Below are 57,671 nucleotides of genomic sequence, written 5' to 3'. Positions count from 1 at the left end.
GTCGCGCGTACCGTGAGGGAAAATAAATACTTTCGCTGGAACGTGGTGGACGCTGCTTGAAGCCAATTTTTTGCAAAATTGTCTCCAAGACAGGTCTTGTAGTAACAGCTAAAGCTGCAACTACAATCTCACCACTGAGCGGTATTTATTTTCCCTCACTAGACAAACGAGCGGGAAACCTTTGCGCAAGCGCTGAATTGACAAGTGGTTGAATTACCTTCCAATTTTGAGAAGTGAAAATTTGTGGTTTAATCGCACTAACTCACTTTAGTCAGTGCCGGAAAGAAATCGCGGTCAGCTGTGAAATTGTCGTTAGCGATTTATCGCTTACGACAAGGCCGAGCTTTAAGACAATCGTAGATTGGCTTAAAGTCGAGCCCACAGCGTTCCACCAGCGTATTTCCCGTAGGCACGGAGAAGTGCAACATAACAGTTCTAGGATTTGCCGCTCTCAATAAAGTTCACCCACGTATTTCTTGTACGCACAAAAAAGATCGATCTAATAAATTCAAAGTACTTTATTTTATAAGGAGCCAACTATGGATAATCGGATTCTTGTCGTTGATGACGACCCTGATATTTGCAAGATGCTGCTGCGCTTCTTCACCAACTACACACCGCATTATTTACTTGATACAGCCGCAAGCGGTGAAGCCGCCCTTCAGTTACTCACTAAAAAACCAGACTTGATTTTGTTAGATGTCAGTTTACCCGACATTAACGGGTTCAACTTAGTCGCCCGCATTCGTCAATTTACAAGCGTCCCGATTATCTTTTTGACAGCACGTGTGAGTGATCAAGATAAGATCCGCGGGCTCAGTTCTGGCGGTGATGATTATGTCGTTAAACCCTTCTCGCTTGGTGAACTTGCCGCTAGAATTGACGCGCATTTACGCCGTGAAACGACTCAGAAACATCAAGATCAGGTCGCCGCATTTGGTTCGGTAATCGTTAATTACACTGCAAAAATAGTTACCGTCGACTTGCAATCATTAGATCTAGCACTCAAACAATATCAGCTCATCGAATTGTTGAGTCAAAACCCGAATCAAGTCTTCAGTCGTGAACAACTCTACGAAAAAATCTGAGGTTATGACGCTGAAGGCGATAGTCATGTCATCGCCGAACATATTCGCCGCATTCGTCATCAATTTAACCAGCACCACACAGCGACACCAATTGAAACAGTCTGGGGAGTGGGTTATCGATGGAAAAATTAAGACAGAGGTTAGCTGACTTACCGATTAGACAAGCGCTACTCCATATGACCCTGATTGGTACTTTGCTTGCCACCGCGCTGATTTTGATTTTCATTCTCAGTTGGAACAGCTTACTTGATCTCGTGCACCCCTATTTTATTAATCATAGACTCCTTGGCTTTTCAACCGAACTGATTGGGATATCTCTGCTGTTTGGCGGTGGTATTCTGGGGAGCTTTTTGATTTTAGCGCTGGTCATGCGCAAAACCGCTGACATTTTCTATCAGATTAAGCTTGCACACTCACTGGAACAGCTAAACTATGGTATTAAGCAAATTCAAGCGCAGAATCTTGACTTTGAACTCCACAATTCGAATCACGACGAGTTAGGCGCATTAACCCAATCTTTTGAGCAAATGCGTTTGGCCTTGCGTGATGCATTACAGCAGTCGTGGCGGTTACTCGAAGACCAGAAGGAAGTTAACGCGGCCTTTGCTCATGATTTGCGCACGCCACTGACTGTGCTTCAAGGTGACGCCGAGATGTTAACGACTCGTCTTAAACAGACTGACACGCAGGAATTAGTACAAGACATGCAAGCACAGTTGGTTCGTGTGATCGATTTTATCGGCTTGATGAGTAAAATTACTTCGTTACAAGTAGCACCAGTAACAAAGCAAAATTGTACGCCCGCAGAACTGACAAATCTGGTCCAACGCGAAATTAAGCTTGTTCCTGCTCAACTTCAAATTAACTTTGTAATCAGCAATCAGATCCAAGAACAAAGCACATTCAATTTACCAACAAACGCAATTCTTGAAGTGCTTGACAATCAGTTGAGTAATGCCAAACGCTTTGCTAAATCTGTCATTAATTTAACCTTAACGTTAACGGCACAAACACTTGAAGTCCGAGTGTTCAATGATGGCCCTCATCTTTCCGCAACTGAGCTCGCTAATGTGCGTGTGCCGTTTTTCTCACAGCAAAGTGCTGATCACCATCTGGGTGTGGGCATCTGGGTGTGGGCATGTATATCTGTAAAGTGCTTTGTCAAACCAACGGTGGTGATTTCATCGTTGGCAATGTTTCAACAGGCGTTGTCACCAGCGCTCGTTTCAAAATTTAACCGTCAGTATTTATTGATAGTTTGGCATTTGTTGATAGATAGTTGATAATTACTTGTTATCGTCTTCTTGTTACTAAAACAAGGAGGCGTATTTTTATGAGTTCGATTCAAATTTCAAATCTCACCAAAGAGTATCGCAAGAAGCCAACACCAGCGCTCAACCACCTAACCCTCGAAATCGGCAATGGTATGTTCGGCCTGCTGGGTAAGAATGGTGCGGGTAAATCAACCCTAATGAAAATTCTGACGACACTGGAACAACCAACGAGTGGCGTTGCTAAAATTTGCGATATTCCCCTGACACAACCACAAGCAGTTCGTAACCTGATTGGTTATTTACCACAGAACTTTTCCTTTTATCCCAACATGAAAGTTAAGGCTGCTCTGAGCTATTTGGCCACGCTCGCCAATGTGCCGGTTCGTGAGCAGAACGGTCGCATTGCGCAACTGCTTGATCGTGTTAATCTAACAGCTAAATCCGGCACTAAAGTTAAGGCCCTGTCTGGCGGAATGCTGCAACGACTTGGTATTGCGCAAGCACTGATTAATAATCCTCAAGTACTGATTGTTGATGAACCAACGGCGGGACTTGATCCAGAAGAACGAATCCGGTTGCGCAATCTCTTGACAGATTTTGCCACCGATCGAACTGTTCTGCTTTCAACACACATTGTGTCTGATGTTGAAGCGACAACCAACCAAATCGGTGTTTTGGATCATGGTCAATTACTATTCACTGGGACAACGACTGAATTAACGGACTTAGCTAGAGGGCATGTCTATCAAGCGCTGATTCCTGCTGAATCTGCGGTTCATTTTAAGCAGACACACCAGATTAGTGAGCAAGTGACGGAGACTAATCAGATTCACTTTCGCTTTATCGCGGCTACTACTTCAGAAGTGCCAGTGGTACCAACGCTTGAGGAAGCTTATCTCTATTTGCAACTACAACATGAGGGGGCGATCTCGTGAGATTATTATGGCTTGAAATAAAACGGCTATTTAATAGCCTTGCATTTTTGATATACAGCGCGCTGGTGTTTGCATTCATTGTCATCAATGTTAATCCAATGATGAATCGTAGCTTGGCGCACATACCTGCCCCTAACGACTACGACTCGATTTATGCGACCGATTTTCGAACGATTAAAACTAGTGTACTTGACCAATTGACTACCGAATACACTATGAATAGTTACACCACCTATCCACTGGGATTTGCCAAGACAACGTCACTCGCAGCAAACAAACGCAATCAGATGCGCACCAAGATTATTGCCCTGCGGCAGGCACCAAATCGACCAACATTGAACGCGACGCTCAAGCTTGTTGATCAACTTTTAGGCGGACATTCAAGTTATACACCGTCAAATGTCGTCACATTAGCAAGTAGGCAAATGACCTCTCGTGAAGCAAAACATGATTATCATTTGATTTTGGAGCGTGACAAAATCTCTGGAGCCTTTGCGCGCGTCTTTGCAGATATCGCTACGCTAATTGTCGGTATTTTACCGACCGTCATTGTACTGGCCTTCTGCGCTGACGATCGTCGCAGTCACGCAGCGGCAGCAATTCACTCTAAGGCAGTTTCACGTAATAGACGGCTATTAACTCGATATGCTGCCAGCCTGCTCGTTTTGTTGCTCCCAGTGCTTGCAGTGAGCGTTTATTTAACGATTCAAGTGGTCAGCTCGTACCCGCATCGCTCACTCGATCTATTGGCTTTTATGAAGGCGGCCATCATTTGGGTATTACCAACCTTAATGGTCAGTAGTGCCGTCGGGTTTTTGACGTATGAGCTATTCGGTAACTTTCTTGGTTTTGCCGGCCAGATTTGTTGGTGGCTTGTCACCATGATGCTTGGCGCTCGCCGTGTTGATGGTTATTACGGGTTGCTGCTGATGCCTCGCCATAATTCACTTCACAACGTCGCCTACTTTTACGAGCATCTCAACGATCTGCTTCTCAATCGAGCCAGTTATGTCCTATTGGCCTTAATCATGATTGGCATCACAATGTTAATCGGACAGATTAAAAAAGGGGGCTACCTCATTGCTTTATCACGCCATTAGCAAAGATCTTAAAGCCAACACATTATTGATGACCTTCGTTGCAATCGCGTTAGCTTGTTTACTGCCGCTACTGTTCAACCTTGCACCAACTGCTATTGTACAAGCGGCAATGCCAGGTGAACTTTTCGTACCACTGATTGCGATTATTTGCTTGCCAACAGTCTTTCTCCCCGATCAGTCAGCGTCTATCCAAGCGGTGATTAATAGTAAACATTTCCGACTACCATTGCTTCAATTTGCCCGAATTCTGTGGTTTTTATTGATATTGAGTCTACTAGATATTAGTATCGTGCTGATATATCGCGTGCATACGAGCCCAGTTTCATTACTGCCTTTGCTTGCAGATTTTATGACGAAAAATCTGTTATTAGCTGGCGTTGTTGTCATCAGTTATCGTCTCACGAAGAATATTGCAGTAACCTATATTTTACCAATGACCTATTTTGCACTTTGTTTAGGATATGCCGGCTTGGGATCGTTCAACTTACTCACACTCATGCATGGACGTCCGATAACAGATTGTCGCTGGCAATTACTACTATTACTGGCAAGTTTAATACCCGATGATTTTCTGAAATCTAGGCATGCTGATCACACATAATTGATTGACAGTGTTAGGCCACCCATTTTTTCAGCTAGCCACTTTTTCCGAGTTGCTCAATTTTTTAACGAGGCAAATAGTGTGCCTGTCATCAGCAATCATTATCAATTCATGGTCACAACGACTTTTCCAACTGTGTGTCCTTGTTTTGAATAGGCTAATGCGGCTGGAAGTTCAGCGAAAGAATAAGTTCGATCGATAACGGGCCGTAGCTGCCCTGCTTCGAGCCACTCTGTTAGTTGTTGTAGTTGGGCGCCGCTTTCGTGCATTAAATAGAATTCATAGCTGATCTTTTGTCGACGAGCTATTCGTCGATTTTTAGCGGAGACAACGGCAAAGGCCGCTTTCTTGAATACGCCTAAGTGCTGTTGATCGGCAAAACTAGGCTGCGGCATATTGTTGAGTGTCAGATACTGACCACCAGGTTTTAAAATTTGTAGGGCCGTGGTCAAGTTTGTTTCCCGGCGCGTATCCAAAAAGCCATCATAATCACGTAAAGTTTTAGTGAAATCTTGGTGCTGATAATCAATTACGGTATTTGCACCTAATTGTTGCAGCAAGAGACTATTTTTGGTGCTGGCGGTGGTCGCCACTTCTAAACCAAGAATTCGGGCAATTTGAATAGCCATTGTTCCAACACCACCGGATCCGCCATTAATAAATAGTTTTTGACCAGGTTTTGCTGCTAAACGAACGTGAATAATTTGATACGCTGTCAAGCCTACTAAAGGAATCGCCGCTGCTTCAGCTAACGAGTTGTTTTGAGGCGCATGGGCCAAATTGCTTGCGGCGACGGCACTGTATTTGGCAAAAGTGCCACCTTCTAAGTGACCAATTCGTCCATAAACATGATCGCCAATCTTAAACTTGGTCACGTTTTTCCCTACAGCAACGACTGTACCTGCCAGATCATTGCCTAAAATTAGTGGGTATTGAAAGTGATCGGCGTAAAATAAATCGATTGTGCGGTAAATCTGATCGACTGGATTAATACTAACCGCCGCAACTTTAATTAAAACTTGTTCGGCAGCCATGATTGGTAGCGGTACTCGTCGAAATTTAGGCGTCACCTTTGAGTTTTGCGCGACTAGCGCTTGCATCGTTTCAGTCATGATGAATAGTGTTCTCCTTCAGTGTTGCCAGATTGGTCAATAAAGTTTGTAACTTATCAAAATTAGTTTGAATATCGGCGTAATAAAAATTCATCGCGCCTTCATGACGAACTGAAACCAGTTTTGCTGCGCGCAAAATTTTCAAATGATGTGAAACGGCTGGCCGCGATAAATTGACGGCCGCGGTAATGGCACCAACACGTAAGCCCGTTGAACAAGTCGTGTCACATAATACTAATAAAATGTTTTGGCGGTTAACATCGCCTAGTGCTTCAAACATTTCTTGGCAGTCAGTAAATGAGTTTTTTAAGGCTGTCACAGATTTTTTCATCGACATCAATAGATCCTCCATGATAAATTCGTTCATTGGTTTAAACATATCAACCATCTTACGTTTATTAGCATATAACCTCGTCAAATTATTAACAACCATGAGAAAGAAAATCGAGACCATCAAAAATAGCAAAACGAAAATCAAATCGTTTCCTAAGAGGTACCATTAGCAATTTAGTTCTGACTAACTTTCTAGAACTGAATTCAGGTGAGCAATTATTTGACATTTGAAAGCCCTTGCAGTGTTGGCAAAGCAATGCTAAAATATCTCCATGTAAATTTGTTTAACGAAATATGTAGGTAATGGGGAGAATTTATGGGCTCATTTTTATACCAAGAGTTGACTAATCAAGAATTAACGGCTATTGTTCAGCAACAATTTAAGACGGTAGATTTTGCCAGTAAGTTAATGCACGGGGGATTATTCAATACCACCTATCAAATCAAACTGCTCGCTACTGGTGATAATTATGTTCTGCGAGTGGGCCCGATTAATCGCCAGCTGCTACTACCCTACGAACAAAAATTAATGGCAGCCGAAGTTGAAATATATCAGCGATTGCACGCCGCTAATATTCCTTGTCCAACAATTGTGGTCTATGATGAAAGTCGAACGCTACTTGATCGTGACTATATGATTGAAAAATTTGTGCCCGCGCATTCTTTGGCTGAAACGACGAAGACTGAATCCCAATTAACACCACTATATCAGCAACTAGGCACGGAGCTTCATCGAATGCATGCGATTACCTCGCCAGTTTTTGGCCGTGTTGCTAATATTATTGCTGGTATTAAATTCTATTCTTGGTGGGATTATCTATGCAGCGAAGTTGATCAAAACACTGAACTCTTATTAAATCATCAGATATTAACCCCACTTGAGAGTGAACAAATTAAACAAATCTTTCAAAATGCCCAATTATTATTTGTTCACATTAAAACTGCGTCATTGGTTCACGCTGACTTGTGGGAAACCAATATTTTGGTTAACGAGGCTGAAACAAAAATTGTTGATATCATTGATGCCGATCGGGCTCTTTATGGTGATCCCGAGTTCGAATTTGCCATGGATTGGTCTGATAAGCCGGCAATTTATGAAGGTTATGGTCAGCAACCTGATCAGTTACCGCCGACAATTAAACGCCGCCTGCTTTACCAAATCGTTTATTGTTTGTCTAATACTTATGTTTATTTCGTTGAGTACGATGATCCTATTAATGGTGAAGCATCGAAAGCTAAGTTGTTAAAGAAAGTCGCAGATTTTGAAAAGATGAGTTAAATAAAAACAGCCTTAGACACAATTCCACAACAAAGAACTAAGATAAAAATCTGAGTGTAAATACTTTAACTGCACGACGCTATGCGACTAAAAGTTTAGTGAAGAAATAGCGTCGTGTCGTTAGTCAGCAATTCGACTCAATTTTCGTCCTATTTCCGTGTTGGGAATTGTGTTCAAGGCTGTTTGCAACCATTTGGATCGTTATCGTCAATAATGACTAAATTATTTTTTTAAGTCGATTAATTTAATGGCGATCTATTCAAAGCGTTTCAGGTAATCTTCAAAACTCTCGTCATGGCTAATCGATTGATCTAATTTGCCGTCGTACCAGGCAATTTTGCGGCGTAAAACGGCTAAATTGGCCTCACGTTCGCGAATTTCGGCTTCACTTTCTTTTTGAACGCGGCGCAATAGTGCACGACGTTGTGGAATTGTTTGATCACCTTGCGCACGCCACTTAACATAGTCCTTCAAGTCGTTTAACTTCATGCCCGTCCCTTTTAAATGCAGCAAGAAACCTAGCCACTTAATATCCTCGTCAGTGTAAAAACGAACACCATTATCATCACGTTGTGAAACAACCAGGCCTTCGTTTTCGTAATAACGAAGTGTATAAGTGGAAAGTCCCACTAGCTTAGCAAATTCGCCTATTTTATATCGTGCGTTCATTTTTTAATCCCTTTCGTTGTAAAATCATTAAGATTATCGATCGTGTGCTTAAAGTCAATATAGCGCTTAGAGTATGCTCTAAGTCAAGTAGCACCCGATTATTTTTATTCCAATCTTTTGATAGTTGGGTTGTCCTTGCGCTAGGGAGTTATCAAGAAGTTAGAAATATCAAAATATTTTTTTGTTAGAGCTGCCTTAGTAACATCATTCGCCATTAACTTTGATTTCCCGATTGGTTGTCACCGAATTGTTTTTAATTTAACCATAATACTTGCCTTAGAGTGTACTTTAAGGGTTATAGTACAAGTGAAACTAATGTTTATTTCGACATTGAAGTTAATCGCATCACTACCTGATGAAATCAATGTCAATATTGCATCAGTAATCGGTTGACCTAAATTTTATAAAAATTAGGAGGAATTATTTATGAAAGCAGCAATGTTTATTGAACCAGGAAAAATGGTTGTTGAGGAAGTCGCCAAGCCGACGATTGAACAACCAACTGATGCCATTATCAAAATCGTTCGGGCTAGTGTTTGTGGTTCTGATCTTTGGTGGTATCGGGGAATTTCTCATCGTGATGCTAACACGTTAGTTGGTCATGAAGCAATTGGAATTGTTACTGAAGTTGGCGCAGAAGTGACGGATATTCAGCCAGGGGATTTCGTCATTGCCCCTTTCACTCATGGTTGTGGTCATTGTGCTGCCTGTCTAGCCGGTTTTGATGGCGATTTTTTGAATCGCGAAGCCGGTGGCAATGGCGGTTATCAAGGTGAGTATTTGCGTTTCACCAATGCCAATTGGGCGCTAGTTAAAATTCCGGGACAGCCCAGTGACTATACAGAAGATCAATTGAAATCTCTCGTTACTTTAGCCGACGTCATGGCAACTGGTTATCACGCTGCAGCTAGTGCAGAAGTTAAGTCTGGGGATACGGTAGTTGTGCTCGGTGATGGTGCTGTTGGACTATGCGGTGTCATTTCAGCTAAATTGCGCGGTGCTAAACGAATTATTGCGATGAGTCGGCATGAAGATCGACAAAAGTTAGCCCGTGAATTCGGAGCTACCGATATTGTTGCTGAACGTGGTGCTGAAGCTGTTGCTAAAGTCATGGTGCTAACTGATGGTAACGGCGCGGATGCTGTCTTAGAGTGTGTTGGTACCGAACAATCCGTTGATACTGCAGTCAAGGTTGGTCGCCCTGGCGCAATTATTGGCCGTGTTGGCATTCCTCAGGATCCTAATATGAACACCAATGAATTGTTCTTCCGCAATATTGGCTTACGCGGTGGAATTGCCTCGGTTACGACTGATGACAAACAATTATTATTAGATGCTGTCTTATCCGGTGAGATTAATCCTGGCAAAGTCTTTACCCAAAGTTTTGCTTTAGCGGACATTCAAGCAGCTTATGAAGCCATGGATCATCGTACTGCAATCAAGTCATTAATTGTTGTTTCTGATTAATTCAGAGAAACCATAATACAAAATATTGAAGTGGAACGAATAATGAGTTTATCACTGGACTTAGATCTTCGTCTAACGACAACCTAAACAAAGAGAGCTGGGATTTTTGTCCCGGCTCTCTTTGCGTCTACGCAAATTATACTCATGGAACGTGTGATATTACAAACCGAAGAAGTAGAAACTAGAATGCTAAAACCTAGAACTGTTATGTTGTTCTTCTTCGCGCTTACACAAAGGTTGCTCATGTAACGTGCGCGTTGCCGTGGCGGCGAAAGAATACTTTGCGCTGGAACATAGTGGGCGTCAATTTGAGCCGATTTAAGTACGAATCGTCTCAAATGCGAGCCTTATTGTAGTCGATAAATCGCCAACAATAACGTCACTACTGAGCGGTATTTCTTCGCCGCCACTAAACAAATAAGATGGCAACCTTTGCGCAAACGCTGAATTGACGAGTGATTAAATTGCCTCTCTAAAATTTTGAGAAGTACAAATTTGAAGTTAAATCCCACCACATCTCTTTTGTCAGTGCCGGAGGGAAATCGCGGTCAGCCGCGGCATTCTTGTTAGTGGTTTACCACTTACAAGAAAGTTTGCATTTGAGACAAATTGGGCTTTGATTTGGCTCGAATCAAGCTCGCAGCGTTCCACTAGTGTATTTTCCGCAGGCACGAAGAACAGCAACATAACAGTTCTAGGATTTGTCATTCACAACAAATCTTACATTTAAATTGACGCGCCACTATTCCACCATACTTATTGTTGATATTCAATTAAATCACCGGGCTGGCATTTTAATGCGACACATAATTTTTCCAAGGTTGAGAAGCGAATCGCCTTAGCCTTGCCGTTCTTTAAAATCGAAAGATTGGCCATGGTGATGTCAACTTGTTCTGATAATTCGGTCAGAGACATTTTGCGCTCTGCCAATAAAATATCTAGCTTAATTTTAATTGCCATAAAGGCCCTCCTAGCTCACGATTATGATAGTTTCTTAGCGAAAATTGCTAAGAAACCTCTGATATTTGTGGCGGTGTCCGTTTAACTTAGGTAAAGCACACCAAGTTGAAACAAGGCCTTAAACGGTCAAATCATTTTCGTCTTTCATCGTAATTGCCTTAATCAATAATTGCTCTAAAATCGCCGCAAAAATTCCCACGGCGAAAGGTAAACAGACGATACCGAAGCCGATCAGCATTAATCCGGGTGCATCTTCAGCTTGAACGTTTTGGTAAACCATTGGTAAAATCCCGATTAAATCAATCCCGATCAAGAAAATGGTAATCTTAATATGTCGAACAGTTGGCAAGGCCAGTTTAGAAAAGACTTGTTGATTCTGAATGATATTTAACAGTCGGTTTAACCAAAACGCAATTAAAATTAGCAGTAAACTACCAAGTGTCAGTGAAATTGCGAATAAAGTCGCGCTAATTCCCATTCTTAACGTTGCGCCGCTAAATAATTTAAACGCAATCATCGTCGCAAAGAAAAGAACCAGTGCCACGGCAGCAATTAGTGCGAGTTTCAATATAATAATTTGACGTTTCAAGAGACCACCTCAATCTAATTAATTAATTTTAAGATAGCACATACTTTATCGATAATCAATAAATAATTATTGGGATTCAATAAAACATTATTTTGCGTCATTGTCTTTAATCCGTCAAACTAAAGTAAAAAAAGGAGCTGAGATTTTATCTCTGCTCCTCTAAAACGATTATTGTAGCACTTAAGAATGAGCTCTAATCAACGACGCAAAACGCCCGCTTGCATCCCTTTGACGAAAGCCGAATACGAAACTTGTAGATACTGACGATAAAGCTGATAAAATTGACGTTGGGACTGGTGTGTTACATCTGTCGTCAATAAATGATATCGATGGGAATGATCTTGATAAACGATTCCATAAGCCACAGATGTATCAGCATCATGATTTGAATCGGTGACCGCATATAAATAAACCGGCGTCCCCGCTTGCAAAAAATTAGATTCGCCATTATTAGTCGGCTTTTTGCTGGGGGAAATCTTATCTGAAATGGCACCAATTTTATGATGAATCGCATTCGTGGTGATTGACTCGGTACTTAATTCAAAGTATAAATCTTGCAAATAGACAGATTTTGTCTGAGCAGCCTGAGGACGTGCTAAGTAAAGTATTAGGAAACCAAAGATTAAAAAAAGGGCAACACTAAATAGTGTGAATTTTTTACGCATCTCCAATAACCTCCTGAAAAGCTGATTTTATCATGTTGTTCAAAACGCTTATCTTCTTTTATTCGACGATATACTTAACAATTCGATTGAGGCGCACTGCTCCTTGATGACGATCGTTTTTAAATTGCATGATATTTAATTGGTGTTGGCCAGAGGTCAATTGTTTTTTATGCAAAGGAATAGTGCTCGAACCTTGGGTGTCAGCAATTTGATCGGCAGTTAGTAAAACTTGGTCAATGAAAAAGAAAGTCACATTAGCCGGTGTAAAATTTCCTAAATCTATTTCTAGTGCTTTCGTCTTTGCAGAAAGCTTTAGCGGTTGTTGGGATTTTATTTCGTGACCATTTAACGCTAAAACTCGCCCTTGGCCAACTTCTTGATCCGTAACAACTCGATATTTTTCACCAAAATGCCAATCCTTAGTTAGTTGCTCGCCATTGATCGAGTTCGAATGTTGTGCTGTTTGACAGCCACTAATTAATAACAACGCACTAATTAAAAGTGCGACAAATTTAATTTGATTTGGCACTAACCATTTTGACATTGGTGGGTACTCTCCTCCCTAGAGTTCAATCAATTAACCGCTTACATATTATTAGCGTAACAGCTTCTGTGATGATGTCAAGTCTAATCACAGAAGCTATTTTTTACCGCTATTCATTCACTAACCTACATCAGTGTTCGGCATTTTTTAATTTTCTGTTGCTAACTTTAATAATTTGTAAATCGTGTTAGCATTGCGGATTGTGATCTTACGATAGCTAGCTTTGGTCGCCACTTTGGCCCAACGTGTTCGCGAAAAGGTTTTAATCGGTGCGGACCAAAAAATTACTTGGCCCCAGGTTTCTACTTGTTCGTATTCTGGCTTTGCTGCCACGACTTCGCCCAGTACAGTCTCAACTTGAGTCGGTGGAATCACCACGATTGCATTATGTTTCACTTCAGGATCGTGTCCCCACCAATTAGACACATTGCTGACGGCGGTGGCTAAATCTGTAACGGACAGGACGGCTACCGGTACCTCAATGCCGAAATGTGCGGCAATTGCGGCCTGGCATTGTGCTTGCAGATTTAAGATGTCGGTCTGGTCAGTCGTAAAAAGAACATTACCACTGTTGATATAAGTTTGAACGTTTTTAAAACCGAGTTCACTAAAGACTTGTTTGAGTTCGGACATCATGACTTTAGTTTTCCCACCAACATTGATGCCACGTAAAAGTGCTAAATATTTTGTCATTGCGCTTCCTCGATTGGTTATTCTAAATTGGCTATTTTAATCAGCAACGATTAAAAACGTAGCCCTTTAGGATAAAAGTTTTTCAGAGTTTGCTCGACTAAATAGCCCCAACTATAAATTTGCTTCTGATAACTAACACCATACCAGCCCTTGGTAAGCGTTGTTGTTAAACGGATGACATCACCGTGCACATATTGTTGGTATTGGCTCATATTTAAATCGATAACCGTTTTGAGTTGCTCAGGTGTGCTTGCCATAATCAGAGCATGGTTGGGGACGAAGCGGTTTTTGCGAAATTCGCCTAACCAGAGACCACGGCGGACATATTTTAAGTTGGTTAGCTCATTCAGCTCAGCGGGCAAAACAAATAACTGATCTTTTTGTAACTGTAAGTTACCGCGAGTCCAATCAGGTGTTACGCGATAGGTTTGTTCAACGAACTGATCAAATAATTTTTGTTGTGTTTGATTTAAACGGGTATTGTTCGGCGCTACTGTTCGTTTGTCCTTTTTCGTTTGTCGGCTGTTGGTTGCTAATTTTTTGGGTTCTGTCGATTTAACAACAAGTCCATCAGCCTGCAACTTAACCATGAAATGGCCCTCACCTTGCACGTGTTGCGGCCAAAAGCGGCGCGCACCAACTAATGCTGGATTATCGTGGCCCCATTCTGGACGACCAGCATCGACACCGGGCCAAGTTGCCGGCGGTGTCACCACTGCTAGCGCTGGATAATTTTGCAGTAGCCAATCAATGTTTTCTTCGTCTTCTTCCGGCGCAAAAGTACAGGTAGAATAAACAATTTGACCGTCAGCCCGCAACATTTTTAAGGCGGCCTTTAAAATATTACGTTGTCGTTCTTGACATTGCAACACATAGTCAGGTGACCAATAACTTATCGCTTCGGGGTCTTTACGAAACATTCCCTCACCTGAACAAGGCGCATCGATGACAATCAAGTCGAAAAATTGTGGTAAGCTAGCTGCTAAACTGTCCGGATCGTGGTTAACGACCACAACATTGTCATAGCCAAACCGCTCAACATTTTCTGACAGAACTTTAGCGCGCTGACGATCAATTTCGTTGGCAACTAATAAACCAGTGCCATTTAATAAGCCAGCTAATTGTGTCGTCTTCCCGCCAGGAGCTGCGCACAAATCTAGCACGCGCATTCCGGGTTGTGGATCAGCCAAAGCCGCCACACCCTGAGCACTTGGTTCTTGACTGTAAATTGCACCAGAAAGTTGGGCAATATCGCGTCCGGAAATTTTGCCATAATAACCAGAAGGATTCCAAGGGACTGGTTGATAATTGGTCGCAAAATTTTGATGTAGTTGTGCCGTTACTTTGCGCGGGTTAACTCTAAAACCAGCAACGGCTGGCTGTTGCAATGCGGCAAAAAAGGCGTCTGCATCGGCGCCTAATAAATGTTGATATTTATCAATAAAAGCTTGTGGCAAAGTCATATTATCCCTGCTTCTCATTAGAATCTAGCACTTGTTTTAAGTGGGTATAGTGCTGCGAGTATGTTAAATATAAATATGTGCCGACCAAGGCAATTAAATCAAAAATCATGATGATGCCTAAAATGATGACTGGCGTGGTTATTTCTTGAGTTTGCCAACCAATTAAGAAGCCGATCCCTGTTGCCAAAACTAAATGCGTTGCTAACTGACCTAACATTTTTAGGGTTAATTGATTTTGTAAAAAAGAGCCGAGATTGAATTGCTTGCTGGCAAAAATAACCAAATAAGCTAAAATCCAAGTCATGATAATCATTAGAGCTAATATTAAAATCACTTGCGTAATAATCATCCCTGAACGAGCGAACCAACCTTGACGCTCCCGTGTAATCGACGAGCTATCAACTAATCGCTTCGTGCCGGTTGCCTGAAGAATTTGCAACAACTTCTTTGTATCACTCGACTTCTGGACAACAGGATCGTAAATAATCCGGAATTGCGACGTGGTAATCTGATTGCTCAATTGCTGCTTAGGCGATAATGAAATAAAAGTATGATTATTAATCGCCGAATTATCTGTCACCCCGGTCACCCCAATGACCGCGTAATAGTTACCACTAAGATCATAATACTGCTGGGCTTGAGGTTGATAAGTGCTTTTAGTTAAATTCGTGCCTAAGACGACGAAAGGTACTTCTGATTCATAATCGTTTTGATTAAAGAAACGACCGGAAATAAGGGGTAGTTGACTGCTACCATCACCCTCAGCATAAATATAAGAAAAATTGGGATCATGTTCGTCAACAAATTGGATTTGGTAATGCTTAAGTGAACTCTTCGAAATTTGTTGCACCACAGTTTCCAAGGATTGCTTCTTCGCACCAGTTACGATCAGACTATCAACAGAAAGGCCGTTACGATTCAAGCGGCTTTCATTATTGCGTTGCTCGTTTTGGCGGAAACACAGAAACATTAGAAACGTCAATAAGACCAAAACTAAATCAAGGAATATCTTTTTTTTCATGAAATTACTCCGAATACTTTTAACGGATTAGAAAAACTTGTTCTTTAACTAAATCATGTTGGGGTAAATAGCGATTGATTAATCGCACTTGTGGCGAAAATGCCACCGCTTGTGTTTGCCAAAATAATTGACTATTGGTCACACCAAACTTCTCACCGATAACAATTAAGTCAGGATGATTAGGCAATTGGCGAATTTGTTGGGCAATTAGCACATCAATGGGATCGTGATCAGGCGACCAACTCAAGAGTACCGCGTCAACTTGACGGCCATATTTGGCAATTGCGGTTAAAGCATCAGCATCTTGCACGGGATAATGTAATTCACGGCCGGTTTTATTCTCAGCTTGCCAAGCAAAACTATCTGTTGCAATCACTGTTTGACCGTGGGCAACTAAACCCCGTGCCAAAACACCATTGCCCGCCATAACTTCTAAGTAACTTTTTTGCGGCCAATATTTCGTCCAAATCGTTAACGCCTGCTGCGAGATTAAGGTCCACTGACCAAAATGATATTGCAAATACTTGCGAAAATTACCAAACAAATAATTTAACGTTTGAAAATCCTGTTCGATTTGCTCAGCTGGTATTGATTGTTGTAACCCCACTGCTAAAAAGTCGAGCCAGCAATTCTGTTCTAATTGTAAAATCGGTAATGGACGCGATAAGAGTTGTCCTTGACCAATTTCTTGAACGCAACGCTTAATTTCAGCCAAACGGACTTGCACATCAAAATCAGTTTGATAAGGACGCGCGAGCTGCTGAAGTTTTAATAAGTAATCCATGACTTCCATTTTAGCTAAATCGCGCTGAAATAGCAAAATTACCAAAAATATTTAACATTTTATTTGAGTGTTCCTGTAATTTTGTAATCGGTTACGTTACAATGAAATAGGAAATCGATATTATGATAGGATGCGAATTTGCTGATGACAAAATATGTAAGTACGACAGATTTAACAACCGTGATCAAGCCGCAAGATGCTGTCTGGCAGGCTGCTGACAGTGTAACCACACCATTAGCAGTTGACTTGGTACCATTGATTTTTAATCAAGAAATTGCACCGCTCACAATCTTACAACAACTTTATGCTAAATTCTTACCGGATTTAGATCATGCGCAAATTGCAACAGCTATTGAAACAGCAACACAAACAAGTTTCAAAGAAAAACAACTTTCCAAATTTGTGACGCCGGATTATACCGAAGTTGCTGATCAACAGTCAACTTTCAACTTTAGTGAACTATTTGGTGGCCCGACAATGTCTAGCGCGGATATTGCCACATTAGCAATTACCCAGTTGGCAAAGCCAACGCAAACATTAGTTGCTACTGATCCCGAAACGATCATTAGTTTGGGACATACTTTACTAGACTCACAAAAATTAATTGGGATTTACAATCAACGTCATTTGCCAGCAATTTTGCAAACTGAATTAGCCGAGCTACAGGTTCAAGATAATGTGGCACTGTTCTTAAGCAAACAACCAGCTGCTGACGTTAAGACACTTTTGACGCGTCATGCTGATTACCAATTGATTGACCAGTCTGTTTTATTAACGCAGATTCCGCAGATTGCTGCTATCGCTAATTTGATTGCTCAAGCAAATCAAGCTCAAGTTAACTTGGTTATTCCAGGAACCAAGTTAAATACTGTGCTGGCTGCTGTTTATGCCCAACAATTAGGCATGCCAGTTGCCAAAATCAACATTGCTGTTGCCGAAGACAGTGATTTAGCAGCCTTCCTTAAAGGCCAATCAACTAAATTAGCGCCAGATTTACGGGCCAACTTGCTCAGATTAGCCGTGTTGAGTCAACCTGATGTGCTCAATAACCCTGCAGAAATGATTGCTGCGCTAACTCATAACGCTGCTTTAAACTTTGTCTTCGTTGAGACCAGCGCTGTTTATGCAAAAATTAGATTTTTACAAACCAAATTAGATTACACCGCTGGTTTTGAAACAGCGCTAACTGCTTTGGCAGTGCCACTGGATCATGCGGAAACGGTTGAAACAGTCGTCTTGGCTTTAGTTGATCCGTTCGTCACGCCAGAAGTAATCTTACGTGGTTTGACTGGCCGTGTCGATGGCAAAGTTGGTTTTGATGCGGTGCAAATTTTACGACAAATTGTTGGTGCAAAACCAGCACGGTTGATCACCCATCTAAAAGGAATTAAACCAGTCACTGTTCCTGAATTTACAACCGCAGTATTGGACTGAGCAATTTGAGCAACATCAATTAATGATTGCGATAAGTTAAAACGATTCCAAAAAGCGGTCGTTGTCAAATTGAGCGCATTCGCCATTTAAGCTAATCATTTTGTTTGATCAAAATTTTGGTCAGACGAATCGACTTGGTCAGAGTATTCTGATTCAGTCTTGCTATTCACCAGAATATCAACCAAAAAGGAGTCGCGACTTTTTGAGCCACAACTCCTTTTTGGTTGGATTATCAACGAAGATTAATAAATTCCTTTACCTTCTGAATCAATGATTGGATCATTGAAATCACGATGATAATAATCAACATCGATAATTTTATATTTATTGTTGGTGAATTTAGCAATAATGCTCCCCTTTTGCACTGGTTCCCAACCTTCGCTGCCAAGCACAACTAATTGATTATTAATAATATCCGCCTTTTTACCGAAGTCTTCACCGAAGAAGATTTGAATCTGTTCCATTTTAGTAATGGATGTGTATGGCAGGAAATAACTCATCTTTGCCGTCGAAAAAGCGGCAAATTCTGTTGTGGGGAAATCTGGTAATTCGTTTTTTTCCATTATACTCACCTACATTTTATTTTCTCTATGATGACATTTCATGGTAAAATTAGTTGTTAGCCAAGGAGGTTATTGACATGGCACTACCAAAGATTGCCGAAGAATTGATTGAATTCCAGAAACGCAAGGAATTAACAGATACGCAAATCGCATTTGAGAGTCACTTTAGTGTTGAAGCAATTCATCAGATTAAAGCTGGCGAAATGACACCAACTGCTGAAGAAGTACAACGCTTAACCACTTATCTTGCTAGCAAGAGATAGTCACTAGCATGAACAAAGCCGAGAACTGGAATAAAATTCCGGTTCTTTTTATTTGACGTCAAAATGATTGGTACGACTTAGCTGACTAGCCAATACCCAAAGAAATTCGCGCATAACGACTCATCATGTCTGGCGTCCATTGTGGATACCAAACAAGTTCAATTTCGACGTCTTTTACGTCGGGTAGTGCTTTTAACACTTGGTTAATATTATCGCTTAAATAATCAGTTAAGGGACAACCCATCGTGGTTAAGGTCATGTTGACGGTTGCTAAACCATCGTCGTCTAAATCAACTTCATAAATTAAGCCAAGATTAACAATATCAATTCCTAATTCAGGATCGATAACTGCCTCAAGGGCGTCTAACATTTTTTCTTTTTGTTCATCAGTTGCCATAAGCTTCACTCCCTGTTCCTGATTATACCGACAAACGCAATAAAGCGCAATCCAAATTAGTTGTTGACACTGTCCGCAAATAAGAAGACTTTATTATGATGTTATTTTTTGATAGAATTAAACGATACGTTTAAATGTCACGTATTGTTTTTAACGGCTTCGTTCTACATTAATCAATTTTAACTTAAAGGAAATTAACTGATGACACAGAAATTAATCGCATTAGACCTTGATGGCACCACTTTAAATAATCAATCACAAATCACCAAAGAAACGGCGCGAGTGCTCAAAAAAGCTGAAGCTGCCGGTAACCTTGTTGCCATTGCTACGGGGCGTCCCAATCGCATTAGTGTGAATTACTATCACCAATTACAATTGCACAGCCCAATGGTCAATTTCAACGGTGGTCTAATTCATGTCCCTGGCCAAATTTGGGCTGGCGAACGAGATTCAACGATTCCCCGCGAGTTGGTCTTTGATGTCTTGAAATTAAAACAAGAGTTACCGATTCAGATGGTCGCCGCAGAAGGTAAAGACTTTTTATTTGCCGATCAGTTAGCAGATCTAGATATTGGCTTTTTTCCAACCCAATTAGCCGCTGACCAAATTTTGAATGAGCAGACTTTAATGACTGACCCGACTTCTTTGACCATTTTCTTGGCTAACAAAGATCAAGTCTACGTCAAACAAGTTCTGGGCGAGAAATATCCGGAAATCGCAATGAACAGTTGGGGTGGCGAGGTTAATGCCTTAGAGATCGTTCATCACGGGATTAATAAATATGCCGGCGTTCGCTATGTCGCTGATTATTTCAACATTGCAGACGAAGATATTATTGCTTTTGGCGATGAGGTGAACGATTTAGACATGTTGACCAATGTTGGTTGGGGTGTGGCGATGGCCAATGCCGTTCCAGAAATTAAAGGAATTGCCAATGACGTAACCACATTAACGAATGATCAAAATGGTTTAGCCGATTATTTACAACGTTATTTAAGCTTATAAGTATTGAAAAACCACTGATTAAATCGAAATAATCGATTAATCAGTGGCTTTTATTTTTGCGGCATGTTACGAAAGACTGATAATTCCGCGTAAGCCGACGATGAATAAGTTAAAAATGCGAACTTGTTCATTGCTTTGTTAATGCTCATTGTCAATCTGACTTTCTCCACACTCTGGCTGAAACGTGCTACGAACAACTGGCCACAGTGACTTTAAGCGTGAATCTCCTTGCGTTTGCACGCAATGATTTTCCCGTTTAAAGTCATGTTGCCAACTCGTTGTTCTCCGCACTCTGATTTGAAACGTGCAAAAAGCAACTGCTGGCAAATAATTTAAGTGAAAATCTTGCTGCATTGTCATGCATCAATCTTTCCACTTAAATTAATACCATCAACCCGTTGCTTTTTGCACTCTGATTATTTTGTGATGGTGTCAATTTGTGCTAATTCTGTGTCTGTGAAGTCTAAGTGGTCGATGGCTTTTAAGTTGTCTTCGATTTGACTTACACGGCTTGCACCGATGATGACGCTGGCGACTACGTTTTCACGTAAGTCCCATGATAAGGACATCTCTGCTAAAGTTTGACCTCGTGATTCGGCAATCGCATGTAATTGTTTAATTTGCGCGAGCCGTTGATCGACGTCTGCAACGGATAAGAAAGGACTGTCTTTTCGGTTAGCACGTGAGTCTTCAGGAATACCATGTAAATAGCGATCAGTTAATAAGCCTTGAGCTAACGGACTGAAAACAATGGCGCCCTTCTTTTCGTCTGCTAGAACGTCGAACAGGCCTGCTTCTGGTTTGCGGTTAAACATGTTGTAAGCCATTTGATGAATGATAAAAGGTGTCTTTAATTCATTGAAGATGGCCGTAATTGCAGCCGTTTGTTCCGGATCATAGTTGGAAATTCCGATATATAATGCCTTGCCGGATTTAACAATTTGATCCAAAGCCAATGCTGTTTCCTCGAATGGTGTTTCAGGATCAGGACGATGAGAATAGAAAATATCAAAATAATCTAAGCCAGTGCGTTGCAAACTTTGATCACAACTGGCAATAATATTTTTGCGTGAACCCCACTCGCCATAAGGGCCGGGCCACATATAATAACCGGCTTTAGAAGTGATGACCATTTCATCACGATATGGTTGGAAATCATCGTGGAAGATCTTGCCGAAGTTTGTTTCTGCTGAACCAGCGCTGGGGCCATAATTGTTGGCAATATCAAAGCAAGTAATGCCATGATCAAAGGCATAGTGTAATAAGTCGCGTTGATTAGCAAGCCGATCAACGTCACCAAAGTTATGCCAAAGTCCTAAAGATAGTGCTGAAAGTTTCAAACCACTCTGACCAACACGACGGTAAACCATCTTGTCATAGCGCGTTTCTGCTGCATTATAAACCATTTGTTGAGCTCCTTTTATGTTGTTAATCTTAATATGATATCGTTTACAATTATACCAGTACTGCACGAAGATTAAAGCTATTTTGATAACAAAAAAACGTTAGCGCAAATTAAAAAACAAATTTGCGTCAACGTCAGTCGATACAGTACTGCGGATAAATTATTTTTGTTCGCTCCGTAAAACGCCGCCTTGTGCGTAACGGTTTGGTTGCATTTCATCGAGAATAACATGAACATGTTCTGCAGGAACATTAATATTTTTAACAACTGCGGCCGTGACATCTTCAATCATGGCCTTTAATTGTGCTTCGCTGCGACCAGCGACAACTTCAATATGAACGAATGGCATTTTTTGCCCTCCTTAAATAATCACGAGAATAATTTTATTATCGGCTATTTCCGATAAGTTGTAAAGCTGACACACAATTAATTAGAAATGGAACGAAAGCCAGATTGAAGTAGCGGCTTTACAATATGACTTTGGTTGATCAGATCGTTATGGCAGTAATCCTATTAATTTTTTTAGTTGCGATTGAATAAAACGTGGCATTGGCAAAATGTGAAATGATTTAAAAAGTGTTTTCAAGATGACGTGCACGTTTGTGACAAATAGCATACAATAAGTGTAACAAATTTTTAATTAATCATAATGTCTATTTATACAAAAGGAGTTTTAAAATGACAACTAAACAAATTGGTCGTTCATCATGTACTTCAATTTTGATTGGTAAGAACGCTACGGCAGACGGTTCAGTTATTATTGGCCGCAATGAAGACAGTAGAACTGCCTGGCCCAAACATTTGCAATTCAATACACGAACAACTCAAAAGAATGCAATCTTCAAATCAAAAGACAATAAATTTCAAATGGCACTTCCCGAAGTCGCCTTTCAATATTCTGCAACACCAGAATGGACTGATCGTTATGGCGTTTTTGCAGAAGACGGCATTAATGAATATCACGTCGCTGTCAGCGCCACCGAAAGTGCCTATGGTAATGCACAAGTGCTTGCCTATGATCCTTTCGAACTAGAAACGGGTATTTTGGAAGAAGCAATCGTCACCGTTGTGCTACCCTACGTTAAGACTGCTCGTGAAGGTGTTCAATTATTAGGTCAAATCATTAATGAACATGGTAGTGCTGAAGGCAATGGGATTTTATTTGGCGATCAAAAAGAAGCTTGGTACTTCGAAGTCGCTTCTGGACATCAATGGGTGGCACAACGCATTCCTGATGATAGTTATGCCGTTGTTGCCAACCAAATTGCCATTGAAACGGTTGACTTTACCGATCCGGACCATTTCCTAACTTCCCCTAACCTGCGCGAATTTGTTGCTGAGAATCGGCTTTGGCCGGAAAATCAAACTTTTAATTTCCGGCGGATATTTGGCACCGCTGATGATTCAGATTTAGTGTATAACACACCGCGGGTTTGGAGTGGTCAACGATTATTAACGCCATCCGTTCAACAAGACCCTGAAGACTTCAACTTACCTTTTACCCAGATGCCAGACTTTCCGATTACGATTAAGGATGCCGCCCGCGTATTAAGTGACCATTATCAAAACACACCTTATGATTTAGTGGCACATCCTGATGCGGTCAAACGTTATCGGCCGATTAGTGTTGCCACCACGCAAGAATCGCACTTATTACAATTGCGTAACGTTGAAGCAACCAATCTAGTTGGCTTGCACTGGTTGGCGATGGGCGTTAGCGCACAAAGTGTTTACGTACCTTTCTATAGTGCTGGCAGTAAAGTACCACCGATGTATACACGTGGCAAAGAGACTTACACAACAAATTCGGCCTATTGGGTCTTTAAACAAGCGAGTGTCTTACTGGATCGTAATTGGAATCGTTACGCGAGACAATTAACTAATACCCAAACCAAGGTCAATCAAATATTGGCTCAACAAATTGTCTCCACTGACCAACTCATCCACACAACAACTGCGGCCGAACAACTAACTGTTTTAGATGAGGCCAATCAAAAAGCTGCGGCTACGGCGATTAAGGCTTATCAAAAACTAATTGAAGATTTGATCACCGACCAAACCTTACGCTCACCATTGAATTTCAAGGTCGATCCTAATTTATAAAAAAATCAACAATACTGGCAAAAAAACAGGGTCAAAATCCATTCTTTGGATTTTGACCCTGTTTGCGACTTATCTTCCGTAATTGTTGAATCCAAAACTGTTGAGCCGAGCTTCTTCGCGCTTGTGCAAAGGTTGCATACGGAACGTGCGAGGTACCGTGGTGGAAAATAAATACTTGTCGCTGGAACGTAGTGGACACTGCTAATTAAAATAGTGGCAACTAAAACTGTTATGTTATACTTCTTCGCGCCTGTGCAAAGGTTGCATACAGAATGTCGCGAGTACCGTGAGGAAAAATAAATACTTGTCGCTGGAACGTGGTGGACACTGCTTGAAGCCAATTTTTGCAAAATTGTCTTCAAGACAGGTCTTGTTTGTAACAGCTAAAGCTGCAACAACAATTTCACCACTGAGCGGTATTTATTTTTCCTCACTAAACAAGCAAGAGGGCAACCTTTGCGCAAGCACTGAATTGACGTGTAAGCTGAAGTGCTTTTAATTTTCAGGAGCACAAATTTACTGTTAAATCACACCACATCTCGTTTGTCAGTGCCGGAGGAAAATCGCGGTCAGCCGCGGCATTCTTGTTAGTGGTTTACCACTTACAAGAAAGTTTGTATTTGAGCCAAATCAGTTTTTGATTTGGCTCAAATCAATACTCGCAGCGTTCCACCAGCGTATTTTCTGTAGGCACGAAGAAACGCAACATCACAGTTTTAGGGTTTGCCGCTCTCAATAAAGCTCACATTCAAACTAAATTGGATTTGATTCGGCTCAAACCAATGCTTGCAGCGTTTCACCAGCGTATTTTTCGTAGGCACGAAGAAAGCACAACCTAACAGTTTTAGTTGCCACTATTTTAATCTGCGACGCCACTAAACCTAATCGTTTTGATAATGGCTATATATTTCCGCAGCAAGTTGCTGCGGACTTTTTTGTGTAGCCTCAATGATAATATTGCTGGCAACGCGATAGGCAATTTGCCGACGTTTAAAGCGCATTGTTAAGGCTTTTTGATTGGTTTGTGCAGCGATGGGCCGACTTAGATCACCAGCAATGCGTTGCCAACACGTCATAAAATCCACAGCGAGCCAAAAAACATTTGGCGTTGCTTGTAACAACGCCAAACTAGCCGCGGATTCGATGATTCCTCCACCGGTAGCAATGACGGAAATTTTTTGACTAATTACCTCTTGCAAAGCTTGATATTCCAATTGACGAAAACGTGCTTCACCAAGCGTCGTCAATAATTGCCCGGTTGGACAGTGAAATCGTTGGCTTAATAAATCATCAGTATCAGCCATACCTAGTTGGTAGTCGGTTGCTAACGTCTGAGCAACCGTCGTTTTACCGGCCCCCATAAAGCCGATTAGAATAATACTCATACGCTTTTGTCCTTTAGTAATGAAATTAAATCTTGAATAAAGGTTGGATTAGAAATTGTCACACTCTCGATTCCTTTAATGGGTGCTTTTTCACCGATGATTAATTCAGCGACAACTAACATCATGGCAATGCGGTGATCTTGATGTGCATCCAAAGTTGACTCTGGTCGGTGTAATTTTGTTGGCCCATTAATAATCAAGCCGTCAGATTGTTCGACGATTTGTGCCCCCAACTTGCCTAGTTCTACAGTGATCACGTGCAAACGGTCTGTTTCTTTGTAACGTAACTCTTGCGCATCACGAATAATAGTTGGACCAGCTAATTGCGTGGCAAACAAGCTGATGATTGGAATTTCATCGATCACGCTACCTAAGTTGTCCCGATCAATTACTAGTGAATTCAATTGCGTTGTTAAACTTGTGACGAGAACATCACCGCTGCTTTCAGGTGTTGTCGTTTGTTTAGTAATCGTTAGCGGTGCATTTAGTTGCTGTAACAACTGCAAAAAGCCGGTACGCGTCGGATTAAGGCTTTGATTTTTAATCAAAATCCGACTATTAGGACGCAATAAGGCAGCAGCAATGAAAAAAGCAGCCGTTGATGGATCGCCAGGGATCGTTAGCGTCTGGCCAAATAGTGGTTCATGCAAAGGTTGCACGGTTAGAGTTAAACCATCTTGCTGAATTTGACCACCAAATTGTTGCAACATTAATTCAGTATGATCTCGACTGGCTGCAGGCTGCACAATTATTGAAGGTTGCTCAGCTTGTAAGGCCGCTAAGATTAGAGCTGATTTGAGTTGTGCGCTAGCAATTGGCATTCGATAATTCAAACCGCGTAGCTGTGCACCGGGCAAAATTTCTAATGGTAAATAATCAAATGAACTCAAGTATTGGACCTGCAATCCCATCGCTGTTAAGGGCGCAACAACGCGATCCATCGGTCGTTGACTTAAACTAGCGTCACCGTTTAAAGTGATTGGAAAATTTTGCTGAGCTAATAACCCTAGAAAAATACGGGCGGTTGTACCTGAATTACCTAACTTTAACGCTGTTGCAGGTTCGTTAAAGTTAAAGCCGCCTTGCCCACTAATCATGGTTTGCTCACCTTGAGTCGTCATTGCGACGCCAAGTTGTTGTAAGGCAGTTTTCGTGCGCAACACATCTGCGGACGGTAGAAGTCGGTTAATTACTGTTTCACCTTGAGCCAGCGCGCCAAAAATTAAGGCACGGTGGGAAATGCTTTTGTCACTCGGTGTCTGGTAAGTTCCCTGTAACGATTGCGTGGGCGTGATCACTAAGTCATTAAATTGTTGTTGAATCGTTTTTTGTTCAATCATTGCTTTCATCCAAATAAGCTTGATAATTACGTTTGATGCGTGCAAAATCGTCTGAACCAAACATTTCGCAAAAAGCTTGCATGATTGTGATGGCGGTCATTGCTTCGGCAATCACGGCCGCCGCTGGAACTGCCGTAGTGTCAGAACGTTCAACGGTTGCCAAAACAGGCTCGTGGGTTTGGACGTCGACTGTCGGACTACCGGTTGGCTGGGTTGGAATTGGCTTCATGACTAGATCAATCAGCAATGGCGTACCATTCGTCATGCCACCTTCTAACCCACCTTGATGGTTAGCGGCACGTTGATAACGGCCATCCTGATAAGTAATTAAATCTAAAGTGTTGCGGCCAGACGCTTGTCCCAGAGCAAAGCCATCGCCAAAACTGACGCCTTTAATCGCATTGATACTCATCAATGCTTGGCTTAATCGTGCATCTAATTTTTGCGGCGCACTAATATAACTGCCCAACCCAGCTGGTAATCCTTGAACAACGACTCTAATCTGACCACCTAAAGTTGTTTGATCAGCTTTAGCTTGATCAATGGCCTGTCGCATTTGACTTGCCGCAGTTGGATCGATCGTCCGAACATCACTGTTTTGAACGGGTGTTATGATTTCACTGCGAAATTTAGTTGCAGTCAGCGGTCGACTCATCGTGGTAATAGCAGCCTGACTTAACAACGCCGAACCGATTCCAGTGACAATGCCACAAACCTGAATGTTAAAATGAGCCAGAAATTGTTGACACAAATTACCGACTGCCACGCGCATCGTTGTTTCACGAGCACTGGCCCGTTCTAAAACATTGCGTAAATCAGTTAAGTGTCGGTATTTCAAACCGCCGACCAAATCAGCATGACCTGGCCGTGGTCGAGTAATCACGCGCTTACGATTTTCAGGTGTTTGACGGTCCGTGTCAGACCAAGTCGACATGACGTGCTGCCAGTTTTCATAATCTTGGTTAGCTAGTAGCAAGCCGATTGGTGAACCTAAAGTCTGACCGAAATGAACGCCACTGGTCACCTGAACTTGATCTGTTTCGATCTTCATGCGTCCGCCCCGACCATAACCGATCTGGCGTTGGCGGAGTTGGGCAAGCAGTTGCTCTTGATCTAAAGGGACGTTGGCCGGAAATCCAGAAATAATTGCTGTTAAGAAGGGACCATGTGATTCCCCAGCTGTGACGTAATCCATTTTTTACCACCCTAACCAGTCTTGAAAATTCTTGAACGTCATTGTCTGCAAATATGGTTGTCCAAAATCGTGTAGTAAAACGAGTTGAATACCGGCTGTGCTGGCTTTTTTGTCGGCAGTTACCTTTGCCATGATTTGTTCATGGGTAAAGCCTGTTGGAATTTCAATTGGGAGTTGCAATGCGAGTAACAACTGCTGTGTTTGTTCAAGTACTTGAACCGGTAAGTCTTGATGCACTACTAACCGCCGCATGATGGTGATTAACCCAATGCTGACTGCTTCACCATGGTGTAACTCACCTGCCGCCAACGCCTCGACTGCATGACCAATTGTGTGACCAAAGTTCAAGTACCGCCGTTCTTTGAAGTCGTAGAAATCAATCGCAGCAAAGTGTGACTTAATTTGTAAACCACGGGTCACGAGCTGAGCGAGTAAATCAACATCACTTAAACTCTGTGGCGTAATTCTAGCCAATAAGTGCTGATCGGTCGGCTGCCGCTCACTAATTAGTAAAGACTTGATCACTTCAACTAGTCCCGCCGCCAATTCACGTTGAGGTAGTGTCAATAATAGTTGCGGGTCGACTAACACAGACTGAGCCGGGTAAAAGGTGCCAATCAAATTTTTCAAATGATGATAATCAATCGCAGTTTTGCCACCAATACTACTGTCTGATTGGGCAACAATCGTAGTTGGTACTTGGACGAGTTGAATGCCGCGCATATAAGTACTAGCAATCAGTGCGCCCAAATCGCCAACCATCCCGCCACCAAGACAGACCAAATAATCCTGACGGGTGAAATGTTCAGCAATCAACAGTCGATAACACTCTTCAACATGATCAAGATTTTTCGAAGGCTCGCCTGCTGCCACAATTTTAGTGAACACTGTTGCATCATTGATCAGTTGATGAGTTAACTTGTCTAAATATAACGGCGCCACCTGACTGTCGGTTAAGATTAGCACTTTTTTACCCTTAAGCATGGGTAAGTAACGCAACAATTGATGTGCACTGTCAATTTCAATTTGGATAGCAGTGTGCTTGTCAGCTAACGCTAATTGCCAATTAGTCATGCTTCTCTGCGTTGTCGTCGCTAAAATCTAAATCGTGAAGCCGTTGCGCCTTTTTGACTAGCTTGGCGAATTGAGCTGGTGTTAGTTGTTGGGCGGCATCAGAGAGCGCCTGACTAGGATGATCATGAACCTCAATCAATAACCCTTGTGCACCAGCGGCAACCCCAGCGTAAGCCATTGGGGCAACTAGGTCGGCATGACCAGCAGCATGACTAGAATCAACAATTACTGGAAAGTGACTTAATTTTTTGGCAACAGTAATTGCGCCAACATCTAAAATATTACGCGTATAAGTACTGTCAAATGAACGAATGCCGCGCTCAACAAGCATCACGTTAGAATTACCTTCGCTGATGATATATTCAGCAGCGTTCAACCATTCGTCAATTGTTGCTGCCAAACCGCGTTTCAAGGCGACCGGCTTGTCGGTGCGACCAACCGCTTTCAGCAGATCGAAATTTTGCATGTTACGCGCACCAATTTGAAAAATATCAGTGTAGGCACCAATTGTTTTAACTTCTTCAACTGACATGACTTCGGTAATCACATCCAAATCATTCTCATCGGCAGCTTCACGCAAATAATGTAGACCACCAACGCCTAAACCTTGGAAATCATAAGGTGATGTCCTAGGTTTAAAGGCGCCACCACGAACAACCGTTGCTCCTGCCGCTTTCACTTCGGCTGCCAAACGATGGATCATTTCCTCATTTTCAACTGAACAAGGACCGGCCATGACGGTGAAATTAGTGCCTCCGATCTTGTTATGGGCTGTTTCAATGATCGTATCCTCAGGTTGAAATTTACGACTACTTAAAACATAACGTGGCTGCGTTGCCTCAATATGCGCAATCACTGAAGATTCCCGATCGGTGAAATCAAAGTGGTTTAAATCATAGATGACCAAATGATTATCAGACATGACACCATGATGATGTGCCTGTTTCATTTTGAGTAAGATATCGTCGACAATAACGTGATTCATTGGTGTTTTAAATTGAATAATCATATTTGTTTCATTCCTCATTTCAAAAAAGATTGAATTTCGTTGACCGGCAAAGTTTTACCAGTCCAAAATTGAAAGGCGCCAGCTGCTTGCTGAACTAACATCCCTAAGCCGTTATGTGTTTCTAAGCCAAGCTGGTCAGCTTGTTGTAAAAGTTGTGACTGACGCGGTTCGTAAATTACGTCCCAGACTTTTGTGGTGGGTGCCAATTGTTGTAATTGTGCGGCGGTTAGTGGTGCTTGCTCGGCATGACTACCAAAGCCAATACTCGTCGCATTAATTACTAAAGTAAAGCGGGACCACTCAAGCTGATCGATTTTCTGCCAATCATGGCAACTTAACTTAGTTGTTGTCTGTGCCGCAAGTTGGGCGCATAAGTGTTGTAGCTGCGCAAAATGTGGTCGGTTAGCGCGCTGGAGCACTGTCACTTGGACAACAGGTGTTAACGCCAAAGCCGTTAAAATTGCGCGTGCAGTTGCGCCACCACCGAGCAATAAAACTTGGGCCTGTTCGAGTTGAACACCGTGAGCAGCAAGATCTGCGACCATTCCTGTTCCGTCAGTGTTCTCCCCGATTAAGCGACCATCTTCATTGCGTACCGTATTAATCGCACCGATCAGACGTGCGTTGATAGATATTTCATCAAGCTCTGGTAGAAGTGTTTCTTTCAACGGCAAAGATAAATTACAACCAGCTAAAGGCATGCGCCGAATTTGTTCGGCGACTGCTGCACCACTGGCGACCGTATCAATAACAAAATAAACCGCGTTTAGGCGGTTTACTTCAAAGCCATAATTATGAATTTGCGGTGATAAACTGTGCTTTGCCGGATGAGCCAGTAACGCATACCGCTGTTTTTTAACTGTTTTGCTTAACATTTAATTCAATAATCTTCAAGATCACATCAAGTGCTTGTTCCATAACTTGTTGGGAAACATATTCGTAACGACCATGCATATTCTCGCCACCAGCAAACAAATTAGGTGTCGGCAACCCCATGAAGGATAACTTAGAACCGTCTGTTCCCCCACGAACAGGAGCCTCATCAGGTGTGATGTTGAGTTCAGCCATTGCTGCTTCAGCTAACTTCACCACATCCATGTGCGCCTTCATGACTTCGACCATGTTGTAATATTCATCATGCATGTCTAAAGTGAGACGGTCTTGACCGAGTTCTTGATTCATCTTAGTTACAATATCGCGAACCAGTTGTTTACGCTTCTCTAAGCCATCACGAGCAAAATCACGAATGATATAGGTCAGGTTAGCTTCGTCGATTGTGCCATTAAAGTTTCCTAATTGGAAGAAGCCTTGACGGCCATCCGTCATTTCTGGCGTTTCAGTGCGCGGTAATTGGTTTTGGAAATCAATTCCTAATTGAATCGCACTGACTAAAATTCCTTTTGCACTCCCCGGATGAACATCTTTACCTGCAATTTTTAATTTGAAAGAAGCGGCATTGAAAGTTTCATATTCCAATTGGCCTGAAGGACCACCATCTACTGTGTACGCAAAATCAGCATTGAAGTCCTTAGTATCAAAGTGATCAGCGCCAGTTCCAATCTCCTCATCAGGACCAAAACCGACTTTGATGTCGCCATGTTTAACTTCTGGATGGGCAATTAAATACGACATTGCCGTCATGACTTCAGCAACCCCCGATTTGTCGTCGGCACCTAATAATGTGGTACCGTCAGTGGTAATTAAATTATGACCGGCGTATTTCTTCAAGCTCGCAAATTCAGCAGGATCCAAAACATAGTTGCCTTCTGGATCAAGTTTGATCACAGATTTACCATCATAATTTTCGACGATTTGCGGATTAACCCCTTCAGCGTTAAAGTCGGCTGTGTCAATGTGCGTAATGAAGCCAATTGTTGGTACTTTGTGATCAATATTTGCTGGTAATAGCGCGGTGACATAACTATTTGTTTCATTATATTTAACGTCACTCATGCCCAACGCTTCAAGTTCAGCCACTAATGATTTTAAAAATGGTACTTCATGTGCAGCAGAAGGAATCGTCTCTGAATTAGGATTTGAACGCGTATTAACTTTTACATACTTAAGAAATCTTGGCACTAAATCTTCATATTTTGTCATGGGATGGCCTCCAGTATTGTTAAATAAATTGAAATGGGTCTGTGTTAACTTGGGAAACTTGAATCTCAAATTGCCAATCATGCTGTTGTTGCCATTGTTCAAGTAATGGTGGTAGTTTCTCAACAATTACCGACTCAATATGATGTCCGGGATCAATCACACTCAAGCCATCTGCTAACATCTCGTGAGCGGTATGGTAATAAACGTCGCCAGTAATTAAAACATCAGCTTTTGCCAGCAACGCTTCACGATAAAATTTGCCGCCATCACCGCCGATAATCGCAACACGCTTGACGAGACGACCAGGTTGGTGCGTCGTTAAACGTAATCCGGAAACATTGAAAATCGTCTTGCAATCTTGAGCAAATTCTAAAACCGACTGTGGTTCAGTCAACTCACCCACTGTTCCTAAGTAAATAGTTGGCTCAGTAAAATCTTTAGGTCGCGGGTTAAATGGTCGTATGTTTCGCAGGCCAACTTTTTCAGCTAACCAATCATTCATGCCACCAGGAGTTTCATCGAGATTAGTGTGCGCTGCAAAAACAGAAATACGCTGTTGAATCAAATCCATATACATTTTTTGTTGCGAATCTTTGTAATCTAAATGAGGGGCCGGATGAAACATTAGCGGATGATGCGCCAAAATTAAATCAATCTGATTATCAATTGCTTCTTGAACAACTTCGGGCCGGACATCTAAGGTTACCAAAACCTTATGAACAATTTGCGCGCGGTTACCGATTTGTAAACCGATGGGATCGTGTTGTTCTGCATAGCGTGGTGGTGCGAACGCTTCAATTTGATCAATAATTTGTTGAACGGTTGGTCGCATTTAATCCCTCCTCAATCAAGGCTATTTCGGCTGTCATTTTACTTATCTTAGCGACTGGTGGTTCAGCCGCAGTTTTTAATTGCGCTAAAATCCCTTGTTTCTGGGTCAACTTGAATTGCCAGTAGCTTGTGAAAGCAACTGGCACATTTTGTGCAGTTAACATTGTTGGCCCCATTAATAATTGCAAGGGTGAATAAATCTGTTTAACTGGTGCTGGAACAGCCGCCATCATTTGATAATAATGACCCTCGTCAAAAACTAAATTCTCGGCGGTAATCTGCCAACTGTGTTCAGCTAACCACTGGCGGACAGCATCAGCATTTTGATTAGGCTGTAGAACCAACCCCTTTAACCAAGTTAGCTCTTTTAAACCACTATCTAAAATCTGCGTGATCAACATACCACCCATACCGGCAATGACAGCACAATCAACTTGATCCGCTTGCTGGATAGCTTGCAAACCATCTGCAAGACGAACAATCAGATTGTTGGCGTAAGCACTGTTTTTAACATGTTCGGCAGCAATTTCATAAGGGCCAGGAATGACCTCGCCACAAACGGCGAACTCAATTTTATTTTGCTCACGTAAATAAAGTGGTAAATGAGCATGATCGGAACCAATATCAGCGATGCGTCGCCAAGGCGCCGTTAAATCAGCGACGGCTTGTAATCTTTTTGAAAGTTTAACCATTAAGAACTCCTTGACTAATTGAATACTGTTCCATTATAGCAAATATCGCGGCGATTAATACGAACTTTCTTGTAAATGCCGTTTCTGAAAACTGTTGTGTTGTGGTTCTTCGCGCTTGCACAAAGGTTGGATATGGGGTGCAGCGCGTGCCGTGAGGGGAAATAAATACTTTCGCTGGAACGTGGTGGACACTGCTTGAAGCCAATTTTTGCAAAATTGTCTCCAAGACAGGTCTTGTAGTAACAGCTGAAGCTGTTACTACAATCTCACCACTGAGCGGTATTTATTTTCCCTCACTCAACAAGCAAGAGTGCAACCTTTGCGCAAGCGCTGAATTGACGAGTGGTTGAATATCCTCCCATTTTTAGAAGCAAAATTTCTTAGAAACACAAATTTGCAGTTAAGTTGCACTAACGCTCTTTCGTCAGTGCCGGAGGGAAATCGCGGTCAGCCGCGGAATTGTTATTAGTGGTTTACCACTTAGAACAAAGCTTGCGTTTGAGACGAATTGAGTTTTATTCGGCTCAAACCAATGCTCGCAGCGTTCCACCAGCGCATTTTCCGTAGGCACGGAGAATAGCAACATAACAGTTCTAGGATTTGAAGTTAATTTGATATTTATTCGGCTCAAACCAATGCTCGCAGCGTTCCACCAGCGCATTTTCTGTAGGCACGGAGAATAGCAACATAATAGCTTTAGGTCTTAGCTTCTACATGTTTAAATCGATTTGTTAATCGGCTTAAATCGAAGTTCGCACCGTTCTTCAGTATATTTCTCGTAGGTACGGAGAACCACAGCCTAACAGTTTTAGAAGCCACAAAAAAAGCTCAGAACTAAAACATCCTGAGCTTAAAATATTGTTATTTAAATTAATTACTCCAAGAAATCTTTCAATTGGTTAGAACGTGAAGGATGGCGTAATTTACGTAGTGCTTTGGCTTCGATCTGACGAATTCGTTCACGCGTCACACCGAAGACCTTACCGACTTCTTCCAGTGTCCGTGTTCGACCATCATCAAGGCCGAAACGCAAACGCAAGACATTTTCCTCACGGTCGGTCAAGGTATCAAGTACGCTTTCCAATTGTTCTTTGAGCAATTCGTATGAAGCATGATCTTCAGGACTAGTTGCATCATGGTCCTCAATGAAGTCACCTAAATGAGAATCGTCCTCTTCACCAATTGGTGTTTCCAAAGAAACTGGCTCTTGAGCAATCTTTAAAATCTCGCGTACCTTTTCTGTTGGCATATCCATCTCGGCGCCAATTTCTTCTGGTGTTGGTTCCCGGCCTAAGTCTTGCAACAATTGCCGCTGAATCCGAATCAACTTGTTAATGGTCTCGACCATATGAACAGGAATACGAATTGTTCGAGCTTGATCGGCAATAGCACGCGTAATGGCCTGACGAATCCACCAAGTAGCATAAGTTGAGAATTTGAATCCTTTACGATAATCAAATTTCTCAACGGCTTTCATTAAGCCCATGTTACCTTCTTGAATTAAATCAAGGAATTGCATCCCCCGACCAACGTAGCGTTTCGCAATCGAAACAACCAAACGTAAGTTAGCTTCTGCCAATTCTTGTTTAGCTTCTTCGTCACCTTGCTCAATTCGCAAGGCTAAAGCAACTTCTTGGTCAGCTTTCAATAAGGGTACGCGACCAATTTCCTTCAAATACATGCGGACGGGATCATTGATCTTAACACCAGTTGGTGCAGAAAGATTAGCTAGTGATTTCTTACTAACCTCTTTTTCCTTCTTCAAGGAACGGGCGCTAGGGTTACCGTCTTGATCGACAATGGCATAGCCCTTGTCTTCAAGTTGCTGCATTAATTCATCAACGGCTTGATCTTCCAATTCGTAAGGTTGAACAATCTTGCTAACCAGTTCATCTTCAGCAATTTCTTTATCAGATTTATGCTCTTTGACTAAGGTGTTAACGGCTGTCGTCAATTTTTTAACGTCAGCCTTCATTTCTTTGAGCGTTTTTTCTTTTTTTGTTGCTGCTTTCGTTGTTACTTTTCCAGTTGTTTTCTTTTCTGCCATCTAGATTGTCCCCCTATTGCTATTGACTCAATTGACGTTTTAACTGCAAAAGTTCATTTAGCCATTTCATTTCCGCAGCATCATCGCCTTGCTCTGTGGCCCGTTTCACTTGCCGCTGGGCATTTTGCAAACGTTGATTAATCCGTGCCGTTTGAATGTTGTGTAAATAGTCGTTTACTTCATCATCACTGATCTCATCAGGCAAAGTTAGCATTTCAATTTCCATGAGCAGTGGTTGTTGTTCTGGCGTCAAAAAATCGGCAAAGCCGGCCACATCATGCTGGCTATCAGTTTGTAGAAATTCCTGCCAGCTTTCAAATAAGGCTTGAATTTGTGGGTTGTTAAAGGCAAAGCCATCATGATTGAGTAGCTGCTGACATAACGTTTCATCAGCAATGGCCAAGTTAAGCAAGCGCCGTTCAGAGATCTCTGTCCGATTAAGTACCACATTAAATACCGGTGACGGTGCTGTAGTTGTCTGCTGAGTTGTCAAACGAGTTTGGCGCTTTTCAGCACGTTGCTTACGTTGATATTGTCGATTGGCGTTAATGAACTCGGCTTTTAATGCCGTTAAGTCCACATTCGCTTGATCAGCAACCTGATGTAAGTACAAATCTTGTTCAACGGTTGATTCAACAGTAACCAAAGTTTGCAAAGCATTCTGGACATAAGCTAACCGCTCACTATCAACCGAGAAATTATATTGGTGAGCTAATCGCTGTAGTGCAAAGGCAATTGGCGTCATGACGTGATTCTCTAATTGATCTTGAAGTGCTTGAGCTCCATATGCTTTAACATACTCATCCGGGTCCTTGCCATCTGGTAACATGACGACCCCCACCTCAAAGGAACGATCCTTAACCAACTTCAAGGCATCTGCAATTGCGTTTTGACCAGGTTCATCTCCATCGTAACAGATAATCAGTCGTTGTGCCGCCCGCGATAACAAATATAATTGATCAGTGGTTAAACTAGTTCCCATCGAGGCAATGCCATTGGTAATACCAGCACGATAGGCACTAATCACATCCATGAAGCCTTCAAACAGATATGCCGTTTTCGTTTGGTGAATATTACGTTTAGCTTGAGAGAAATGATATAAGACATCGCGTTTTTGGAAAATTTCAGTTTCTGGTGAATTTAAATACTTCGGTTCATTTTCTGATTTAACAAGTAGCCGCCCGGAAAAAGCAATCACCCGTCCAGATTGATCCCAGATAGGAAACATTACCCGATTGCGAAAACGATCAATTAATTGACCATCTTGCCGTTGTGCAAATAAACCAGAGCGAACCATTAATTCTCGTGAGACATGACGCGTCTTCAAAAAATTCAGCAATAAATTGTTTTGGTCAGGTGCAAAACCTATTCCAAATTCATTAATTGCAGCTTCATCCAATTGACGTTTCTGCAAATAATTAAGAGCTGGCTCGCCAATCTCGGTTTTTAACAAAATGTGCGTATACAAAACTTGCACATCTTGATAAAGTTGCCGCAATTGTTGTGCTTGTGATTGTTCCCCAGTCTCTTCTTGCGTGGCGAGATCTTGCGGCAGTGCAATGTCACTGAATTTAGCAACTTTGAGCACCGCTTCAGGAAAGGAAACATCTTCAATCTCCATGATGAATTTGAAGACATTACCACCACGATGACAGCTAAAACAGTTGAAAATTTGTTTGTTTTCCGTTACTGAAAATGAAGGCGTCTTTTCTTCATGAAAGGGACAAAGCCCGAATAAATTTTTTCCTTGCTTTTTCAGCTGAACATACTGACTGACAACATCAACAATGTTAGTCTTTTGCCGCACTTCCTCAATGAATGCTTCAGGAATTCTTCCAGCGATGGTAATCACTTCCTTTCACTGTCAATAAGCAAGAAATGGGCCGAACAGTGAGATACCCAAAGTCAGCCCAATCTACATAATTTCGCAAGTTATAATATACCACTATTTCAGGAAGTAAACAAATAAAATGGTTTATTATCTTGAAACTATTTGTGGTGCTTTTTCACACTTGCGTAAAGGTTGCGGATGGAGCATGTGCGTTGGCGTAGTGGCGAAAGAATACCTCGTGCTGGAATTAATCAAAACGGTGGAAACAAAAACTGTTTTGTTGTGGTTCTTCGCGCTTGCGCAAAGGTTGCATATGAAACGTGCGGGTGCCGTGGTGGAAAATAAATACTTGTCGCTGGAACGTAGTGGGCGTCGATTTGAGCCGATTTAAGTGCGAATCGTCTCAAATGCGAGCCTTAATGTAGGCAATAAATTGCCAACGTTAATGTCACTACTGAGCGGTATTTATTTTCCACCACTAAACAAGCGAGATTGCAACCTTTGCGCAGGCACTAAATTGACGAGTGAGTGGATCACTTCTAATTTTCAGGAGCAAAAATTTGCTATTACATCACACCATATCTCTTTCATCAGTGCCGGAGGAAAATCGCGGTCAGCCGCGGAATTGTTATTAGTGGTTTACCACTTAGAACAAAGCTTGCGTTTGAGACGAATTAGGTTTCATTCGGCTCAAACCAATGCTTGCAGCGTTCCACCAGCGCATTTCCCGTAGGCACGGAGAAGTACAACATAACAATTCTAGGACCTAGCACTTATAACAAGAACATATTCAGCATAGGCCATGAAGAGCCACAATCTAACAGTTTTAAAACAAGCTCAGGGTCAACTGGTAATTTGAATTCAAAAAAATGTTGACAGTTTAATTGACATTAGCTATACTAATGTCAATTTCAAGTAAGCGTGTTGGTACTTCGTTTAATATGAGTTGGGTCAATTAAACCGCGCCACATACTTAAATACGTCAAAGGAGTTTGATTGAGATGCAAAAGTTATTAAACAACATTAATCATTCATGGCAAAGCCAGCAGAACAGATTGTAATGCCGCTATCACGGATACAATCTGGCAAACAGTTTGTATCTGTGCTGGCTAACTTTTGTGTTCTCAAACAAAGAAGTCTGCATGGAATTCATCCATCAACAGACTTCTGCTTATCCTTGTTTATAAGGCAAATTAGCAGAAATGCTGGTTTGCCTTTTTTGTATTCCGTAACCGATTTAATTAAAAAGAAAACGAGGTCTTTAACATGAAACGAATGATTGCCTTTATTAGTGCCCTGGTGATTTTTCTAATTGCTGCTTTTATTGTGACTGATAAAAACCAGCCTGCTTCACCTGTTACCAAAAAAATTCCCACGGTCGGTATTTTACAGCCGCTAACACACCCTGCTTTAGATGAAATCCATCGCGGCGTTGTTGCTGGCTTGAAAGCAGAAGGTTTTATTGCTGGCAAGACAGTCAAACTTGATTTCCAAAACGCGCAAGGTGACCAAAGTAACTTAAAAACAATGAGTACTAAGTTTATTGACGAAAAAGTTGACTTGATGGCCGCGATTGCCACCCCGGCTGCCCAAGCCTGCGCCAATGCTGCTAATGGTAAAACACCAGTGATTTTAGCAGGAATTACAGATCCAGTTGGTGCTAAATTGATCAAAACCGATCAGCATCCTGGCGGCAATATCACAGGTACTTCTGGTGATGCACCGTTAGATAAGCAACTACAATTATTGCAGCAAGTTGTTCCTCAAGCCAAAACAATCGGCATTATTTATTCATCAAGTGATCATGGTGGCGAGTACAACGCGAAGAATTTCGCTAAATTGGTAACACAAGCTGGCTTAACGCCAAAGTTGTACACCATTAGTACCACCAACGATATGCAACAAGTCGCTCAACAAATGGTTCAGCATGTGGATGCCGTCTATGCCCCACAAGACAACAACGTGGCAACGGCAATGAAAACCTTAATCAATGTCACGAACGTTGCCAAAAAGCCCGTCTTTGCCTCAGCCGACACGATGGTCAAGGATGGTGCATTAGCAGCATACGCGATCACCCAATTTGATTTAGGAAAAGTCGCTGGACAAATGGCCGGTCAAGTTCTTAAAGGTCGCAATCCGGCTAACTATCCCCTCGCTTATGTAAGCAAGGGTCACAACGTATTGAATGAAAAAACGGCACAAACTTTAGGTATTAAATTCCCAACTGCGGTCACTAAACTGGCGCAAACGAAAGGAGAAATCATCAAATGAGTATGATTGTTTCTGCAATTGGTCAAGGATTATTATGGGCCATCTTAGGTGTTGCATTATTTCTAACATTTCGAATTTTAAACTTCGCTGATATGACAGTCGAAGGTACCTTTCCACTGGGGGCCGCAGTAGCGGTTACAAGTATCACCAACCAATTGGCCCCAACAGCTGCACTCGGTTTAGCTTTTCTAGCTGGAGCGGCCGCTGGTTTGATTACAGGCTTACTTTATACAAAGGGTAAAGTGCCAATTCTATTAGCTGGTATTTTGGTTATGACGGCTTGCCTTTCGATTAATCTACGCATTATGGGCACGTCAAATATTTCCCTACTTGGTCAAGCGACGATTTTTAGCAATCACTTTTTAAAATCACTACCCCGTTATTTTGACAGTGTTTTAGTTGGTTTAATCGCAGTGATACTTATCACTGGTTTACTGATTTACTTCTTGCAAACAGATTTAGGTCAAGCTTTTATCGTTACCGGCGATAATCCAATCATGGCCCAATCAATCGGAATTAATACTGATGGCATGACGATTCTTGGCTTGATGGTTTCTAACGGCTTGATTGCCTTAAGTGGTGCGTTAATCGCCCAGAGTAATGGCTACGCCGACGTTAACATGGGGATTGGGATTATTGTGATTGCCTTAGCATCCATCATTATTGGCGAAGTCGTCTTTGGCAATCTGACGTTGAACCAACGGCTCGTGGCGGTCACATTAGGTAGTATTATTTATCGCTTCGTGATTTTAATTGTCTTGCAATTGGGCTTCAGTACTAACGATTTGAATTTAATCTCCGCTATTATTCTAGCCATTTGCTTAATGCTACCGCAATTCAGTCACAAGTTGAAATTGGATCAGCTATTTCGGAAAGGAGTATCACGTTCATGAATGCAGAAAATCAACCCATTTTGGTGTTAAAAGATCTGTCAGTTGCCGCTAATCAAGCAACGCCGGAGCAGAACCTCATCTTAAAACAGTTAAACTTAACAATTAATGCTGGAGATTTTGTCAGCGTCCTAGGAACAAACGGTGCTGGGAAATCAACTTTGTTTAACGCTATCGCTGGTAATTTACCGATTCCTACTGGTGAGTTACGTTTAAACGGGCACTTGCTCAATTCATTAAGTGCAGAGAAACGTTCTCGCTATATTGCTCGAGTTTTTCAAGATCCTAAGTTAGGCACCGCACCGCGAATGACGGTTGCCGAAAACTTATTACTAGCATTACATCGGGGGCAACGGCGTACCCTCAAGCCTCGTGGTCTCAAACAACAGCGAGCAAATTTCCAAAGATTGTTAGCAACGATGGGCAACGGTTTAGCCGAACATTTAGACACACCTGCAGAGAATCTCTCCGGTGGTCAGCGCCAAGCTTTGAGTTTCTTGATGGCAACGGAACGTCAACCCGATTTATTGCTGCTAGATGAACATACAGCTGCATTAGATCCCAAAACCAGTGATCAGTTGATGGCACAAACAAATCAAGTGGTCACGGAGCAACAACTAACTTGTTTAATGATCACCCATCATTTAGAAGATGCGTTGAAATATGGTAATCGCTTAATTATTCTGAGCACCGGTCAAATTTTACTCGATGTTAGTGGTACTGAAAAAGCTGCTTTGACGAAAACTGACATTCTCGCTTACTTTGGTCAGCTCGCAAGTGTTGAAAACTAGTACGATTATCTTGTGCCTTTCCGCGATAGAACCACAACAAAATAGTGGCAACTAAAACTGCTTTGTTCTGGTTCTCCGCGCTTGCGCAAAGGTTGCGTACGAAACGTGGTGGGTACCGTGAGGGAAAATAAATACTTTCGACGGAACGTGGTGGACGCTGCTTGAAGCCAATTTTTAACAAAATTGTCTCCAAGCCAGGTCTTGTTGTAAGTAATAAATTACTAACAACAATTTCACCACTGAGCGGTATTTATTTTCCCTCACTAGGCAAGCAAGATGGCCACCTTTGCGCAAGCGCTGACTTGACGAGTGGTTGGACTGCCCCCTAAAATTTTGAGAAGTACAAATTTGCAGCTAAATCACGCCGCCACATCTCGTTCGTCAGTGCCGGAGGGAAATCGCGGTCAGCCGCGGCATTCTTGTTGGTGGTTTACCACTTACAAGAAAGTTTGCATTTGAGACAAATCGGTCTTTGATTTGGCTCAAATCAAACTCGCAGCGTTCCACCAGCGCATTTCCCGTAGGCACGAAGAAGCACAACATAACAGTTCTAGGATTTGCCTCTCTCAACAGAATATTCAAGACGAATCTGTTTTAGTTCGGTCAAAGATCAGTACTTGTAGTATTTCAATAGAATATCAATGCAAAAGGGCCTAAATCCAAAAAATGGATTTAGGTCCTAGTTGTTTTATGCTAAATTATTTGACGATTAATTCTTGTAAGTTACCAAAAATCTTAATTAAGCGTTGAATGATCGCTAATTGAATTAAACGATTCTGCCGAACTTTTTCATCATCAGCCATGATCATATTCTCTTCGAAATAATCTTCAATCAATGGCCGTAATGCGTGTAATTCATCGTAATCTTCTGCAATTGACTTACTCTTGAAGGTCTTACGAATATTTTCGACTGCATCATACAATTTTTGTTCAGACGGGTTTTCAAACAAGGCCGGATCAACTGTCAATGCGTCTAAATCAAGGTCAGCTTGATCAACTAAGCGTGTTACTCGTGTCAAAGCTTCAATTGTTTCCTTAAAATCTTGATCAGCGCTATGGCCAGCTAAAGTTTTAGCCACATCAGCAATTGTGGCTGGATCAGCACTTTCTGAACCGACAATTGCTTCAATCATGTCGTGACGAAGATTCTTAGTATTAAAGAATTGACGCATTCGATCGATGAAGAAATGCTGAGTATCCTGATCATTCTTGGTCCAGTCCAAATCATAAGTTAAATGATTCTTAACCAAAGACTTAGCTAAACGATTCTGCAAATCATGTAACTGCAAGTGCCAATGGTTGGCGATTAAAATGCGCACTAACCCATACGATTGGCGACGAAGCGCATACGGGTCGTTAGAACCACTTGGAATCATATCAACTGAGAAGAAGGCATAAATCGTATCTAATTTATCAGCGATTGCTAAAGTCGCACCAACCTTAGAAGCGGGCAACTCACCATCGGCTGACGTTGGCAGATAATGTTCGCGAATAGCTTGAGCAACGGCTTTATTTTCACCAAAAATCTTAGCGTAAATTTCGCCCATCACCCCTTGTAATTCTGGGAATTCTCCAACCATACCTGTTACCAAATCAAACTTATAAATATGAGCCGCACGATCCAAATCTGCCAATTCTTGATCACTTAAATCAAATAGCTGACCCAAAGTAGCGGCAATCATGGCAACCCGCTGCATTTTTTCATACATGGTCCCAATCTTATCGTGGAAGCTGACTGTCTTTAACTTTTCAACATAATCAGCAATCGTATGCTTCTGATCTTCTTCAAAGAAGAACTTAGCATCTTCCAGACGAGCAACTAAAACTTTTTCGTTACCAGAAATGACGTTTTCGAGATAGTCGCGATTGCCATTGCGCACACCAATAAAGTTCGGCGCTAACTTGCCATCTTGATTGCGCACGTAGAAGTAACGCTGGTTGTCCTTCATCGAGGTAATTAAAACAGCCTCAGGAACAGCCAGGTATTGCTCAGCAAAGTGGCCGGCAAAAGCAGTCGGATATTCGACCAAGTTAACAACTTCTTCTAGTAAATCAGGATCAAGATCAACCAGCCAATTATTTTTAGCGGCGATTTCTTTAATCTGCTCTTCAATTACCGCTTGTCGTTTAGCCATGTCCGCGATGACAAACTCGCTAGCTAAATCGGCTTCATAATCTGTTGCTGTTGCTATTTCGACAGGCTTACCCAAGAAACGATGGCCTTGAGAGATACGACCAGCTTTTACATCGAGTATTTGCATAGGGACGATTTGGTCATCAAGCAAACTCACTAACCAATGAATTGGTCGAATGTATTCGAATTCGTTTGTCCCCCACTTCATCCGTGTTGGGAAAGTCAAGCCTTTAGCAATAGCCTGAATACCAGCTAGAACCTCTGCAGCAGCTTTACCTGCAGTTTTCTTCTCAACAAAAACGTAAGGTTCACCTTTGAAATCTTTAAACGTGATATTTTCGGGTGCAACTTTTTGACCACGAGCGAATCCTAAGGCCGCTTTAGTAAAATTACCGTCGGCATCTAAGGCAATCCGTTTCGCCGGGCCTTTAACTTCTTCAACTTTATCAGGTTGACGGTCGGCTAACCCGCTAATCAACAACGCTAATCGACGTGGTGTCGCATATGATTTAATTGCTGTATAGTCGAGACGTTGTTCTTGCAAGTACTTGGTCGTTTTTTCGACTAATTGTGCCACACTTGGACGAACAACATGGGCTGGCATTTCTTCTAAGCCAATTTCAAATAAATAATTTGCAGACATTATTTTTCCTCCTCAGCTTGTTCTTGAGCATGCTTCAATAATGGGAAACCTAATTTTTCACGTTCGTCGACAAAGGCTTGGGCCACTTGATGAGCCAAACGTCGAATTCGTGAAAGATAGCCTGCCCGTTCGGTAACCGAAACGGCACCGCGCGCATCTAGTAAGTTAAAGGCATGGCTGCATTTCAACACATAATCGTAAGCTGGGTGTACTAAACCTAACTTAATTAAACGCAAGGCTTCTTTTTCATAGTCGTTGAAGAAAGTTAACAACATGTCTTGGTCACTTTCTTCAAAGGCATATTTAGAATGTTCGTATTCGGGTTCTTTGAAGATATCGCCGTAAAGGACACCGTCACCCCATTCCAAATCAAAAACATTGTTCACTTCTTGAATGTAAGAAGCTAATCGTTCCACACCATAAGTGATTTCAGAAGTGACTGGATCGACAGTTAGGCCACCAACTTGTTGGAAATAAGTAAACTGGCTAACTTCCATGCCATCAAGCCAAACTTCCCAACCAACACCAGCACAACCCATTGACGGATTTTCCCAGTTATCTTCAACGAAGCGAATATCATGTTCCAAAGGTTCAATGCCTAATTCACGCAAGCTATCCAAATAATATTCTTGGATATTCTTGGGTGACGGCTTCATGACCACTTGGAATTGATGATGTTGGAATAATCGGTTCGGATTCTCACCATAACGACCGTCTGCAGGACGACGCGAAGGTTCAACGTAAGCGGCATTCCAAGGTTCAGGTCCGATTGCCCGTAAAAAAGTATAAGGTGACATCGTACCGGCACCTTTTTCAGTATCGTAAGCCTCCATTAGCATGCAGCCTTTTTGAGACCAAAATTTTTGCAATGTTAAAATCATTTCTTGCACATTCAAATGTTTAACCATAAAATTCACCTTTCTTTATTTGTGTCGTGGTCAAGTTAGATGATGAGGACAGCAATCAAGTGGAATTTTCAAAACGTACCGCGAAAGTCTGACAACTTCGCACTATTTTGTTGTGCATCGGCAAAGGTTGCGGATGAAACATGATGGTGAACGTGGCGGCATCACTAATCACAACAACAAAAACTAGAACTGGTGTATTGTGTTACTTCGTGCCTCCAGAAAATATGCTGGTGGAACGCTGTGGGCACGACTTTAAGCCAATCTGCGATTGTCTTAAAGGTCGGCCTTCTCGTAAGCGATAAATCGCTAACGACAATTTCACAGCTGACCGCAATTTTCTTCCGGCACTGACCAAAGTGCGTTAGTGCAACTAAACCGCAAATTTATGTCTCTATAACATGAAAATGGTTCAACCACTTGTAAATTCAGTGCTTGCGCAAAGTGGATGTCTTGTTAGCCTAGTGGTGGAAAATAAATACCGCTCAGTAGTGAAATTCTTGTTGCAGCTTTAGCTGTTACAAGAAGGTTCGACTTGAAGACAATCTTTGATTGGCTCCAAGCGACGCCCACTACGTTCCAGCGACAAGTATTTATTTTCCACCACGATACCATCACGTTCCATAAACAACTTTTCGAATGCACGAAGAACAGCAACATAATAGTTCTTTGATTTTGAAACGTGCTTAAAGCAACTGATTGCTATGTCTAACTAGAAATCTCATCTGGGTTAGCACCCAGCTGTGCTTTCTAGTTAGAGCTACGCAATCAACCCGTTGCTTTGCGCACTCTACAAAAAAAGTCCCTATGCTACGCTAAACGTAACATAGGGACGAATATTTTCGCGGTTCCACCCTAATTCAGATGTCAGACATCTGCACTTAATTGCTTTTCTAATTGAGGTGCCCTGATTTCTGGTGTGCTCTCACTGTTCACACTCGCTGTTATGAAATCATTAATTCCTCATCAAGCTAGAATAATATTGAATTCAAAAAGAGTCTAACCGTTTTTGGGCGACTTGTCAACTTTTTTCGGGGTTAATTGTGGCATGCGAGTAATTTCATCTAGGTACTTCTTACTTTTTAATTGCAGGCCAACTTGATCTTGATAGATTTTATCTAAAATGCGCTGCAAATCTTTTTTAGTGCGAACACTTAGATCGACTTCGCCTAATTGCTGCGGCATGATTCGTGCTAATCCCTGCATCAAGGCAATCGTCTTAGGTTGCGCATGAAGGCGATGAACATCTAGCGGCCAATGATCTTGACACAATAAGCCGCCATATTGTTCGGAATAATCCATCGGCAAATCATGACGCTGACAAATCACACAGTCTTGTAAATGTGGCGCGACCCCAAATTGATTTAACAATTTGATCTCAACTAGGTTAGCTAAAAGCTGTGCGTCAGTGCCGTCATTCATTTTATCGAGTGCAGCGACAATGAGCTCAAAATATTGTCCTAGCGGTTTTCCCTCGTCAAAAGCAGACGCGACTAATGTTAACAAATAAGCCGCATAAGCTTGAGCCAAAATATCCATACTAATCTTAGCGTACAAATGTGTTTGCTTCGTTGAGGTGATGTAGGACAAGCCTTGCGTGTTGATAGCCCCAATATAATCGGCATAAGTAAAGGGTAAAATAGCCGTTTGTAATTTGAAGCTCGGTCGTTTTGCTCCGCGCACCATAAACATCTTGGCAGCATACTTATCCGTTAAAATTTGGACTAATAAATCTCGTTCGCGGTAATCGCGGCGGTACATCACGATGCCGCGAAATTCTGCATCGCGAAATAGTGTCATCTTTATTTAAAGTCCTTAGCGTTGTAGCCGGCTCGCGCCAAAAAGAGTGGATTGTCGCGCCAGTTCCGTTGCACACTAACTTGTAATTTTAGATTAACCTTTTCACCGAGCAACGCTTCGATTTCACGACGCGCTCCAATCCCGATTTTCTTCAACATTGAAGCACCTCTGCCGATGACAATTCCCTTTTGACTATCACGGTCAACGTAAATAATGGCATTGATGACGCGTTTACCGTTTTCGAACTTGTTCATGTCTTCGACGATAACTGCTGTTGAATGAGGAATTTCGTCGCGAGTAAATTCAAGAATCTTTTCGCGAATCAATTCGGCAACAATGAAGTATTCAGGATGGTCAGTTAATTGATCATCAGGATAAAACTTCGGGCCGGCTGGTAAATATTTCTTAATCTCGGCCATCAATTCATCAACGTTGTTGCCTTGAGTTGCTGACAGAGGAATAATTTCAGCAAAGTTAGCAATTTCTTGATACTCAACAATCATTGACAATAAATCATCGGGATGAATTAAGTCAATTTTATTAATCACTAAGAATAACGGTGCTTTAATATTGGCCAACTGCTCAAGAATATAACGATCGCCGGGGCCAATTTTATCCTCGGCACCGGTCATATAAATGGCAATATCCACATCTGCCAAGGCTGAAAAGGCGGCCTTGTCCATGTAATCGTCAAGGTCGTTCTTGGGTTTATGAATTCCCGGTGTATCTAAGAAGACAACCTGTGCCTCATCATCAGTGACGACACCTTGAATTTTGTTACGAGTTGTTTGGGCTTTGGGTGACATGATGGCAACCTTTTCGCCAACTAGGCGATTCATTAATGTTGATTTACCAACATTAGGTCGTCCTAGCAATGCCACAAACCCGGATTTATAATCTGTCATTTAATCGGATCATCCTTTAATGAAAAAGAGTATGGTAAAAGTTCGGCAACGCTAAATTGTTTCACGTCACCTTGGAGATTGGTGAGAATAACTTGATCTTCCGGTTGCATAAATTCCGTCATTACTTGACGACAAGCACCACAAGGCGAAATAGCCTCATGAGTATCTCCGACAATAGCAATGGCTTTGAAATGATGATAACCCTCATAAACTGCTTTGAACATCGCCACGCGCTCAGCACAAATCGTCATGCTGTAAGAACCATTCTCAATATTGCAGCCTTGAAAAATTTTGCCGTCGTCTGTCAAAACTGCGGCACCCACCGCAAAGTGTGAGTATGGCACATAAGCTTGTTGCCAAGCCTTTCGTGCTGCTTCAATTAATTTATCCATCACACTACCTCCACAAATATTACTGAGTTAAATGGAACTTGGATTGGGACGTTAATTTGAAACTTGCGTTGATACGTTTTGTGCGACTTCGTACTTGCACAAAGGTTGTATACAGAACGTGTGAGGTACCGTGACGGCAAATAAATACTAGTCGCTGGAACGTAGTGGACACTGCTTGAAGCTAATTTTTTACAAAATTGTCTCCAAGACAGGTCTTGTTGTAACAGCTAAAGCTGCAACAACAATCTCACCACTGAGCGGTATTTATTTCCCGCCACTTAACTAACAAGAGGGCAACCTTTGCGCAAGCGCTGAATTAACGAGTGGTTGAACTGTCCTCTAAAATTTTGAGAAGTACAAACTTAAAGTTAAATCACACCACTGCATCTCTTTTGTCAGTGCCGGAGGGAAATCGCGGTCAGCTGTGAAATTGTCGTTGATGCTTTAGCATTTACGACAAGGCCGAGCTTTAAGACAATCGCAGATTGGCTTAAAGTCGAGCCCACAGCGTTCCACCAGCGTATTTCCTGGAGGCACGAAGAAGAGCAAAATGATAGTAAACGTGCTACGAACAACTGCTGGTACGAAATTTAAGTGAAAATCTTGTTGCATTGGCATGCATCAATCTTTCCATTTAAATTTGGACCAGCAACCCGTTGCCCTTCGCACTCTGATTTTGAAACGTGCTCATCGCAACTGATTGCTATGTCTAACTAGTAATCCCATCTGGGTTAACACCCAGCTGTGCTTTCTAGTTAGAGCTACGCAATCAACCCGTTGCCCTTCGCACTCTTAAAATATATATGGTGAAAAGATGATGACGCCAACAATTGCTGCTAAAATTGCGGCAACTAGCACGATTGCTGCGGAAACATCTTTAACTTTTTTGGCTAATGGATCGTAGTGCTTCTCAACTAATAAGTCAATTAAATATTCTACCGCTGTATTCCACAACTCTGCGATCAGCACTAAGAAAATAACAACGATCAACCAGAGCCAATCTAGCTTGCTAACGCCAAATAACAGCCCTGCTAGCAAAACTAACGCGGCAATGAACAAATGCCGCTTGAAATTTTTCTCGTCCTGGAAGGTCGTTTTAAGGCCTTCTAAGGCATGTCGAAAAGATTGGTAGAATGTATGGTTCTTGTTGGTCTGTTTTTGATTATCGTTTGAGGCCATAGCTGTCTAGAATTTCCTCTTGTAATTTGATCATGACTTTTTCATCCTCAGGTTCGATGTGATCGTATCCATTCAAATGCAAGAAGCCGTGCACGATTGTATAGCCGAATTCACGGTCAAAAGTATGGTCATATTCTACTGCTTGTTCCTTAACATGCTCGGGTGCAATGAATAAATCACCGATGTTGCGGGGAATATTTAATTCAGCAGCCAATTCTTCAAAGTCGGGCAAGTCACTCTCATCGTCTTCAATCGCAAAACTGATGACGTCGGTGACCCGATCTTTATCGCGATACTCACGGTTGATCTCGCGAATCTTGTCATCCGTAATTAAACTAATCGACATTTCAGCGTCTGCAGGTAAATCCAGCTTGTTAGCTGCAAATTCAACTAAATTGCGGATCCACTCTTCTCGTTCAACTGGTAAAACGTGTTGTTCATTAATTATTTCCAGATTCATCTTTTTTAACTTGCTCCTGATCATATTTTTCATAAGCATCAATAATGCTGGCAACAACTGGGTGGCGCACCACATCAGATGAGGAGAGCTCCACAAAGCCAATATGTTTAACATTCTTTAAAACATGGGCGGCTTCAATTAAGCCACTCCGCTGATTGTGCGGCAAGTCGATTTGAGTCACGTCACCGTTAACAATCATTTTGGAATTCATCCCTAACCGAGTTAGAAACATTTTCATTTGCGCAGGCGTGGTATTTTGCGCTTCGTCCAGAATGACGAGTGCTTCTTCCAATGTACGACCGCGCATATAAGCTAACGGCGCGATCTCAATAATACCGCGTTCCATTAAGCGATTCGCATGTTCAGTCCCCATGATGTTGTACAAGGCATCATAAATTGGTCGCAAGTAAGGATCAATCTTATCTTTCAAATCGCCAGGTAAGAAGCCTAAGTTTTCACCAGCTTCAACAGCCGGACGAGTTAAAATAATGCGTTGCACTTCGTTCGCTTTCAAAGCTGCAACAGCCAAGGCAACGGCAAGATAAGTTTTACCGGTACCAGCCGGCCCAATGCCAAACGTAATTTCGTTGTGCTTAACTGATTGAACATATTGACGCTGACCAAGGTTCTTGACCCGAATACTGCGACCTTTGGCATCGCGCACAATCTCTTCCGTGTACAAGTCGCTGAAATACGCCAAGGTACCACGATCGGCCATCTTCATAGCACTAATAATATCGCTATTATTAATCATCACCCCTTGGCGTAACAAGCGTGCAAGTTGTTCAAAAATACTAACGACCCGATCAACGGCGACGGCTGAACCAGTGACAACAATTTTCTCACCAAAAGCATGAATTGAAACGTTCAAACCTTCTTCGAGCAAATGTAAATATTCATCATTAATTCCCAGTAAATTTAAAGCCTGATCTGGATCTGGTAAGATAAAAGTTTTTTCAATATCTGGTTGCTCTACCAATGAATTCGCTCCAATCAAAAGTTATCTGTCAATTGAATTTTAGCACAGTTCAGCAGTTGTTGAAATTTTTGACGTGTTACTTATTTACTTAAAAGTTCTTTGACGATTTGATTAATCTGACCGCCGTCAGCACGACCTTTAACCTTTGGCATCAACGTTGACATGACTTTACCCATATCTTTCATTGAAGTTGCGCCAACTTCGGTGATTGTGGCGCTAATCAAAGCCGATAATTCATCTTTGTTCAATTGCTTAGGTAAGTAATTCTCAACAATGGCCATTTCTGCCTTAACTTCTGTAATTAAATCGTCACGGCCGCCTTTTTCAAATTCGACAAGTGACTCTTTACGTTGTTTCATTTCTGTACTTAAGACTTGTAATTCTTCTTCCGCTGTTAAATCAGCACCTTTTTTAATTTTTGCATTGGTTAAAGATGTTTTGATCATGCGGACAACATTTAGTTTGGTCTTGTCTTTGGCCTTCATGGCAGCTTTTAAGTCTTGAGTTAATTGTTCATTTAAAGTCATTGGGGGGGACATCCTTTCGTGAAAAAATACCCCCTTGTCGTAGAAGATCACAAAATGTAATCCAAAAAACAAGAGGGTAAAATTTATTATCTAAATTTCTTACGTTTGCGAGCTGCTTCTGACTTCAGCTTTTTCTTAACGCTTGGTTTCTCGTAGAATTCACGTTTACGGTATTCTTGGAGTGTACCACTTTTAGAAACAGAACGTTTGAAACGTCGAAGAGCATCATCAAGAGACTCGTTGTCGCGGACAATTGTCTTAGCCATGTGATTTCCCTCCTTCCAGTTTCTATGTAACTACTCTGTTGTACGAATAATGACGACATCACAGTGGTTCTTAATTATTATAGCGAAAGTTGAAATTACGGTCAACAACCTTTTTCGTAAATTTCGGATTAATTCGTAATGAAAGCGCTAAATATGTTAGAATAATTGAAAAGAATAAAAGATATGAGGTAAAAAACGATGGCCCAACCAAGACAATTATACTTATTTTTGATTTCAGATTCTGTTGGTGAGACCGCCTTTAAGCTAACTCAAGCGGCTATGGCCCAATTTCCGGAGATCAAACCAATTTATGAACGCTACCCTTTTGTTAACACCAAAGAAAAAATTGATAAATTAATTAAAAGTGCCATTAAAAAAGATGCGATTATTACACACACCTTAGTTACTCAAGGTTTAAGTGAATATGTCCAAATTGAGGCGGCCAATAATGATTTAACTGCGATTGACTTATTAACGCCTTTAGTTCGCAGTGTGAGCAAACGTTTTGCTTTAGAACCGACCCATGAAGCTGGCGCAATCCATCATTTGACCGAGAAGTATTTTGATCGGATTTCGGCGATGGAATTTGCTGTACTCTACGATGATGGGAAAGATCCGCGTGGTTTCTTAGAGGCGGATGTTGTCTTACTAGGAATTTCGCGGACGTCTAAAACACCGCTGTCACTATTCTTAGCCAATCGCAATATTAAAGTTGCCAATTTACCGCTGGTTCCTCAAGCTCACATTCCTGACGAGCTGTATCAAGTTGACCCGAAAAAAATTATCGGATTAACAAATGATCCCAAAGTTCTCAATAATATTCGCCGTGAGCGCATGATTGCTTATGGTCTGAACCCAGATACGACCTATTCTGATATGGATGCCATTAAAAAAGAGCTTGCGTTCGCCAAGAATCTCTATCAAAAACTTGGTTGTTTTGAAATCAACGTTGCCAACCGCTCGATTGAAGAAACAGCAACTTTAATTATGGAGCATTTAGGTTTGGATCATTATTAACAAATTATTGCAGATGATAAGTCCTAGAACTGTTATGTTGCGATTCTTCGTGCCTACGGGAAATGCGCTGGTGGAACGCTGCGAGTATTGATTTGAGCCAAATCAAAGCCCGATTTGTCTCAAATACAAACTTTCTTGTAAGTGGTAAACCACTAACAAGAATACCGCGGCTGACCGCGATTTTCCTTCGGCACTGACGAAAGAGCGTTAGTGCAGCTTAACTGCAAATTTGTGTTTCTAAATATTGAATAGTGATTCAGCCACTCGTCAATTCAGCGCTGGCACGAAGGTTGCTATCTTATTTGTTTAGTGAGGGAAAATAAATACCGCTCAGTGGTGAGATTGTTGTTGCAGCTTTAGCTGTTACAAGAAGGCCTGTCTTGGAGACAATTTTGCAAAAATTGGCTTCAAGCAGTGTCCACCACGTTCCAGCGAAAGTATTTATTTTTCCTCACGATACTCGCACATTCCATACGCAACCTTTGTGCAAGCGCGGAGAACCACAACATAACAGTTTTAGCTGCCATCATTTTTAAAACACTCAAAGACAGCAAGTATAAAACAAGGTAAGAGCAAACTCATCTGCTCTTACCTTGTTTATTGTTGTGCCCGTAATTTTTCTTTCATTTCAGGATCAAACTTTTGTGCTCTTAGCATCGCAATTTCTGCCCCGTATGGTGAGATGGTCCCCTTGGCATCGTCGGTAATCCCAATATACGGCGTCTCCAAAATTTTCGGAACAGCTTTTAATTGGGGATGGTTGGCGACATAATTCAGAGCCTCAAAACCAATCATTCCAAAACCAATATTCGTATGACGGTCCTTATGACTTCCTTGTGGGTTTTTAGAATCATTCAAGTGAATGACACTTAAGCGATCCAAGCCAATAATATGATCGAACTTATTTAAGACGCCGTCAAAATCGTGTCGAATATCGTAACCGGCATCATTGGTGTGACAAGTGTCAAAAGTTACGCTGAGTTTATTATTATGTTGAGTCAGCTCAATGATTTCGGCGAGTTCTTCAAAAGTACGGCCAATTTCAGTTCCCTTGCCTGCCATTGTTTCTAGCGCGATTGAAACTTGTTGTTGATCACTAATAATCTGATCTAGTGCTTGAGCTTCTTGCTTGATTGCTGCCTGCGAACCGGCGCCAACATGGGCACCTGGGTGAAAGCTCATGGCAAAAGCACCGATTGCATCCGCACGCTGAACTTCACCTTGCATAAATTCAATCGCAAACGGTAAATTTTCTGGTTTGATGGTATTTCCTAAATTTAGAATATAAGGTGCATGCACCACAATACTTTGAATCCCGTCCGTTTGAGCTAATGCCTGACCTTCGGGAATTTTCATTTCTGCTGTTGCTTTGCGTCGTGTGTTTTGAGGAGCTCCGGTAAAAATCATCATGGTATTAGCTTGATAACTATAAGCTTCTTCTACCGCGCCAACTAACATTTTTTTACCGCTCATCGAAACATGTGAGCCAATTATTAAATCTGAATTTGTCATTTCCGCACCTACTCAACTTTTGGTTCATAGAAGTGCCCCAATAACTTGAAGACTTCAGTGATACTAACGAAAGCATAGGGATCACTGTTGCGCATCGCCGTTTCAAAATCATGCATTTCATAACGTGAAATAATTGTGAAAAGAATTGTTTTCTCCTCGTGTTTATAAGCACCTTCAGCGTCATGGACAATGGTAATCCCGCGTCGTAATGACTTCTGCACGCTGCTAATTACTTTCTTAGGATGATCTGTAACAATCATCACCTGCAAACGTTGATGACTCGTATAGACCATATCAATCACGGCGCCATTGATGAAAATCCCCATGGCACTGTACAAGGCATGAACCCAGCCAAAAACAAAACCTGCACCAAAGATAATCAGCAGATTAAACATAATATTGATTGAGCCAATACTTTTACCAGTTTTTTTACGCAAGACGATGCCAATGATGTCTAGACCACCGGTAGAAATATTATATTTCAGCGCCATTCCGGTACCTAAGCCATTAATCAAGCCACCAAAAATCGCACAGATAATCGGATCAAAAGTAATTTTTAACGGTGAAATCATGTGCATCATAATCGTAGAAAACAAAACCGCGAAGAAGGTGAAGTACGTAAAACGATGACCGATTTTAAAGTAAGCCACAACAAACAATGGTGCATTAAATGCAAAATAAAGAATTGGTGTGGTCAACTTAATCGGTGTATTCGCCAATAAACTAGAAACCAACTGGGCCGCACCAGTAATTCCTGATGAATAAATATGTCCTGGTGTCCAGAAAAAGTTCAAGGCAATTGACACACAAATAGCATAGAAAAACGCCATTGATAACTTGGTTAAGTTAGAATGCCGTCGAATGGCACGTTCAATATCATTAAACATAAAAATAAATCCCTCTCAATTAGAACATTTGCCAATATTGTAACACATTGCCTAATTCCACAACCAAAAATCCGCTAAGAAAATAAAACTTCCTGCTAATTTAAACGTAGACTAATCCACCCACTAACAAATTTGGCCTTCACTTATTAAATACAATGTTTGTCTGCAAAATGATTTAATTACACATTTTGATATTTTGACAAGGACAAGCTATCCTTCGCGCTTGCACAAAGGTTGCTCATGTAATGTGCGCGTTGCCGTAGCGGCGAAATAATACTTGGCGCTGGAACGTAGTGGGCGTTGCTTGAAGCCAATTTTTGCAAAATTGTCTCCAAGTCAAGCCTTATTGTAACAACTAAAGTTGCAACAATAATGTCACTACTGAGCGGTATTCTTTCGCCGCCACTAATCTGACAAGATAGCAACCTTCGTGCAAGCGCTGAGTTGACAAGTGGTTGAACTACTCTTAATTCTCAGAAGCGTAAATTGCAATTAAATCACACCACATCTCTTTTGTCAGTGCCGGAGGAAAATCGCGGTCAGCTGTGAAATTGTCGTTAATGGTTTACCATTTACGACAAGGCCGAGCTTTGAGACAATCACAGATTGGCTTAAAGTCGAGCCCACAGCGTTCCACCAGCGCATTTCCCGCAGGCACGAAGAACCACAACATAATAGTTTTAGGCCTTATAGTCTTAAGACTTTTAATTTCCAACAGAATTCATTTTGACAGTACTAGTTACCCCAATGCTTTTCAATGAATTGTTGGCGACCGCCGCGTTCTTCCATTTCGAAGCGCGCTGGATTTTTACGATAAAAATCTTGATGGTAGTCTTCCGCAGGATAAAATGGTTGCGCGTCTTCAATCTTAGTTACAATTGGTTCTTTAAAAGTGCCAGATTTACTCAATTGTTCGCGCGATGCTTCTGCAATCTGCCGTTGTTCAGCTGAATTGACGAAAATAACCGGTCGATAATTATCACCGCGATCTTGAAATTGTCCCGCGGCATCAGTTGGATCGGTCACTTGCCAATAAACTTGTACCAAGTCGGCATAACTAATCACAGCGGCATCGTAAGTAATCTTAACAGCCTCAGTATGACCGGTCGTGTGCGAGCAAACTTGTTCGTAAGTTGGATTAGGAACATGACCACCAGTATAGCCAGAGATGACACTAATAATACCTGGTTGTTGATCAAACGGTTTAACCATACACCAAAAACAACCACCAGCAAAAATTGCTGTTTCTTCTTTCATTTTTAACACACCTTTCATCATTCCGATTTCGAATTAAAAAAAGACACCCTAAGTAAATTCACAGGCGTCTTTAATAATACACTAATTATTAAGCATCTACGTTGAAAAGTAAACTGATTAATCTTCGCTAGGTTTTTCCGGTTCAACTTCTAGCTTTAATTCATTTAATTGTGCTTGAGCAACACGTGATGGTGCTGTGGTCATCGGCTCTGTCGCCTTCGAATTCTTAGGGAAGGCAATCACGTCACGAATATTATCTTTACCAGCTAATAACATGGCGAAACGATCCAAGCCGATTGCTAAACCACCCAATGGCGGAAAACCATAATCCATCGTGTCAAGCAAGAAACCAAATTGTTCTTGAGCACTTTCTAATGTGAAGTCTAGAGCTTTTAACATCTTCTCTTGAATTTCGCGTGTGTGAATACGAATTGAACCGCCACCTAATTCATAACCGTTTAAGACGATATCATAACTTTGGGCATGTGCTGCATGAGGGTCGGTATCCAGTAAATGAATATCTTCTTCATTAGGCATGGTAAATGGATGATGGGCAGCAATCCATTGTTGATCGCCCTCATCATATTCGAATAGTGGCCAATCAACAACCCAAGTGAAAGCAAATTCATTGGCTGGAATTAAATTTAATTCCTTAGCAAAGAAATTACGTAAGTAACCTAAACTGTCAGCAACAACTTTCTTACTTGAGGCAACGAAAACAATTAAGTCACCGTTCTTAGCGTCTAACTTGCTGATTAAGTCAGCTTGCTGTTCTTTAACAAACCTAGCAATTGGACCGGTTACTTCGTCGTTTTCAACTTTCAACCAAGCCAAACCTTTAGCACCAAAACGTTTAATATAATCTTGGATTTGTTCGATTTGTTTACGTGAATAGTTACCCGCAGCTTGAGGCGCCACAATCGCTTTAACTTGACCACCATCAGCAACAGCACCGCTAAAGACCTTAAAGGCACTATCTTTGAAAAATTCACTTAAATCTTGCAGTTCCATTCCAAAACGTAAGTCAGGCTTGTCAGAACCAAAACGTTCTTGCGCTTCATTCCAAGTAATCCGTGGAAATGGCAATTTGACGTCGATTCCTTTTTCATCATGCATTACTTGAGCAATCATACCTTCAGTCAATGATTGAATTTCTTCGGCTGATAAGAAACTTGTTTCCAAGTCGATCTGGGTGAATTCAGGTTGCCGGTCGCCACGTAAATCTTCGTCACGGAAACAACGGGCAATCTGATAATAACGATCAAATCCTGAAGACATTAATAACTCTTTGAAAAGTTGTGGTGATTGAGGCAAGGCATAGAAGCTACCAGGATAAACACGTGATGGTACCAAGTAATCCCGTGCCCCTTCTGGCGTCGACTTGGTCAAATCTGGTGTTTCAATTTCAATAAAGCCGTTATCATCTAAGTAATGATGAACTGATCTAACAATCTGCGCTCTTGTTCGTAAACCGGCCATCATTTCTGGACGCCGCAAGTCTAAATAACGATATTTTAACTTCGTATCTTCAGAAGCGCTGATTTCATTGGTGATTTCAAATGGCGGTGTTTTGGATTTGTTCAAGACTTTGACTTCAGTAATTTC

58 protein-coding genes and 1 pseudogene (1 of these 59 cut by a window edge) are annotated in these 57,671 nt (G+C 41.7%); 19 read left to right on the top strand and 40 right to left on the bottom strand.

Going from position 1 to position 57,671, the window contains the following annotated elements; all coding sequences use genetic code 11:
* Window positions 1-539: 539 nt before the first annotated feature.
* From EKM65_RS00815 to EKM65_RS00795, 5 genes and pseudogenes are all read left to right on the top strand, one after another.
* Window positions 540-1,220 (top strand): annotated as a pseudogene (locus tag EKM65_RS00815) (response regulator transcription factor).
* Window positions 1,208-2,371 carry a HAMP domain-containing sensor histidine kinase gene (locus EKM65_RS00810; RefSeq protein WP_125604538.1) on the top strand — a complete coding sequence of 388 codons (1,164 nt, stop codon included), beginning with the start codon at window positions 1,208-1,210 and terminating at the stop codon, window positions 2,369-2,371. Before EKM65_RS00815 ends, EKM65_RS00810 begins: the two are co-directional and overlap by 13 nt.
* Window positions 2,372-2,421: 50 nt before the next feature.
* A complete protein-coding gene (locus EKM65_RS00805; protein ID WP_125604535.1) occupies window positions 2,422-3,297 on the top strand; it encodes an ABC transporter ATP-binding protein in 876 nt (291 codons plus the stop codon).
* Window positions 3,294-4,397, top strand: a complete 1,104-nt coding sequence (locus tag EKM65_RS00800) for an ABC transporter permease (RefSeq protein ID WP_125604533.1) — start codon at window positions 3,294-3,296, stop codon at window positions 4,395-4,397. The genes EKM65_RS00805 and EKM65_RS00800 overlap by 4 nt, the downstream gene beginning before the upstream one ends.
* Window positions 4,378-4,998, top strand: coding sequence for an ABC transporter permease (locus EKM65_RS00795; RefSeq protein WP_125604531.1), 621 nt, complete (start codon window positions 4,378-4,380; stop codon window positions 4,996-4,998). Before EKM65_RS00800 ends, EKM65_RS00795 begins: the two co-directional genes overlap by 20 nt.
* A 104-nt stretch (window positions 4,999-5,102) precedes the next feature.
* Here the strand turns inward: EKM65_RS00795 and EKM65_RS00790 are convergent, their stop codons facing one another.
* Together EKM65_RS00790 and EKM65_RS00785 are read right to left on the bottom strand one after the other, a co-directional pair.
* Window positions 5,103-6,110, bottom strand: a complete 1,008-nt coding sequence (locus EKM65_RS00790; RefSeq protein ID WP_125604529.1) for an NADP-dependent oxidoreductase — start codon at window positions 6,108-6,110, stop codon at window positions 5,103-5,105.
* Window positions 6,103-6,447, bottom strand: coding sequence for an ArsR/SmtB family transcription factor (locus EKM65_RS00785; protein ID WP_225420354.1), 345 nt, complete (start codon window positions 6,445-6,447; stop codon window positions 6,103-6,105). The genes EKM65_RS00790 and EKM65_RS00785 overlap by 8 nt, the downstream gene beginning before the upstream one ends.
* 312 nt (window positions 6,448-6,759) lie before the next feature.
* On the opposite strand from EKM65_RS00785, the gene EKM65_RS00780 reads away from it, so the two are divergent.
* Window positions 6,760-7,722 (top strand): phosphotransferase family protein, encoded by a 963-nt coding sequence (locus tag EKM65_RS00780; RefSeq protein WP_125604527.1) that lies wholly within the window; start codon window positions 6,760-6,762, stop codon window positions 7,720-7,722.
* Between the two features lie 255 nt (window positions 7,723-7,977).
* Here the strand turns inward: EKM65_RS00780 and EKM65_RS00775 are convergent, their stop codons facing one another.
* On the bottom strand, window positions 7,978-8,391 hold the full coding sequence (locus tag EKM65_RS00775; RefSeq protein ID WP_125604526.1) for a MerR family transcriptional regulator: 414 nt from the start codon (window positions 8,389-8,391) through the stop codon (window positions 7,978-7,980).
* Window positions 8,392-8,817: 426 nt separating this feature from the next.
* Between EKM65_RS00775 and EKM65_RS00770 the strand changes: the two genes are divergently transcribed.
* The gene (locus tag EKM65_RS00770) at window positions 8,818-9,858 is read left to right on the top strand and encodes a zinc-dependent alcohol dehydrogenase family protein (protein ID WP_125604524.1); all 1,041 of its coding nucleotides are present in this window, start codon (window positions 8,818-8,820) and stop codon (window positions 9,856-9,858) included.
* A 756-nt stretch (window positions 9,859-10,614) separates the two neighbouring features.
* On the opposite strand, the gene EKM65_RS00765 is transcribed toward EKM65_RS00770, so the two are convergent.
* The 8 genes from EKM65_RS00765 to EKM65_RS00730 all read right to left on the bottom strand — a co-directional run bounded on the left by EKM65_RS00765 (window position 10,615) and on the right by EKM65_RS00730 (window position 16,577).
* Entirely contained in the window at window positions 10,615-10,818 is a 204-nt protein-coding gene (locus EKM65_RS00765) for a helix-turn-helix domain-containing protein (RefSeq protein WP_125604522.1), read from the bottom strand.
* 118 nt (window positions 10,819-10,936) lie between these two features.
* Window positions 10,937-11,407, bottom strand: a complete 471-nt coding sequence (locus EKM65_RS00760; RefSeq protein ID WP_125604520.1) for a DUF2975 domain-containing protein — start codon at window positions 11,405-11,407, stop codon at window positions 10,937-10,939.
* A gap of 197 nt (window positions 11,408-11,604) precedes the next feature.
* Window positions 11,605-12,072 carry a hypothetical protein gene (locus tag EKM65_RS00755; RefSeq protein ID WP_125604518.1) on the bottom strand — a complete coding sequence of 156 codons (468 nt, stop codon included), beginning with the start codon at window positions 12,070-12,072 and terminating at the stop codon, window positions 11,605-11,607.
* A 58-nt stretch (window positions 12,073-12,130) separates the two neighbouring features.
* On the bottom strand, window positions 12,131-12,616 hold the full coding sequence (locus EKM65_RS00750; RefSeq protein WP_125604516.1) for a hypothetical protein: 486 nt from the start codon (window positions 12,614-12,616) through the stop codon (window positions 12,131-12,133).
* 147 nt (window positions 12,617-12,763) lie between these two features.
* Window positions 12,764-13,309 (bottom strand): DUF1697 domain-containing protein, encoded by a 546-nt coding sequence (locus tag EKM65_RS00745; RefSeq protein ID WP_125604514.1) that lies wholly within the window; start codon window positions 13,307-13,309, stop codon window positions 12,764-12,766.
* A 50-nt stretch (window positions 13,310-13,359) separates the two neighbouring features.
* A complete protein-coding gene (locus tag EKM65_RS00740) occupies window positions 13,360-14,772 on the bottom strand; it encodes an RsmB/NOP family class I SAM-dependent RNA methyltransferase (protein ID WP_125604512.1) in 1,413 nt (470 codons plus the stop codon).
* A gap of 1 nt (window position 14,773) precedes the next feature.
* Window positions 14,774-15,793 (bottom strand): hypothetical protein, encoded by a 1,020-nt coding sequence (locus EKM65_RS00735; protein ID WP_125604510.1) that lies wholly within the window; start codon window positions 15,791-15,793, stop codon window positions 14,774-14,776.
* 19 nt (window positions 15,794-15,812) lie between these two features.
* Window positions 15,813-16,577 (bottom strand): hypothetical protein, encoded by a 765-nt coding sequence (locus tag EKM65_RS00730; protein WP_125604508.1) that lies wholly within the window; start codon window positions 16,575-16,577, stop codon window positions 15,813-15,815.
* A 144-nt stretch (window positions 16,578-16,721) separates the two neighbouring features.
* Here EKM65_RS00730 and EKM65_RS00725 point away from each other — a divergent pair, with 144 nt between their 5' ends.
* Window positions 16,722-18,011 carry a hypothetical protein gene (locus EKM65_RS00725; protein ID WP_125604506.1) on the top strand — a complete coding sequence of 430 codons (1,290 nt, stop codon included), beginning with the start codon at window positions 16,722-16,724 and terminating at the stop codon, window positions 18,009-18,011.
* Window positions 18,012-18,253: 242 nt separating this feature from the next.
* Here EKM65_RS00725 and EKM65_RS00720 read toward each other — a convergent pair whose 3' ends face one another.
* Window positions 18,254-18,574, bottom strand: coding sequence for a hypothetical protein (locus EKM65_RS00720; protein ID WP_125604505.1), 321 nt, complete (start codon window positions 18,572-18,574; stop codon window positions 18,254-18,256).
* 77 nt (window positions 18,575-18,651) lie between these two features.
* On the opposite strand from EKM65_RS00720, the gene EKM65_RS00715 reads away from it, so the two are divergent.
* On the top strand, window positions 18,652-18,837 hold the full coding sequence (locus tag EKM65_RS00715) for an LBP_cg2779 family protein (protein WP_125604503.1): 186 nt from the start codon (window positions 18,652-18,654) through the stop codon (window positions 18,835-18,837).
* Between the two features lie 85 nt (window positions 18,838-18,922).
* On the opposite strand, the gene EKM65_RS00710 is transcribed toward EKM65_RS00715, so the two are convergent.
* Window positions 18,923-19,234: a metal-sulfur cluster assembly factor gene (locus EKM65_RS00710; RefSeq protein ID WP_125604502.1), complete on the bottom strand. Its 312-nt coding sequence runs from the start codon at window positions 19,232-19,234 to the stop codon at window positions 18,923-18,925.
* A 201-nt stretch (window positions 19,235-19,435) separates the two neighbouring features.
* Between EKM65_RS00710 and EKM65_RS00705 the strand changes: the two genes are divergently transcribed.
* Window positions 19,436-20,239: a Cof-type HAD-IIB family hydrolase gene (locus tag EKM65_RS00705; RefSeq protein WP_125604500.1), complete on the top strand. Its 804-nt coding sequence runs from the start codon at window positions 19,436-19,438 to the stop codon at window positions 20,237-20,239.
* Between the two features lie 416 nt (window positions 20,240-20,655).
* Here the strand turns inward: EKM65_RS00705 and EKM65_RS00700 are convergent, their stop codons facing one another.
* Entirely contained in the window at window positions 20,656-21,645 is a 990-nt protein-coding gene (locus tag EKM65_RS00700; RefSeq protein WP_125604498.1) for an aldo/keto reductase, read from the bottom strand.
* 159 nt (window positions 21,646-21,804) lie between these two features.
* Window positions 21,805-21,993 (bottom strand): 2-hydroxymuconate tautomerase, encoded by a 189-nt coding sequence (locus tag EKM65_RS00695; protein WP_125604497.1) that lies wholly within the window; start codon window positions 21,991-21,993, stop codon window positions 21,805-21,807.
* A 329-nt stretch (window positions 21,994-22,322) separates the two neighbouring features.
* Here EKM65_RS00695 and EKM65_RS00690 point away from each other — a divergent pair, with 329 nt between their 5' ends.
* Both EKM65_RS00690 and EKM65_RS11115 read left to right on the top strand, forming a co-directional pair.
* Window positions 22,323-23,747, top strand: a complete 1,425-nt coding sequence (locus EKM65_RS00690) for a C69 family dipeptidase (protein ID WP_125604494.1) — start codon at window positions 22,323-22,325, stop codon at window positions 23,745-23,747.
* A gap of 331 nt (window positions 23,748-24,078) precedes the next feature.
* Window positions 24,079-24,246 (top strand): hypothetical protein, encoded by a 168-nt coding sequence (locus EKM65_RS11115; protein WP_164506758.1) that lies wholly within the window; start codon window positions 24,079-24,081, stop codon window positions 24,244-24,246.
* Between the two features lie 382 nt (window positions 24,247-24,628).
* On the opposite strand, the gene EKM65_RS00685 is transcribed toward EKM65_RS11115, so the two are convergent.
* From EKM65_RS00685 to dnaG, 11 genes are all read right to left on the bottom strand, one after another.
* Entirely contained in the window at window positions 24,629-25,132 is a 504-nt protein-coding gene (locus EKM65_RS00685; protein WP_125604492.1) for a shikimate kinase, read from the bottom strand.
* The gene (gene aroA / locus EKM65_RS00680) at window positions 25,129-26,472 is read right to left on the bottom strand and encodes a 3-phosphoshikimate 1-carboxyvinyltransferase (RefSeq protein WP_164506757.1); all 1,344 of its coding nucleotides are present in this window, start codon (window positions 26,470-26,472) and stop codon (window positions 25,129-25,131) included. The genes EKM65_RS00685 and aroA overlap by 4 nt, the downstream gene beginning before the upstream one ends.
* On the bottom strand, window positions 26,465-27,667 hold the full coding sequence (gene aroC / locus EKM65_RS00675; RefSeq protein ID WP_125604488.1) for a chorismate synthase: 1,203 nt from the start codon (window positions 27,665-27,667) through the stop codon (window positions 26,465-26,467). Before aroC ends, aroA begins: the two co-directional genes overlap by 8 nt.
* Window positions 27,668-27,670: 3 nt before the next feature.
* Window positions 27,671-28,741 carry a 3-dehydroquinate synthase gene (gene aroB, locus EKM65_RS00670; protein ID WP_125604486.1) on the bottom strand — a complete coding sequence of 357 codons (1,071 nt, stop codon included), beginning with the start codon at window positions 28,739-28,741 and terminating at the stop codon, window positions 27,671-27,673.
* Complete coding sequence (gene aroF, locus EKM65_RS00665) at window positions 28,734-29,750, bottom strand: 3-deoxy-7-phosphoheptulonate synthase (protein ID WP_125604484.1); 1,017 nt, start codon at window positions 29,748-29,750, stop codon at window positions 28,734-28,736. The genes aroB and aroF overlap by 8 nt, the downstream gene beginning before the upstream one ends.
* A 14-nt stretch (window positions 29,751-29,764) precedes the next feature.
* Entirely contained in the window at window positions 29,765-30,625 is an 861-nt protein-coding gene (locus EKM65_RS00660) for a shikimate dehydrogenase family protein (RefSeq protein WP_125604482.1), read from the bottom strand.
* Window positions 30,606-31,850 (bottom strand): peptidase T, encoded by a 1,245-nt coding sequence (pepT, locus tag EKM65_RS00655; protein ID WP_125604480.1) that lies wholly within the window; start codon window positions 31,848-31,850, stop codon window positions 30,606-30,608. Before pepT ends, EKM65_RS00660 begins: the two co-directional genes overlap by 20 nt.
* 19 nt (window positions 31,851-31,869) lie before the next feature.
* A complete protein-coding gene (locus EKM65_RS00650; protein ID WP_125604478.1) occupies window positions 31,870-32,682 on the bottom strand; it encodes a Nif3-like dinuclear metal center hexameric protein in 813 nt (270 codons plus the stop codon).
* Window positions 32,654-33,373: a tRNA (adenine(22)-N(1))-methyltransferase gene (locus tag EKM65_RS00645; protein ID WP_125604476.1), complete on the bottom strand. Its 720-nt coding sequence runs from the start codon at window positions 33,371-33,373 to the stop codon at window positions 32,654-32,656. The genes EKM65_RS00650 and EKM65_RS00645 overlap by 29 nt, the downstream gene beginning before the upstream one ends.
* A gap of 874 nt (window positions 33,374-34,247) precedes the next feature.
* Window positions 34,248-35,420: an RNA polymerase sigma factor RpoD gene (rpoD, locus tag EKM65_RS00640; protein ID WP_164506756.1), complete on the bottom strand. Its 1,173-nt coding sequence runs from the start codon at window positions 35,418-35,420 to the stop codon at window positions 34,248-34,250.
* A 19-nt stretch (window positions 35,421-35,439) separates the two neighbouring features.
* Window positions 35,440-37,272 (bottom strand): DNA primase, encoded by a 1,833-nt coding sequence (gene dnaG, locus EKM65_RS00635; RefSeq protein ID WP_125604474.1) that lies wholly within the window; start codon window positions 37,270-37,272, stop codon window positions 35,440-35,442.
* 199 nt (window positions 37,273-37,471) lie between these two features.
* Here dnaG and EKM65_RS11110 point away from each other — a divergent pair, with 199 nt between their 5' ends.
* The 6 genes from EKM65_RS11110 (at window position 37,472) to EKM65_RS11105 (ending at window position 41,532) form a co-directional block, all read left to right on the top strand.
* Complete coding sequence (locus EKM65_RS11110; protein WP_164506755.1) at window positions 37,472-37,642, top strand: hypothetical protein; 171 nt, start codon at window positions 37,472-37,474, stop codon at window positions 37,640-37,642.
* Complete coding sequence (locus EKM65_RS00630; RefSeq protein ID WP_125604472.1) at window positions 37,643-37,984, top strand: hypothetical protein; 342 nt, start codon at window positions 37,643-37,645, stop codon at window positions 37,982-37,984. It abuts the gene before it with no gap.
* 533 nt (window positions 37,985-38,517) lie between these two features.
* On the top strand, window positions 38,518-39,522 hold the full coding sequence (gene trpX, locus EKM65_RS00625; RefSeq protein ID WP_125604470.1) for a tryptophan ABC transporter substrate-binding protein: 1,005 nt from the start codon (window positions 38,518-38,520) through the stop codon (window positions 39,520-39,522).
* Window positions 39,519-40,415 (top strand): ABC transporter permease, encoded by an 897-nt coding sequence (locus EKM65_RS00620; protein ID WP_125604468.1) that lies wholly within the window; start codon window positions 39,519-39,521, stop codon window positions 40,413-40,415. Before trpX ends, EKM65_RS00620 begins: the two co-directional genes overlap by 4 nt.
* On the top strand, window positions 40,412-41,203 hold the full coding sequence (locus EKM65_RS00615; protein WP_125604466.1) for an ABC transporter ATP-binding protein: 792 nt from the start codon (window positions 40,412-40,414) through the stop codon (window positions 41,201-41,203). The genes EKM65_RS00620 and EKM65_RS00615 overlap by 4 nt, the downstream gene beginning before the upstream one ends.
* Before the next feature lie 161 nt (window positions 41,204-41,364).
* Window positions 41,365-41,532, top strand: coding sequence for a hypothetical protein (locus tag EKM65_RS11105; RefSeq protein WP_164506754.1), 168 nt, complete (start codon window positions 41,365-41,367; stop codon window positions 41,530-41,532).
* A 369-nt stretch (window positions 41,533-41,901) separates the two neighbouring features.
* Here EKM65_RS11105 and glyS read toward each other — a convergent pair whose 3' ends face one another.
* The 10 genes from glyS to rpsU form a co-directional block, all read right to left on the bottom strand.
* Window positions 41,902-43,980 carry a glycine--tRNA ligase subunit beta gene (glyS, locus tag EKM65_RS00610; RefSeq protein ID WP_125604464.1) on the bottom strand — a complete coding sequence of 693 codons (2,079 nt, stop codon included), beginning with the start codon at window positions 43,978-43,980 and terminating at the stop codon, window positions 41,902-41,904.
* A complete protein-coding gene (glyQ, locus tag EKM65_RS00605; protein ID WP_125604462.1) occupies window positions 43,980-44,888 on the bottom strand; it encodes a glycine--tRNA ligase subunit alpha in 909 nt (302 codons plus the stop codon). Before glyQ ends, glyS begins: the two co-directional genes overlap by 1 nt.
* 996 nt (window positions 44,889-45,884) lie before the next feature.
* On the bottom strand, window positions 45,885-46,685 hold the full coding sequence (recO, locus tag EKM65_RS00600; RefSeq protein WP_125604460.1) for a DNA repair protein RecO: 801 nt from the start codon (window positions 46,683-46,685) through the stop codon (window positions 45,885-45,887).
* A gap of 2 nt (window positions 46,686-46,687) precedes the next feature.
* Complete coding sequence (gene era / locus EKM65_RS00595; protein ID WP_125604458.1) at window positions 46,688-47,590, bottom strand: GTPase Era; 903 nt, start codon at window positions 47,588-47,590, stop codon at window positions 46,688-46,690.
* Window positions 47,587-47,982, bottom strand: coding sequence for a cytidine deaminase (gene cdd, locus EKM65_RS00590; RefSeq protein WP_125604456.1), 396 nt, complete (start codon window positions 47,980-47,982; stop codon window positions 47,587-47,589). Before cdd ends, era begins: the two co-directional genes overlap by 4 nt.
* A gap of 792 nt (window positions 47,983-48,774) precedes the next feature.
* Window positions 48,775-49,161, bottom strand: coding sequence for a diacylglycerol kinase family protein (locus tag EKM65_RS00585; protein WP_125604454.1), 387 nt, complete (start codon window positions 49,159-49,161; stop codon window positions 48,775-48,777).
* Complete coding sequence (gene ybeY / locus EKM65_RS00580; protein WP_125604452.1) at window positions 49,145-49,621, bottom strand: rRNA maturation RNase YbeY; 477 nt, start codon at window positions 49,619-49,621, stop codon at window positions 49,145-49,147. The genes EKM65_RS00585 and ybeY overlap by 17 nt, the downstream gene beginning before the upstream one ends.
* Window positions 49,602-50,600, bottom strand: coding sequence for a PhoH family protein (locus EKM65_RS00575; RefSeq protein ID WP_125604450.1), 999 nt, complete (start codon window positions 50,598-50,600; stop codon window positions 49,602-49,604). Before EKM65_RS00575 ends, ybeY begins: the two co-directional genes overlap by 20 nt.
* Window positions 50,601-50,680: 80 nt before the next feature.
* Window positions 50,681-51,127 carry a GatB/YqeY domain-containing protein gene (locus EKM65_RS00570; RefSeq protein WP_125604448.1) on the bottom strand — a complete coding sequence of 149 codons (447 nt, stop codon included), beginning with the start codon at window positions 51,125-51,127 and terminating at the stop codon, window positions 50,681-50,683.
* A gap of 86 nt (window positions 51,128-51,213) precedes the next feature.
* Window positions 51,214-51,393 (bottom strand): 30S ribosomal protein S21, encoded by a 180-nt coding sequence (gene rpsU, locus EKM65_RS00565; RefSeq protein ID WP_057755293.1) that lies wholly within the window; start codon window positions 51,391-51,393, stop codon window positions 51,214-51,216.
* 198 nt (window positions 51,394-51,591) lie between these two features.
* Between rpsU and EKM65_RS00560 the strand changes: the two genes are divergently transcribed.
* Window positions 51,592-52,410, top strand: coding sequence for a pyruvate, water dikinase regulatory protein (locus EKM65_RS00560; protein WP_125604446.1), 819 nt, complete (start codon window positions 51,592-51,594; stop codon window positions 52,408-52,410).
* 597 nt (window positions 52,411-53,007) lie between these two features.
* Here EKM65_RS00560 and EKM65_RS00555 read toward each other — a convergent pair.
* The 4 genes from EKM65_RS00555 to aspS form a co-directional block, all read right to left on the bottom strand.
* Window positions 53,008-53,922 (bottom strand): deoxyribonuclease IV, encoded by a 915-nt coding sequence (locus EKM65_RS00555; protein WP_125604444.1) that lies wholly within the window; start codon window positions 53,920-53,922, stop codon window positions 53,008-53,010.
* A gap of 8 nt (window positions 53,923-53,930) precedes the next feature.
* Window positions 53,931-54,809 (bottom strand): YitT family protein, encoded by an 879-nt coding sequence (locus EKM65_RS00550; RefSeq protein ID WP_125604442.1) that lies wholly within the window; start codon window positions 54,807-54,809, stop codon window positions 53,931-53,933.
* A gap of 735 nt (window positions 54,810-55,544) precedes the next feature.
* Window positions 55,545-56,066, bottom strand: a complete 522-nt coding sequence (gene msrA, locus EKM65_RS00545; RefSeq protein ID WP_125604440.1) for a peptide-methionine (S)-S-oxide reductase MsrA — start codon at window positions 56,064-56,066, stop codon at window positions 55,545-55,547.
* Between the two features lie 117 nt (window positions 56,067-56,183).
* Window positions 56,184-57,671, bottom strand: partial view of an aspartate--tRNA ligase gene (aspS, locus tag EKM65_RS00540; protein ID WP_125604439.1) — the 3' portion only. It continues 291 nt past the right edge of the window; only the last 1,488 of its 1,779 coding nucleotides appear in the window; its start codon lies beyond the right edge, outside the window; its stop codon occupies window positions 56,184-56,186.

Source organism: Lapidilactobacillus bayanensis, assembly GCF_003946695.1.
Lineage (GTDB): Bacteria > Bacillota > Bacilli > Lactobacillales > Lactobacillaceae > Lapidilactobacillus > Lapidilactobacillus bayanensis.
This window is presented reverse-complemented; position numbering and strand designations above follow the sequence as displayed.

Excerpts from the sequence above, each read along its gene's own strand:
- EKM65_RS00710 (WP_125604502.1), bottom strand. The coding sequence starts at position 19,234 with ATGGCAACTGATGAACAAAAAGAAAAAATGTTAGACGCCCTTGAGGCA.
- EKM65_RS00740 (WP_125604512.1), bottom strand. The coding sequence starts at position 14,772 with ATGACTTTGCCACAAGCTTTTATTGATAAATATCAACATTTATTAGGC.
- EKM65_RS00660 (WP_125604482.1), bottom strand. The coding sequence starts at position 30,625 with ATGTTAAGCAAAACAGTTAAAAAACAGCGGTATGCGTTACTGGCTCAT.
- trpX (WP_125604470.1), top strand. The coding sequence starts at position 38,518 with ATGAAACGAATGATTGCCTTTATTAGTGCCCTGGTGATTTTTCTAATT.
- EKM65_RS00720 (WP_125604505.1), bottom strand. The coding sequence starts at position 18,574 with ATGGAAAAAAACGAATTACCAGATTTCCCCACAACAGAATTTGCCGCT.
- EKM65_RS00790 (WP_125604529.1), bottom strand. The coding sequence starts at position 6,110 with ATGACTGAAACGATGCAAGCGCTAGTCGCGCAAAACTCAAAGGTGACG.
- EKM65_RS00560 (WP_125604446.1), top strand. The coding sequence starts at position 51,592 with ATGGCCCAACCAAGACAATTATACTTATTTTTGATTTCAGATTCTGTT.
- EKM65_RS00715 (WP_125604503.1), top strand. The coding sequence starts at position 18,652 with ATGGCACTACCAAAGATTGCCGAAGAATTGATTGAATTCCAGAAACGC.
- EKM65_RS00805 (WP_125604535.1), top strand. The coding sequence starts at position 2,422 with ATGAGTTCGATTCAAATTTCAAATCTCACCAAAGAGTATCGCAAGAAG.
- cdd (WP_125604456.1), bottom strand. The coding sequence starts at position 47,982 with ATGGATAAATTAATTGAAGCAGCACGAAAGGCTTGGCAACAAGCTTAT.
- EKM65_RS00770 (WP_125604524.1), top strand. The coding sequence starts at position 8,818 with ATGAAAGCAGCAATGTTTATTGAACCAGGAAAAATGGTTGTTGAGGAA.
- EKM65_RS00555 (WP_125604444.1), bottom strand. The coding sequence starts at position 53,922 with ATGACAAATTCAGATTTAATAATTGGCTCACATGTTTCGATGAGCGGT.
- aroF (WP_125604484.1), bottom strand. The coding sequence starts at position 29,750 with ATGATTATTCAATTTAAAACACCAATGAATCACGTTATTGTCGACGAT.
- aroB (WP_125604486.1), bottom strand. The coding sequence starts at position 28,741 with ATGACTAATTGGCAATTAGCGTTAGCTGACAAGCACACTGCTATCCAA.
- EKM65_RS00755 (WP_125604518.1), bottom strand. The coding sequence starts at position 12,072 with ATGCGTAAAAAATTCACACTATTTAGTGTTGCCCTTTTTTTAATCTTT.
- glyS (WP_125604464.1), bottom strand. The coding sequence starts at position 43,980 with ATGTCTGCAAATTATTTATTTGAAATTGGCTTAGAAGAAATGCCAGCC.
- EKM65_RS00645 (WP_125604476.1), bottom strand. The coding sequence starts at position 33,373 with ATGGTTAAACTTTCAAAAAGATTACAAGCCGTCGCTGATTTAACGGCG.
- EKM65_RS00765 (WP_125604522.1), bottom strand. The coding sequence starts at position 10,818 with ATGGCAATTAAAATTAAGCTAGATATTTTATTGGCAGAGCGCAAAATG.
- EKM65_RS00810 (WP_125604538.1), top strand. The coding sequence starts at position 1,208 with ATGGAAAAATTAAGACAGAGGTTAGCTGACTTACCGATTAGACAAGCG.
- recO (WP_125604460.1), bottom strand. The coding sequence starts at position 46,685 with ATGACACTATTTCGCGATGCAGAATTTCGCGGCATCGTGATGTACCGC.
- EKM65_RS00725 (WP_125604506.1), top strand. The coding sequence starts at position 16,722 with ATGACAAAATATGTAAGTACGACAGATTTAACAACCGTGATCAAGCCG.
- rpoD (WP_164506756.1), bottom strand. The coding sequence starts at position 35,420 with ATGGCAGAAAAGAAAACAACTGGAAAAGTAACAACGAAAGCAGCAACA.
- EKM65_RS00685 (WP_125604492.1), bottom strand. The coding sequence starts at position 25,132 with ATGAGTATTATTCTAATCGGCTTTATGGGGGCCGGTAAAACGACGGTT.
- ybeY (WP_125604452.1), bottom strand. The coding sequence starts at position 49,621 with ATGAATCTGGAAATAATTAATGAACAACACGTTTTACCAGTTGAACGA.
- EKM65_RS00620 (WP_125604468.1), top strand. The coding sequence starts at position 39,519 with ATGAGTATGATTGTTTCTGCAATTGGTCAAGGATTATTATGGGCCATC.
- era (WP_125604458.1), bottom strand. The coding sequence starts at position 47,590 with ATGACAGATTATAAATCCGGGTTTGTGGCATTGCTAGGACGACCTAAT.
- aroC (WP_125604488.1), bottom strand. The coding sequence starts at position 27,667 with ATGGATTACGTCACAGCTGGGGAATCACATGGTCCCTTCTTAACAGCA.
- EKM65_RS00695 (WP_125604497.1), bottom strand. The coding sequence starts at position 21,993 with ATGCCATTCGTTCATATTGAAGTTGTCGCTGGTCGCAGCGAAGCACAA.
- glyQ (WP_125604462.1), bottom strand. The coding sequence starts at position 44,888 with ATGGTTAAACATTTGAATGTGCAAGAAATGATTTTAACATTGCAAAAA.
- EKM65_RS00730 (WP_125604508.1), bottom strand. The coding sequence starts at position 16,577 with ATGGATTACTTATTAAAACTTCAGCAGCTCGCGCGTCCTTATCAAACT.
- EKM65_RS00705 (WP_125604500.1), top strand. The coding sequence starts at position 19,436 with ATGACACAGAAATTAATCGCATTAGACCTTGATGGCACCACTTTAAAT.
- EKM65_RS00785 (WP_225420354.1), bottom strand. The coding sequence starts at position 6,447 with ATGTCGATGAAAAAATCTGTGACAGCCTTAAAAAACTCATTTACTGAC.
- EKM65_RS00775 (WP_125604526.1), bottom strand. The coding sequence starts at position 8,391 with ATGAACGCACGATATAAAATAGGCGAATTTGCTAAGCTAGTGGGACTT.
- aroA (WP_164506757.1), bottom strand. The coding sequence starts at position 26,472 with ATGATTGAACAAAAAACGATTCAACAACAATTTAATGACTTAGTGATC.
- msrA (WP_125604440.1), bottom strand. The coding sequence starts at position 56,066 with ATGAAAGAAGAAACAGCAATTTTTGCTGGTGGTTGTTTTTGGTGTATG.
- EKM65_RS00550 (WP_125604442.1), bottom strand. The coding sequence starts at position 54,809 with ATGTTTAATGATATTGAACGTGCCATTCGACGGCATTCTAACTTAACC.
- EKM65_RS00750 (WP_125604516.1), bottom strand. The coding sequence starts at position 12,616 with ATGTCAAAATGGTTAGTGCCAAATCAAATTAAATTTGTCGCACTTTTA.
- EKM65_RS00780 (WP_125604527.1), top strand. The coding sequence starts at position 6,760 with ATGGGCTCATTTTTATACCAAGAGTTGACTAATCAAGAATTAACGGCT.
- pepT (WP_125604480.1), bottom strand. The coding sequence starts at position 31,850 with ATGACAAAATATGAAGATTTAGTGCCAAGATTTCTTAAGTATGTAAAA.
- EKM65_RS00570 (WP_125604448.1), bottom strand. The coding sequence starts at position 51,127 with ATGACTTTAAATGAACAATTAACTCAAGACTTAAAAGCTGCCATGAAG.
- EKM65_RS00585 (WP_125604454.1), bottom strand. The coding sequence starts at position 49,161 with ATGGCCTCAAACGATAATCAAAAACAGACCAACAAGAACCATACATTC.
- EKM65_RS00690 (WP_125604494.1), top strand. The coding sequence starts at position 22,323 with ATGACAACTAAACAAATTGGTCGTTCATCATGTACTTCAATTTTGATT.
- EKM65_RS00650 (WP_125604478.1), bottom strand. The coding sequence starts at position 32,682 with ATGCGACCAACCGTTCAACAAATTATTGATCAAATTGAAGCGTTCGCA.
- EKM65_RS00745 (WP_125604514.1), bottom strand. The coding sequence starts at position 13,309 with ATGACAAAATATTTAGCACTTTTACGTGGCATCAATGTTGGTGGGAAA.
- EKM65_RS00615 (WP_125604466.1), top strand. The coding sequence starts at position 40,412 with ATGAATGCAGAAAATCAACCCATTTTGGTGTTAAAAGATCTGTCAGTT.
- rpsU (WP_057755293.1), bottom strand. The coding sequence starts at position 51,393 with ATGGCTAAGACAATTGTCCGCGACAACGAGTCTCTTGATGATGCTCTT.
- EKM65_RS00700 (WP_125604498.1), bottom strand. The coding sequence starts at position 21,645 with ATGGTTTATAATGCAGCAGAAACGCGCTATGACAAGATGGTTTACCGT.
- EKM65_RS00735 (WP_125604510.1), bottom strand. The coding sequence starts at position 15,793 with ATGAAAAAAAAGATATTCCTTGATTTAGTTTTGGTCTTATTGACGTTT.